The 57,480-nt window shown below is 70.6% G+C and carries 46 protein-coding genes and 2 pseudogenes; 22 read left to right on the plus strand and 26 right to left on the minus strand.

Going from position 1 to position 57,480, the window contains the following annotated elements; translation table 11 throughout:
- Nucleotides 1–485, plus strand: a pseudogene (locus M1E25_RS25925) (transposase family protein); the annotation flags it as partial.
- Between the two features lie 29 nt (nt 486–514).
- Here M1E25_RS25925 and M1E25_RS19600 read toward each other — a convergent pair.
- On the minus strand, nt 515–2,017 hold the full coding sequence (locus tag M1E25_RS19600; RefSeq protein ID WP_251417440.1) for a SulP family inorganic anion transporter: 1,503 nt from the start codon (nt 2,015–2,017) through the stop codon (nt 515–517).
- A 388-nt stretch (nt 2,018–2,405) separates the two neighbouring features.
- Between M1E25_RS19600 and M1E25_RS19605 the strand changes: the two genes are divergently transcribed.
- A complete protein-coding gene (locus M1E25_RS19605) occupies nt 2,406–2,807 on the plus strand; it encodes a MerR family transcriptional regulator (RefSeq protein ID WP_251417442.1) in 402 nt (133 codons plus the stop codon).
- Between the two features lie 259 nt (nt 2,808–3,066).
- Here the strand turns inward: M1E25_RS19605 and M1E25_RS19610 are convergent, their stop codons facing one another.
- The 3 genes and pseudogenes from M1E25_RS19610 to M1E25_RS19615 all read right to left on the minus strand — a co-directional run bounded on the left by M1E25_RS19610 (nt 3,067) and on the right by M1E25_RS19615 (nt 6,905).
- Nucleotides 3,067–4,692, minus strand: coding sequence for a peptide chain release factor 3 (locus M1E25_RS19610; RefSeq protein ID WP_251417444.1), 1,626 nt, complete (start codon nt 4,690–4,692; stop codon nt 3,067–3,069).
- A 336-nt stretch (nt 4,693–5,028) separates the two neighbouring features.
- Nucleotides 5,029–5,133, minus strand: a pseudogene (locus M1E25_RS25930) (hypothetical protein); the annotation flags it as partial.
- Nucleotides 5,134–5,417: 284 nt separating this feature from the next.
- Nucleotides 5,418–6,905, minus strand: a complete 1,488-nt coding sequence (locus M1E25_RS19615) for an FUSC family protein (protein ID WP_251417446.1) — start codon at nt 6,903–6,905, stop codon at nt 5,418–5,420.
- A 245-nt stretch (nt 6,906–7,150) separates the two neighbouring features.
- Here M1E25_RS19615 and M1E25_RS19620 point away from each other — a divergent pair, with 245 nt between their 5' ends.
- The 6 genes from M1E25_RS19620 (at nt 7,151) to M1E25_RS19645 (ending at nt 13,406) form a co-directional block, all read left to right on the plus strand.
- Nucleotides 7,151–7,633, plus strand: coding sequence for an Lrp/AsnC family transcriptional regulator (locus M1E25_RS19620; protein ID WP_251417448.1), 483 nt, complete (start codon nt 7,151–7,153; stop codon nt 7,631–7,633).
- 312 nt (nt 7,634–7,945) lie between these two features.
- Entirely contained in the window at nt 7,946–9,976 is a 2,031-nt protein-coding gene (locus tag M1E25_RS19625; RefSeq protein ID WP_251417450.1) for a CocE/NonD family hydrolase, read from the plus strand.
- 92 nt (nt 9,977–10,068) lie between these two features.
- On the plus strand, nt 10,069–10,956 hold the full coding sequence (locus tag M1E25_RS19630; protein WP_251417452.1) for an ABC transporter substrate-binding protein: 888 nt from the start codon (nt 10,069–10,071) through the stop codon (nt 10,954–10,956).
- An 85-nt stretch (nt 10,957–11,041) separates the two neighbouring features.
- Entirely contained in the window at nt 11,042–12,031 is a 990-nt protein-coding gene (locus tag M1E25_RS19635) for an ABC transporter ATP-binding protein (protein WP_251417454.1), read from the plus strand.
- On the plus strand, nt 12,028–12,738 hold the full coding sequence (locus M1E25_RS19640; RefSeq protein WP_251417456.1) for an ABC transporter permease: 711 nt from the start codon (nt 12,028–12,030) through the stop codon (nt 12,736–12,738). The genes M1E25_RS19635 and M1E25_RS19640 overlap by 4 nt, the downstream gene beginning before the upstream one ends.
- Nucleotides 12,738–13,406 (plus strand): ABC transporter permease, encoded by a 669-nt coding sequence (locus M1E25_RS19645; RefSeq protein ID WP_251417458.1) that lies wholly within the window; start codon nt 12,738–12,740, stop codon nt 13,404–13,406. The genes M1E25_RS19640 and M1E25_RS19645 overlap by 1 nt, the downstream gene beginning before the upstream one ends.
- Nucleotides 13,407–13,605: 199 nt before the next feature.
- On the opposite strand, the gene M1E25_RS19650 is transcribed toward M1E25_RS19645, so the two are convergent.
- Entirely contained in the window at nt 13,606–13,884 is a 279-nt protein-coding gene (locus M1E25_RS19650; RefSeq protein ID WP_251417461.1) for a hypothetical protein, read from the minus strand.
- Nucleotides 13,885–14,126: 242 nt separating this feature from the next.
- Here M1E25_RS19650 and M1E25_RS19655 point away from each other — a divergent pair, with 242 nt between their 5' ends.
- The gene (locus tag M1E25_RS19655) at nt 14,127–14,579 is read left to right on the plus strand and encodes a spore-associated protein A (protein ID WP_251417463.1); all 453 of its coding nucleotides are present in this window, start codon (nt 14,127–14,129) and stop codon (nt 14,577–14,579) included.
- An 84-nt stretch (nt 14,580–14,663) separates the two neighbouring features.
- Here M1E25_RS19655 and M1E25_RS19660 read toward each other — a convergent pair whose 3' ends face one another.
- Nucleotides 14,664–15,560, minus strand: a complete 897-nt coding sequence (locus tag M1E25_RS19660; protein ID WP_251417465.1) for a carbohydrate kinase family protein — start codon at nt 15,558–15,560, stop codon at nt 14,664–14,666.
- Nucleotides 15,561–15,710: 150 nt separating this feature from the next.
- On the opposite strand from M1E25_RS19660, the gene M1E25_RS19665 reads away from it, so the two are divergent.
- From M1E25_RS19665 to M1E25_RS19680, 4 genes are all read left to right on the plus strand, one after another.
- Complete coding sequence (locus M1E25_RS19665; protein ID WP_251417468.1) at nt 15,711–16,259, plus strand: SigE family RNA polymerase sigma factor; 549 nt, start codon at nt 15,711–15,713, stop codon at nt 16,257–16,259.
- Nucleotides 16,256–17,470: a TolB family protein gene (locus tag M1E25_RS19670; RefSeq protein WP_251417470.1), complete on the plus strand. Its 1,215-nt coding sequence runs from the start codon at nt 16,256–16,258 to the stop codon at nt 17,468–17,470. The genes M1E25_RS19665 and M1E25_RS19670 overlap by 4 nt, the downstream gene beginning before the upstream one ends.
- Nucleotides 17,471–17,947: 477 nt before the next feature.
- Complete coding sequence (locus tag M1E25_RS19675; protein WP_251417472.1) at nt 17,948–18,571, plus strand: hypothetical protein; 624 nt, start codon at nt 17,948–17,950, stop codon at nt 18,569–18,571.
- Between the two features lie 476 nt (nt 18,572–19,047).
- Entirely contained in the window at nt 19,048–21,396 is a 2,349-nt protein-coding gene (locus M1E25_RS19680) for a glycogen debranching protein (RefSeq protein ID WP_251417475.1), read from the plus strand.
- Between the two features lie 134 nt (nt 21,397–21,530).
- Here M1E25_RS19680 and M1E25_RS19685 read toward each other — a convergent pair whose 3' ends face one another.
- The 11 genes from M1E25_RS19685 to M1E25_RS19735 form a co-directional block, all read right to left on the minus strand.
- Complete coding sequence (locus tag M1E25_RS19685) at nt 21,531–22,772, minus strand: NAD(P)/FAD-dependent oxidoreductase (RefSeq protein ID WP_251417477.1); 1,242 nt, start codon at nt 22,770–22,772, stop codon at nt 21,531–21,533.
- Nucleotides 22,773–22,919: 147 nt separating this feature from the next.
- Nucleotides 22,920–25,301, minus strand: a complete 2,382-nt coding sequence (locus M1E25_RS19690; RefSeq protein WP_251417479.1) for a SpoIIE family protein phosphatase — start codon at nt 25,299–25,301, stop codon at nt 22,920–22,922.
- Between the two features lie 327 nt (nt 25,302–25,628).
- Nucleotides 25,629–27,149 (minus strand): aminopeptidase P family protein, encoded by a 1,521-nt coding sequence (locus M1E25_RS19695; protein ID WP_251417481.1) that lies wholly within the window; start codon nt 27,147–27,149, stop codon nt 25,629–25,631.
- Between the two features lie 38 nt (nt 27,150–27,187).
- On the minus strand, nt 27,188–27,772 hold the full coding sequence (locus M1E25_RS19700; RefSeq protein ID WP_251417483.1) for a MaoC family dehydratase: 585 nt from the start codon (nt 27,770–27,772) through the stop codon (nt 27,188–27,190).
- 97 nt (nt 27,773–27,869) lie between these two features.
- On the minus strand, nt 27,870–29,228 hold the full coding sequence (locus M1E25_RS19705) for a hypothetical protein (RefSeq protein WP_251417485.1): 1,359 nt from the start codon (nt 29,226–29,228) through the stop codon (nt 27,870–27,872).
- A complete protein-coding gene (locus tag M1E25_RS19710) occupies nt 29,215–30,246 on the minus strand; it encodes an ornithine cyclodeaminase family protein (RefSeq protein WP_251417487.1) in 1,032 nt (343 codons plus the stop codon). Before M1E25_RS19710 ends, M1E25_RS19705 begins: the two co-directional genes overlap by 14 nt.
- Nucleotides 30,243–31,112: an HpcH/HpaI aldolase/citrate lyase family protein gene (locus M1E25_RS19715; protein WP_251417489.1), complete on the minus strand. Its 870-nt coding sequence runs from the start codon at nt 31,110–31,112 to the stop codon at nt 30,243–30,245. Before M1E25_RS19715 ends, M1E25_RS19710 begins: the two co-directional genes overlap by 4 nt.
- Entirely contained in the window at nt 31,109–32,362 is a 1,254-nt protein-coding gene (locus tag M1E25_RS19720) for an 8-amino-7-oxononanoate synthase family protein (protein WP_251417491.1), read from the minus strand. Before M1E25_RS19720 ends, M1E25_RS19715 begins: the two co-directional genes overlap by 4 nt.
- Entirely contained in the window at nt 32,362–33,228 is an 867-nt protein-coding gene (locus M1E25_RS19725; protein ID WP_251417493.1) for a cupin-like domain-containing protein, read from the minus strand. Before M1E25_RS19725 ends, M1E25_RS19720 begins: the two co-directional genes overlap by 1 nt.
- A 41-nt stretch (nt 33,229–33,269) precedes the next feature.
- Nucleotides 33,270–34,283, minus strand: coding sequence for a 4-hydroxy-2-oxovalerate aldolase (gene dmpG, locus M1E25_RS19730; RefSeq protein WP_251417495.1), 1,014 nt, complete (start codon nt 34,281–34,283; stop codon nt 33,270–33,272).
- On the minus strand, nt 34,280–35,209 hold the full coding sequence (locus tag M1E25_RS19735) for an acetaldehyde dehydrogenase (acetylating) (protein WP_251417497.1): 930 nt from the start codon (nt 35,207–35,209) through the stop codon (nt 34,280–34,282). Before M1E25_RS19735 ends, dmpG begins: the two co-directional genes overlap by 4 nt.
- 753 nt (nt 35,210–35,962) lie before the next feature.
- Here M1E25_RS19735 and M1E25_RS19740 point away from each other — a divergent pair.
- Nucleotides 35,963–37,240 (plus strand): MFS transporter, encoded by a 1,278-nt coding sequence (locus M1E25_RS19740; RefSeq protein ID WP_251417499.1) that lies wholly within the window; start codon nt 35,963–35,965, stop codon nt 37,238–37,240.
- 80 nt (nt 37,241–37,320) lie between these two features.
- Nucleotides 37,321–38,709 carry a hypothetical protein gene (locus M1E25_RS19745; RefSeq protein WP_251417501.1) on the plus strand — a complete coding sequence of 463 codons (1,389 nt, stop codon included), beginning with the start codon at nt 37,321–37,323 and terminating at the stop codon, nt 38,707–38,709.
- Between the two features lie 66 nt (nt 38,710–38,775).
- Here M1E25_RS19745 and M1E25_RS19750 read toward each other — a convergent pair whose 3' ends face one another.
- The 3 genes from M1E25_RS19750 to M1E25_RS19760 all read right to left on the minus strand — a co-directional run bounded on the left by M1E25_RS19750 (nt 38,776) and on the right by M1E25_RS19760 (nt 41,475).
- Nucleotides 38,776–39,198, minus strand: coding sequence for a secondary thiamine-phosphate synthase enzyme YjbQ (locus M1E25_RS19750; protein ID WP_251417504.1), 423 nt, complete (start codon nt 39,196–39,198; stop codon nt 38,776–38,778).
- Between the two features lie 151 nt (nt 39,199–39,349).
- Nucleotides 39,350–40,654: an MFS transporter gene (locus M1E25_RS19755; RefSeq protein ID WP_251417506.1), complete on the minus strand. Its 1,305-nt coding sequence runs from the start codon at nt 40,652–40,654 to the stop codon at nt 39,350–39,352.
- Between the two features lie 68 nt (nt 40,655–40,722).
- Nucleotides 40,723–41,475, minus strand: coding sequence for a L,D-transpeptidase family protein (locus tag M1E25_RS19760; RefSeq protein ID WP_372501155.1), 753 nt, complete (start codon nt 41,473–41,475; stop codon nt 40,723–40,725).
- Between the two features lie 156 nt (nt 41,476–41,631).
- Here M1E25_RS19760 and M1E25_RS19765 point away from each other — a divergent pair, with 156 nt between their 5' ends.
- Nucleotides 41,632–43,455, plus strand: coding sequence for an ABC transporter transmembrane domain-containing protein (locus M1E25_RS19765; RefSeq protein WP_251417510.1), 1,824 nt, complete (start codon nt 41,632–41,634; stop codon nt 43,453–43,455).
- Nucleotides 43,452–45,251, plus strand: coding sequence for an ABC transporter ATP-binding protein (locus M1E25_RS19770; RefSeq protein ID WP_251417512.1), 1,800 nt, complete (start codon nt 43,452–43,454; stop codon nt 45,249–45,251). The genes M1E25_RS19765 and M1E25_RS19770 overlap by 4 nt, the downstream gene beginning before the upstream one ends.
- Nucleotides 45,252–45,284: 33 nt before the next feature.
- Here M1E25_RS19770 and M1E25_RS19775 read toward each other — a convergent pair whose 3' ends face one another.
- Nucleotides 45,285–46,076, minus strand: coding sequence for a metal-dependent hydrolase (locus tag M1E25_RS19775; protein WP_251417514.1), 792 nt, complete (start codon nt 46,074–46,076; stop codon nt 45,285–45,287).
- Between the two features lie 136 nt (nt 46,077–46,212).
- Between M1E25_RS19775 and M1E25_RS19780 the strand changes: the two genes are divergently transcribed.
- Together M1E25_RS19780 and M1E25_RS19785 are read left to right on the plus strand one after the other, a co-directional pair.
- Nucleotides 46,213–48,726, plus strand: coding sequence for a DEAD/DEAH box helicase (locus M1E25_RS19780; RefSeq protein ID WP_251417516.1), 2,514 nt, complete (start codon nt 46,213–46,215; stop codon nt 48,724–48,726).
- A 58-nt stretch (nt 48,727–48,784) separates the two neighbouring features.
- A complete protein-coding gene (locus tag M1E25_RS19785; protein ID WP_251417518.1) occupies nt 48,785–49,669 on the plus strand; it encodes an acyl-CoA thioesterase in 885 nt (294 codons plus the stop codon).
- A gap of 32 nt (nt 49,670–49,701) precedes the next feature.
- Here M1E25_RS19785 and M1E25_RS19790 read toward each other — a convergent pair whose 3' ends face one another.
- Nucleotides 49,702–50,559, minus strand: coding sequence for a DUF6397 family protein (locus M1E25_RS19790; protein WP_251417520.1), 858 nt, complete (start codon nt 50,557–50,559; stop codon nt 49,702–49,704).
- A gap of 124 nt (nt 50,560–50,683) precedes the next feature.
- On the minus strand, nt 50,684–51,097 hold the full coding sequence (locus M1E25_RS19795; protein ID WP_251417522.1) for a roadblock/LC7 domain-containing protein: 414 nt from the start codon (nt 51,095–51,097) through the stop codon (nt 50,684–50,686).
- A gap of 354 nt (nt 51,098–51,451) precedes the next feature.
- Between M1E25_RS19795 and M1E25_RS19800 the strand changes: the two genes are divergently transcribed.
- A complete protein-coding gene (locus M1E25_RS19800) occupies nt 51,452–52,249 on the plus strand; it encodes a hypothetical protein (protein WP_251417525.1) in 798 nt (265 codons plus the stop codon).
- 163 nt (nt 52,250–52,412) lie between these two features.
- Entirely contained in the window at nt 52,413–53,783 is a 1,371-nt protein-coding gene (locus M1E25_RS19805; RefSeq protein WP_251417528.1) for a tannase/feruloyl esterase family alpha/beta hydrolase, read from the plus strand.
- Between the two features lie 11 nt (nt 53,784–53,794).
- Here M1E25_RS19805 and M1E25_RS19810 read toward each other — a convergent pair whose 3' ends face one another.
- The 3 genes from M1E25_RS19810 to xylA form a co-directional block, all read right to left on the minus strand.
- Entirely contained in the window at nt 53,795–54,337 is a 543-nt protein-coding gene (locus tag M1E25_RS19810) for an MOSC domain-containing protein (protein WP_251417530.1), read from the minus strand.
- A gap of 37 nt (nt 54,338–54,374) precedes the next feature.
- Complete coding sequence (locus tag M1E25_RS19815) at nt 54,375–54,557, minus strand: tail-anchor membrane protein (RefSeq protein WP_251417532.1); 183 nt, start codon at nt 54,555–54,557, stop codon at nt 54,375–54,377.
- Between the two features lie 154 nt (nt 54,558–54,711).
- Nucleotides 54,712–55,884 carry a xylose isomerase gene (gene xylA, locus M1E25_RS19820; RefSeq protein WP_251417535.1) on the minus strand — a complete coding sequence of 391 codons (1,173 nt, stop codon included), beginning with the start codon at nt 55,882–55,884 and terminating at the stop codon, nt 54,712–54,714.
- A gap of 86 nt (nt 55,885–55,970) precedes the next feature.
- Between xylA and xylB the strand changes: the two genes are divergently transcribed.
- The gene (xylB, locus tag M1E25_RS19825; RefSeq protein ID WP_251417537.1) at nt 55,971–57,407 is read left to right on the plus strand and encodes a xylulokinase; all 1,437 of its coding nucleotides are present in this window, start codon (nt 55,971–55,973) and stop codon (nt 57,405–57,407) included.
- Nucleotides 57,408–57,480: the final 73 nt, after the last annotated feature.

Consider the following 57,480-nt stretch of genomic DNA (forward strand, 5'->3'; position numbering starts at 1 on the left):
CACTTCCAAGGACGCAACCCGCTTCCCGCCGGCTCATCTCCGGCATGCCCACCGGCAAGCTCAAGGCCCGCATCATCTCCATGGCCTGCGAGCACGGGCTGAGCATCGTGGCCGTCGACCCCGCGTACACCTCCATATGGGGCCATGAACACTGGCGCAAGCCCCTCACCGGCAACACTCGCGCCATGACTCGCCATGATGCTGCTTCGGTGGCGATCGGCAGGCGCGCCCTCGGCCATCCGATCCGGCGACGGACGGCACCGCCCCAGCATCACCGGAGTGATGGTGCTGGGTATCGGACCGTCCAGGCCGACCGTGGTACCCGAGGGCGTGAGGAATCCCGCCCACCCGTCACGGACCGTGCACACGATGCACGCCGCCGGGCGGCGACAACGAGAACGCGGGAAACCAGCACATCCAACACCGTTCGGGATGCGCGCAGTTCCAGGACGTGGGTACAAGACCCACTCCTGGACACTGTTTAGGAACGGTATAGCGCCATGATTCCGGACGATCAGTGGTTGCCGGCGAACTCGCCGCTGAGCTTGCCGTGCATCCGGGCACTCCGCTGGTTGAGGCCGACGATCGTGGCCTTCTTGCCGCGTTCGGCGTACTTGGTCTCGATGGCGTCCAGCGCGGCGACCGAGGAAGCGTCCCAGATGTGCGCGTCGGTCAGGTCGATGACGACGTCCTCGGGGTCGTCCTTGTAGTCGAACTGGTGGACGAGGTCGTTGCTGGAGGCGAAGAAGAGCTCACCGGTGACCGCGTAGACAACCTGCGTGCCGTCGGGGTCCAGGACCCCGGAAACCTCGGCGAGGTGAGCGACCCGCTTGGCGAAGATGACCACCGCGGTGATGGAGCCGGCGACGACTCCGACCGCAAGGTTGTGCGTGGCCACGACACACGCCACGGTCACTGCCATGACCGTGGTCTCGCCCAGGGGCATGCGCTTCAGGGTCTTCGGCCGGACGGAATGCCAGTCGAACGTCCCGAAGGAGACCAGGATCATCACCGCGACCAGGGCCGCCATCGGAATGTCGGAAACGACCGGCCCGAAGACGATGCACAGTACCATGAGGAAGGAGCCGGCCAGGAAGGTGGACAGCCGGGTGCGGGCACCGGACGTCTTCACGTTGATCATGGTCTGCCCGATCATCGCGCAGCCGCCCATGCCGCCGAAGAAGCCGGTGACAACATTGGCGATCCCCTGCCCGACGGACTCACGGGTCTTGCTGGAGTGCGTGTCGGTGATGTCGTCCACCAGCTTGGCCGTCATCAGCGACTCCATCAGACCGACCAGCGCGAATGCGAAGGCGTACGGGGCGATGGTGGTCAGCGTGTCCAGCGTGAACGGCACGTCCGGGAGGCCCGGCACCGGCAGCGAGGAGGGCAGGTCGCCCTTGTCGCCGACCGTGGGCACCGCGATGCCCGCACCCACCGTGATGACGGTCAGGATGACGATGGAGACCAGCGGCGCGGGGACGGTCCGGGTGATCCGCGGGAACAGCACCATCAGCGCCAGGCCCCCGAGGATCAGCGGGTACACCGCCCAGGGGACGTTCTGCATCTCGGGCACCTGGGCCAGGAAGATCAGGACGGCAAGGGCGTTGACGAAGCCCACCATCACGCTGCGCGGCACGAACCGCATCAGCTTCGCGACGCCGAGCGCCCCGAGCGCGACCTGCATCAGGCCGCCGAGGATGACGGCGGCGACGAGGTGGCCGAGCCCGTACTCGTGGTTGAGCGGAGCGATGACCAGGGCGATGGCGCCGGTGGCCGCGGAGATCATCGCCTTGCGGCCGCCGACGACGGAGATGACGACGGCCATGGTGAAGGAGGCGAACAACCCGACGCTGGGATCGACCCCGGCGATGATCGAGAACGAGATCGCCTCGGGAATCAGTGCGAGAGCAACCACGAGGCCGGCCAGCACCTCCGTGCGCAAGATCTGCGGCGAGGCGAGCCACTCCGGGCGCGTCAGGCGCGGCTTGGGGACTGCGGACTGCGGTGAGGACATGCAACCGTTTTCCGTTCGGGCGCACACGTCGGCTGGACACATGCGCGTCGTGCTCTGCTCCGGCAGGGTGCGGAACGTGGGGCGGCCCAGCCGCCCCACGGCGGGGGCCTGCCGGTGACGGCGTCTCGTGGTGCCGACTCCAGGAGCCGGGGCAGACTGCCGATCGGGCATCATTGCCCGAAAGCGTGTGGGGGGCGCCGTGGGCCCGGTCCGGATCCGCGGCGACGGTGCGGGCCGGCCCGCACGGCAGACTCTACCCTGACGTTAGGGAAGAAGCTGACGGATCGGATGCGCATCACAGGCCAGGAGGCCTGGATGGCCTGTGATTCGCCGCACTTCGGCGCGTCCCACTCGAAAAAGGGCAGAAATAGAAGGAGAGCACGCGGCGATGGCTGAACGGCAGATGCAGATCGGCGAGGTGGCCGAGCGGACCGGGCTGTCGTTGCGCACGATCCGCCACTACGAGGACGTCGGCCTCGTGATCCCGTCGGCCCGCAGCAAGGGCGGTTTCCGGCTGTACACCGACACCGACGTCGAGCGCCTCATGGTGATCCGCCGGATGAAGCCGCTGGACTTCTCCCTGGAGGAGATGCGGGATTTGCTGGAGATCACCGACCGGCTCTCCGCCACGGACGACCACCCGAGCGCCGCAGAACGCGAGCGTCTCCGCGAGCGACTGGACGCCTATCGCAAGGTGGCCGACGCGCGCTGCGAGACGCTACGCGCCCGGTTGATGGCCGCCGAGGACTTCGCCGCGACGCTGCGGCGCAGATTCGACACGCGCACCTGAGACCTCGTCGACCCGTCCGGTTGCGCCGAGTGCCGGCGCGGCGCAACCGGACGCCGGCAGGCCCCTGCGACCGGCCGCCCGCAGCGCTCGGCGCCGCCCCTCCGGGGTCTGAAAGTAGTGTCGTCCGCCCCTGGGGCGGGGCTTGCGGCGTCGGGTGCGTGCAGCCGCAAGGCGGAGAGTCGGCCTCGTAGTGGGCTACTCGGACGACTCGACAACGCAGCGGATGTGCGTGCCAGGCGCCGCAAGCCAGACGGGACTTTCACACCACGCCGTCGTGGGCCGCGATCAGATGTTCCAGAAGGGCATCCGGAAACGCGCGCTGGAACGAATTGGCCTGCCACCGGTCCGGAAATAGGGCCAGCACGGCCTTGTCCCGGCTTCGCACGAGAGACTCCCCCCTGACGATCCGGGAGCGGTTGAGCGCCTCGCCTCCGGATGCGTCGGTGAGCCGGGCCAGACGGTACGGGAGCGGCTCCAGCCGTACAGGAGCAGCGAATTCACCCTCCATCCGGTGGATCACGACGTCGAACTGCATCGGCCCGACCGCGGCCAGCACCGGCGCCTGTTCCCCGCGCAGATCCGATGCGAGCACCTGGACCACGCCCTCCTCGTCCAGTTGGGCGATGCCCCGGCGGAACTGCTTCGAGCGGCCGATGTCCACCGGACGGACGACGGCAAAGTGCTCGGGGGCGAACGTCGGCATGCCCGGAAACTCGGCGGGACGCTCTGCGTAGAGGGTGTCACCCACCCGCAGGGAGGCGGCGTTCACCAGCCCGACGACATCCCCGGGGTAGGCAGTCTCGACCATGGACCGGTCCTGCCCGAAGACACTGTGCGCGTACTTGGTGGAGAACGGCTTCCCGCTCGCCGCACGGGTCACGGTCATGCCCCGCCGGAAAACCCCCGAGCAGACGCGCAGGAACGCAATCCGGTCGCGGTGCGAGGGATCCATGTTGGCCTGCACCTTGAACACCAGCCCGGAGAACGGCGCGTCCACCGGACGGTCGCCGCCCGTCTCCAGCGGCCTCGCGGCGGGCGGCGGCGCCAGATCCACCACCGCGTCGAGCAGCAGCCGCACCCCGATGTTCGGCATGGCCGCACCGAAGAACACCGGAGTCGACCGCCCGGCCAGGAACGAATCGGCTTCGTGTACGGCAGCGTCGGCCCCGAGCAGTTCCACCTCCTCCACGGCCTGCGACCAGTCCGCGCCTTCCTGATCAGCGGCCTGATCGGCCGTGATCGTCTCCTCCAGCGCCGCGTGTGCTCCGCCGGGAGCCCGTGTGTAGCGGAGCATGCGGTCGGGGTGCCGCACGTCCATCAGCCCGCGAAGATGTCCGGCGATGCCGACGGGCCAGGTGACCGGGGTCGGCTTGAGCCGGAACTCGCGCTCGATCTCGTCGAGCAGTTCCAGTGCGTCACGGCCCGGCCGGTCCCACTTGTTCACGAAGGTGATGACGGGGATACCGCGGTGCCGGCAGACGTCGAAGAGTTTGCGGGTCTGCTCCTCCAGGCCCTTGGCCGCGTCGACGAGCATGATCGCGCAGTCGACCGCCGCCAGGACCCGGTAGGTGTCCTCCGAGAAGTCGGCGTGTCCGGGGGTGTCCAGCAGATTGAGCACGCAGTCGCGGTAGGCGAACTGCAGCACGGCCGAGGTCACCGAGATCCCGCGGGACCTCTCCATCTCCATCCAGTCCGAGGCGACACTGCGCCGCCCTGTCTTGCCGTGCACGGCGCCCGCCTCGGTGATCGCCCGGGCGTGCAGGGCCAGCGCCTCGGTCAGGGTCGACTTGCCCGCATCCGGGTGGCTGATCACTGCAAAGGTTCGCCGGCGGGCAGCCTGCTCGGCGGCCGCCACGTGGACGGCGGGCAGGGTGGTCGTACTCATCGGGAGGTTCCTTCCACTGCCTGGGGCAGGTGGGCGAGGGGGCGGGATGTCCGTGTCCGTGCAGGTGGCGGGCGAATTCCTCCGCGCATGCAGGTTCCTGGCGAAGGTCTCCACAGCGCGTGTCGGTTTCCTGCCAGTGCTCGCGCAGCGTCCCCACCAGTTCCTCGTGGGCCCGATCACCGTCGGGCGCGCCGGGCCCGCCCGAGTCGGGCAGCTTCTCCGACGCTTCCAGCAGCGAGCGCGCGGCCTCCGGGCAGGGGCCGAGGGGCGCATCCGTCGCACCGGCCCCAGGCGGGCGTCCGCCTCAGTGTAGAGGCGCGAACCGCCGCTGCTCCGCCTACTGGGGCCGACGATGCCGACGTCCTCGTAGTGACGGATGGTGCGCAGTGGCGCCCGGTCCGCGCGGCCACCTCGCCGATCTGCACGAGTCCCTGCCCCCATGCCACCACCCCGCGCGTCGGATCCACGTCATGCAAAGCGCGCCGCGCCGTCGTCAAATCTACCCGTCAGGGTAAATTTCCAAGGTCGCAGGCGCCGGGAGACACCTGCGGCCGGCCCGCCCGGGAGCGTCGCTCCTTCCGACGCGACGCCACCGGCCTCTCACGGCCGGGAACGGTGAGCACGGCTGCCTGCTGCGCCGTACGGTCCGCGCCATGCGCACACGGCCGGGGCACCCCGGCGCTGCCCGTGCGCCCCGGCGACCGGGCGGCACCACCGGCGGTCGGTCAGGCTCCGACCAGCGGTGGGCGCGGGGAACTCGTCAAAGGCGCCGCGAGGTCGGTGAGTGCGCGTTCCAGGCCGTGGAGGTGGGCGAGTGCCGGCTCGGTGTCGCACGACCCGGGGGCGGCACCGATCGCCCGGGGTTCGGCGTCCGGCGTGGTCAGGGCCCCGACCGCGGCTTCGACACGCCAGCAGGCGGCGGCCAGCCGCGCATCGTGCGAGGCGTCCGGATCGGCGGCGACGGAGGCCAGACCGTGCACCTCGCGGGCGCAGACGTCGAGCAGTTCGGCCACCCGGCGGGCGCGTGCCTTGCGGGCCCGCAGCGGGCTGAGCGGGTGCAGCAGGGGAGCGAGCGAGAGCCGAACCCTGCCGAGCAGCAGTTCCAGCTCGGCTGTACGCGCAGCCGGGTCGGCGGTCGGGGAGCCCGCGAGGCGCGCAGCGGCCTCGGAGGTGCAGTCGGACACGCAGCGCAGCGCCCGCTGGATCCATGCGTCGGTGGTGGCATGGGTCGTCACCGGCAGCACCACGGCCACGGCGAGGCCGGCGGCGAGGGCTCCGACCGCGGTCTCCTCGATGCGCAGGACGAGCATGCCGGGATGGAGGACCCCGAGCAGGCCGTAGAGGAGTCCGACCATGACGGTCACGAAGAACATCATCCAGCTGTAGGAGAGCGGGGCTGTGTAGAAGATTCCTGCCACACAGACGGCCGTCAGCACCGCGGTGGGTGTCACGGCACCGTGGAGCGGCACGGCGAGCAGGAGGCCTACCGGAATTCCGCCGAGGGTGCCCAGCACGCGGCGGAATCCGCGCACCAGCGTCTCGCCCCGCGACGAGGTGTTGACGAAGATCCACCAGGCCGCTCCCACCGCCCAGTACCAGCGTTCGTGGGAGAGGAGCTGCCCGGCGGCGAGGGCGAGCGTGCAGGCTGCGGTGACCTGGACGGCCTGCCGCGTGGTGGGGGCGGCCAGGCCGCGGCCGGCGGGCAGAGCGGGCGCCGGCGGGACGGGGGTGCGCCGCTCTACGGGCCACAGCACGAAGCGGACCGCCGAGGACGCCACCATGGCCAGCGCCACGGCCAGGGCCAACTCGGGGAGCATGCGGGTGTCGGCGTGGAGGAACTGCGCGGCGAAGAACATCATGAAGGCGAAGATCCCGAGCGCGTGACCGCGTGGTCCCCATCTCCGGGCGTAGCCGCCGCAGAAGACGACACCGAGGAACGCGGCGTCGCGCAGCAGCGGGTCGGCGTGCAGTTCCGCGGCCAGGGCGATGAGGGGCAGCCCCGCCAGGGGGAGCAGGGCCGTGGTGAGCGCCTGCCGGGAGCGGGTGGCATCGGTGACGGTGAAGAGGGCGAGCAGCGCGGCGAGTCCGCCGGTGACGCAGGCCCGCAGGGACAGGCCGGACAGCGACGCGGCGGCGACGGCCAGGCCGATGCCCAGGACCGCACGCCCCGAGACACGCAGGCGCTGCAGCCCCGGGTCCGGTGCCACGAACATCCTCTTCACTCCGGTGGTCCCCCTCCTGGTCGGTCCGTGGGCCGCACGCTCACCGCGCGTCGGCACGACAAAGGCGCTGCGAGGGTCCGGACCGGCGTCGTCGCCGCGTCCGGCGCAGCCCAGCGCAACGCCATCTGCATCCCAGTCAAGCACTTGCTCTGTCAATGGCTCAACTGGACCATTCTCGGGTGTGCCATTGGTACAGTAGGCGGCGTGCTGTTCCATCGCGAGGAGGCCGTTGGCTCATGACTGCTGTGGACGCGCTCGACGCACGCATTCTGACGCTGCTCCTGGAACGGCCGCGGACGAGCGTGCGCGAGTACGCCCGGATCCTCGGGATCGCCCGCGGCACCCTTCAGGCGCGGCTCGACCGGCTCGAACGTGACGGCGTGATCACCGGCTCCGGCCCGCACCTCTCCCCCGCCGCCATGGGCCATCCCGTGCTGGCCTTCGTGCACATCGAGGTGACCCAGGGACACCTCGACGACGTGGGAGACGGGCTGGCCGCCGTCCCGGAGATCATCGAGGCCTTCTCCATCACCGGAGGCGGAGACCTGATGACCCGGGTGGCGGCCCGGGACGCGGGGCACCTGGAGGACGTCGTCCAGACGCTCATCCAACTGCCGGGCGTGGTCCGGACCCGCACCGAGGTCGCCCTGCGCGAACGCGTGCCGTACCGCGTGCTGCCGCTCGTCCGGTCGGTGGGCCGGGCCGCAGCGGCCGGGTGAGCGGCCCGCTTCCGTGCCCCGGGGCCGAGAACGCTCTGCGGCAGGGCCTCCTGCCTCCGAACAGCAAAGGCCTGCGACGTGACGGGGCGCCGGCATTCTCCGCAGAGACCGCCCATCGCCGTGGCCGTTCGGCGATGCCCTGCGGGACAGGGCGCCCCGATCTGCCGGCGACGGCGTCCGGGGCGCGAAACGGGAAAGCTATACCCGTGAAGTGATCACCTATTCCTGTGTTGTTGTTCACCGCACGCAACAACACGTCATCCGGACATCGGGGACACGCGGTGGCGCAGTGCTCGTCTAGGGTCCCGCCCCATGAGCAACGCCGGAACCTTCCCCTCCGCAAACAACGCCGACCGGCGACCGGTTCGCGTCCTGCGCCACGTCTGGATACCGCTGGCCGACGGCACCCGGCTCGCCGCACGCGTGTGGCTCCCGGCCGACGCGGAGGAACCGGTCCCGGCCGTTCTCGAGTACATCCCCTACCGCAAGAACGACGGGACCGCTGCGCGCGACGTGACGCTGCACCCGCGCTTCGCCCAGGCCGGCTACGCATCGGTGCGCGTCGACTGCCGAGGCAGCGGTGACTCCGACGGTGTGATGCTCGACGAGTACCACCCCACCGAACTCGCCGACGCACTCGAAGTCCTGGACTGGATCGAGAAGCAGCACTGGTCGGACGGACAGGTGTCGATCATCGGCAAGTCCTGGGGCGGCTTCAACGGTCTCCAGATCGCGGCCCTCCGGCCGCGTCAGCTGCGCAGCATCGTCACGGTCTGCTCCACCGACGACCGGTACGCGGACGACGTGCACTACGCCGGCGGCTCCCTGCTCGCCTCCGAGATGCTCCCCTGGGCGTCGACGATGCTCGCTTACAACGCCCGCCCCCAGGACCCCGCTGTCCTCGGCGACGGCTGGCGGCAGGAGTGGCTCGACCGCCTGGAGCGCACCCCCGCCTACGTCGAGGAGTGGCTGTCCCACCAACGGCGCGACGCCTACTGGGAGCACGGCTCGGTCTGTGAGGACTACGCCGCGATCAACGTGCCCGTCTTCGCCGTCGGCGGCTGGCTCGACCAGTACCGCGGCTCCGTGTTCCGCCTGCTGGAGCACCTGCGGGTGCCGGTGAAGGGCCTGATCGGCCCTTGGGCCCACAACTACCCGCACCAGGGTGAGCCCGGTCCCGCGATGGACTTCCAGGGCGAGTGCGTCCGCTGGTTCGACCACTGGATGAGGGGGGCCGACAACGGCGTGGCCGATGACCCCGCGCTGCGGGCCTGGATACCGGACCCCTCCCCGGTCGGATCCGACCGCGAGATCTCGCCCGGCCGGTGGGTGTCCGAGCCCGATTGGCCTGCACCGGGGATCGAGCCGCTGCAGCTCCTGCTCGCCGACGGGACGCAGGCGGCAGCTGCCGTCCTGCGCTCGCCCCTGGCGGTCGGCGCGTCCGCCGGCGACTTCCTCAAGTTCGGCGACATACCCGGGCAGTACGGGGACCAGGCCGCCGACGACGGCCGGTCGCACACCGTCACCTGGGCTGCGATCCCCGAACGGCTGGAGATCCTCGGCGCACCGGAGGTCGCCCTCCGGATCACCAGCGACCGTCCGCAGGCCCAGCTCGCCGTCCGGCTCTGCGAGGTCGCCCCCGACGGCACCTCCCGCCTCGTCACCACGGGACTGCTCAACCTCACCCATCGCGACGGTCACGCAGAACCCTGCGCGCTGGAGCCGGGCCGCCCCTACGAGGTGACCGTGCCGCTGTTCGCCATCGGCCACGCCTTCGCCCCCGGCAGCCGGATCCGGATATCGGTGTCCGCGTCCCTGTGGCCGTGGGCCTGGCCGTCGCCCGAGCGTGTGGCCGTGGAACTCGCCCCCGGGTTCGGCACACTGACGCTTCCGGTGCGCAGGCCGCGACCGGCCGAGGAGGCGGCGCTGCGGCCGTACGAACCACCACGCGACGGGCCGCCGCACAGTATCGACACCACGCCCGTCCCCGGTTCCCGGGAGGTGACCTGGGATCCCGTGGCGGGCGAGCAGACCGTCGTCTCCACCTCCGCCGACGGCACCGTGACCGACCGGGCCGACGGGCTGACCCGTACCGGCCGGGCCGTCAACCGGTTCCGGCTGGTGGAGGACGACCCGGGGTCGGCCGTGGTCGAGTGCGATCGCGAGGAGACCGTGGGCCGGGGCGACTGGAGGACACGGGTCGTCACGTACTCCCGCATGACGGCCGACGTCCGCGACTTCTGCGTGGTGAACCGACTCACCGCGCACGAAGGATCCGGCGCCGGGGAGCGCGAGGTCTTCACGCGAACCTGGTCGTTCACCGTCCCCCGGGACCAGGTGTGAGGGGCGCCGGCCGCGCGGCGGCCCCCGCGTTCCGTGCCCCGGCCCCGTTCGTGGCCGGCCCCGCCGGGGAACGGCGACGGCCGAGGGCCGTGATGTCGGCTCTGCTGGCATTCGTCTGTCTCGCCGTCCTCACCGGCTGCACCGGCGGCTCCGCGAACGCCGGCGGACGGCCCACGGTCGTCATCGGGGCCAAGCAGTTCACCGAGCAGTGGATCATCGGCGAGTTGTACGAGCAGGCCCTGTCGGATGCCGGCTACGACGTCGAGCTGAAGTCCAACATCGGCAGCACCAACATCATCGACGGCGCCCTCACCTCCCGGCAGATCGACCTGTATCCCGAGTACACCGGAGTCGTCCTGCAGGTCCTGGCCGGGGACGACACCCTGCCGCCCTCGGCCGCCGACACCTTCCGGAAGGCCAAGGAGTTCCAGAAGACGCGCGGCCTGACGATGCTGGACCCGACGCCGTTCCAGAACCGCAACGCCGTCGGCGTGAAGCCCGAATTCGCGAAGAAGTACGGGCTGAAGACCATCGGCGACCTGAAGAAGGCCGGGCACGTCGTGTTCGGCGAGTACCCGGACAACCTCGAGGGCCCGCTCGGCTACCACCACATGGTCAAGACGTACGGACTCGACGACACCGAGGTGAAGAGCCTCAACATCGGGCTTCAGTACCCGGCCCTCGACAACGGGCAGGTGGACGCGGCCGACGTGTTCACCACCGACCCGCAACTGGCTCGCGGCGACTACACGATCCTCGAGGACACCAAGGGCATCTACGGCTTCCAGAACGTGGCCCCGGTGGTGCACCGGGATGTCCTGAAGGAGCAGGGCCCCGGCTTCGAGAAGGTGCTGAACCGGGTGAACGGGCTCCTGACCGACCAGGCCGTCCGGGAGATGAACCGCGCCGTCGACGTCGTACGGCTGCCCCCGTCCGAGGTCGCCGAGACCTTCCTGCGCGCCAATGGCCTGATCCGATGACGCGCGTCCCGTACCGAGCCGGCCGCCCGGCCCGCATCCCCGCGAGCACCGCCGCCCCCAGCCCGTTCCAGGAGAGACACCCCCGATGAGCCAGGACCCCAGCACTGCACCTGTCGGAGCACAGGAGATCGTCTTCGACCGGGTCGTGAAGGCCTACCCCGGCGCCGCCGCCCCCGCGGTCGACGACCTGTCACTGACCGTTCCCGCCGGCGAGATCTGCGTGCTGCTCGGCCCGTCCGGCAGCGGCAAGACCACCGCCCTGATGATGGTGAACCGGCTCGCCGAGCCCACCGGGGGCGACATCCGCATCGGCGGGCGTTCGGTCCGCGACATGGACCCGATCGAGCTGCGCCGCTCCATCGGCTACGTCATCCAGAGCGCGGGCCTGTTCCCGCACCAGACGATCGCCGACAACGTGGCCACCGTGCCCCGGGTGCTCGGCTGGGCGAAGAAGAGGACCCGGGAGCGCGTCGCCGAGCTGCTGGACCTCGTCGGACTGCCCGTGAACGAGTTCGGCGGACGCTACCCGGCCCAGCTGTCCGGCGGCCAGCGTCAGCGGGTGGGCATTGCCCGCGCACTCGCCGCCGATCCCCCGGTCATGCTGATGGACGAGCCGTTCGGAGCACTCGATCCGATCACCCGGGAGCACGTCCAGGACGAGTTCCTGGCCCTGCACGACCGCATCCGCAAGACCGTCGTCTTCGTCAGCCACGACATCGACGAGGCAGTGAAGATGGGCGATCGCATCGCGGTCCTGCGCGAAGGCGGCCGGCTCGCCCAGTACGACGAGCCGAGGACCCTTCTGAAGGAGCCCGCCGACGCGTTCGTTGCCCGATTCGTCGGTGCGGACCGCGGGCTGAAGCGGCTGTCCCTGCTCCGGCTCTCCGACCTCGAACCCGCGGCCGCCGGCGAGGACTCCGCGGGACTCCCCGAGCTGCCCGCCGAAGCCACCCTGAGGGCGGCGCTCTCCCTCATGGTGGCCCAGGGCACCGACCGTGTCCGTGTGCGCGGCGCCGACGACACCCGGCTCGGAACCGTCTCGCTGGACGCCGTGCGGAAGGCCGGTGCCGCGTGAGTGATCAGCCCGTTCTCCCCGACTACGGCGACCCGAGCCCGTGCGTGGCAGACAACGCGTCCTTCTGCACGGACTGGTTCACGGCGCACTGGTCGACCCTCTTCTGGCCCGCTCTCGCCGAACACGTCGAACTGACCGTCCTCGCGGTGGGCTTCGGCTTCGTACTGGCGCTCGCGGCCGCCGTCCTCGCGCACTTCCAGGGCTGGTTCACGGCACCGGCGTCCTTCGTGGCGTCGTTCCTCTACACGGTGCCCCCGCTGGCCCTGTTCCAGCTGCTCGTCCCCGTCACCGGATTCTCCGTCCTGACGGTGGAGATCGCGCTCGTCGCCTACAGCCTGTATCTGCTCTTCACGACGGTTCTCACCGGCCTGCGGGAGGTTCCGCAGGACGCGGTCCGGGCGGCTACGGGCATGGGCCTCACCCGGCGCCAGATCCTCTTCCGGGTCGAACTGCCGCTGGCCGTCCCGTCGCTGGTCTCCGCACTGCGGATCACGACGGTCATGACCATCGGCACCGTGGCCATCGCGGCCTACGTCATCGACGCCGGCCTCGGATCTCTCATCCTGAAGGCGCTGCAGTCACCCTTCAACACCCTGTTCATCGGATCCGGAGCGCTGGCGGTCGCGCTGGCGCTGACCGCGGACGGACTGCTGCTGCTCGCGGGCCGGCTGCTCACACCCTGGGCACGCAGCAGGAGGAACGCCTGATGGACACCTTCATCCGATCGTTCGCCTTCATGCAGGAACGGTTTCCGCTGCTGCTGGAGAAGACCGGGCAGCACGTGTGGATGTGCGCCGTCGTGATCGCCGTCTCGGTGCTTCTCTCGGTCCCCGCCGGCCTGGTCCTGGGACATCTGCATCGTGGTGAGTTCCTCACCACCAGCATCTCGAACATCGGCCGCGCCCTGCCGAGTCTTGCGGTCATCGCCATCGGGCTGGGTTTCATCGGCCTCAACTTCACCAACATCGCGGTGGCCCTGCTCATCACAGCCGTTCCCCCGATCCTGAGTCAGACGTACCTGGCGATCGACCAGGTCGATCCGGACACGGTCCGGGCGGCCCGCGGCATGGGACTCACCCCGGCGCAGGTGCTCCTCCGGGTGGAGTTGCCGCTGGCGCTTCCGGTCCTCTTCTCGGGCGTCCGGATCGCGGTGATCTACGTCATCTCCGCCGCGACACTGGCCACGGTGGCCGGCGGCGGCGGGCTCGGCGACATCGTGCTGGGCCAGGCCACGTACGGAATCGAGGGCGTGGTCGCCGCCGCCCTCTGGGTGGCCGCACTGGCCCTGGTCTCGGACGGACTGATCTGGGGGCTGCAGCGGCTGCTGGCGCCGAAGGGTCTGCGCGTCTCCGGGGTGGGCCGAGGAGCCGGGTGACGGCTGGGGCCGCTCGTCGAATGCGCCGTGGTGCCGCCCCGCAGCCGTCTCGAAGGCGTCGGGCACGGCGAACGGGGCGGCCTCCGGCCGGGACATGCGCAGGCACCTCCGGCAGCACCCGGCCCGGGTCACCTCGGACAACACGGCTCCCGACGTCGTTCCTGCGGGCACGAGGCCGCAGGAACGGACCACCGGGCTGTCAGGTCACCTGGGTCCCGGCGGCAGAACGGGCCTTCTGCTTGATCTTCCTGGCAGCGTTGTGCAGCCCCAGGCGTACCGAGGTCGCCGAGAGCAGGGCGACGAACGCCACGAGGATGAAGACGGACAGCCACATCTGCCTGCTGCCGGGCCGATGCCACACTTCGAGCACCAGGCCGAGCGTCCACAGGACGATACCGCCGAGGTAGACGGTGCGGACCCTGCGCAACTGCCGCACGGCCCAGGGGGCGAGGGGACGGAGAGTCTTCTTCACTGCCATGTGCGACACCTACCCTCGTCTCGCCGAGCCAGACAGGATCGGGGCGTTCCCCCTCGGTTCCTCGCCCGGACAGCGCAGGAAGCGGCACCGGGCAGGGCCTGCGCGCCACCGCTTTCTGCGATCAGTACGGGCAACACCGGCGAATGGCGCGAAATCGCGCCTATGGCATGCAACCGTCTGCTCTGCCGGTAAGTCCTCTCAATGACGCGGAAAGAGCGTCGACAGAACACCGGAGGGGAAACATGAACATTTCTCGCAGGCTCACGGCCGGCGCGGCGGTTCTCGCCACGACCGCGGCACTGGCCGCGTTCTCCGCACCGCAGGCAGGTGCCGCAACCGCGGCGGCGACGTACAACGGTGAATGCGGTTCCGGCTACACGGTGGTCAACTCCGCGCCGATCGGCTCACAGGGCACCGTGTTCCTCACCTACAAGTCGGCCAACGGGTACAACTGCGTGGTCACCAAGAAGAACAACACGTCCACGCGGACCGACATGTTCGCCTACCTCTACGTGCCGGAGTCCGGCGAGGGCAACAGCGACTGGGGTTCCTACTACTCCTACGCGGGCCCGGTGTACGCCTACGGCAAGGGCATGTGCATCGACTGGGGCGGCGGCATCACCAACCAGGAGACCTGGACGTTCGGGTCCAACTGCGGCTCCCTGAAGGAGCACCGGGTCACCAAGGGCTGGTGAGGACGGTCCGACGGACCCCGTTCGGTCCACGCCTCCGGGCCCTGCGGGCCGCCGCGCCTTCGCGCCCGCAGGGCTCCGTGCCGTTCAGGACCGCATGCGCGCCAGTTCTTCCGCGGTGACGAACGAGGTGCGCGTACCTGCTGTCGCGCAGGCGTACGCCCCGACCGCGGACCCCGCCCTCGCGCACGAGGCCCAGTTCTCCCCGGCCAGATGGGCGTACAGGAACCCGGCGACGTAGCTGTCTCCCGCGCCATTGGTGTCGACGACCCGGCCGCCCGGCACGGCCGCAACGGGCACGTGGACGACCGGCCGGTCCGGCAGAACGAGGTAGCTGCCCTCTCCGCCCGCGGTGGCGATCACCACACGGGCCCTGCCCTTGGCGAGGATGCCCAACGCCGTTTCCTCCACCCGGTCCCCGAGCGCCGCGGTCGAGACGAAGACCAGGTCGGCTCCATGGGCGAAGTCCCGGTGGTAGTCGTTCCGGCCGTCCCAGTCGTGCAGGTCGGTCGAGGTGGACATGCCCGCCTCGACGGCTTCGGCCAGTGCATGCCGGGCCCAGTTCATGATCGATACGTGGACGTGCCGGGTGCGGCCGAACACAGGACGGTACAGATCCGGGTCGACCGACATGTCTAAGGGGTGCCGCCCGTCGTAGAACGAAGGCCGCCGGCCGCGGTCATCGACCAGGTTCACACTGCGCCGGGTGCCGCTGGGATGCGTGCGGTGGTCGAAGGAGAGTCCCGCTTCGGCATAGGCGGCGAGCACCCTGTCGCCCTCCGGGTCGGCACCGATCACATCGGCGAAGTGGGTGCGCAGACCCAGCCTGTGGCAGCCGAGGGCGACTCCGTTCCCGGTGTGGGCGACGTACGACTCGATCGGGGGGACCCCGACCGAATCGCACAGGGCGAACGGCAGTTCCGGCACCCGCACCACGGTGTCGATCCCTGCCCCGCCGACAACGAACACATCGAATTCGGCCACGGTTCTCCTCACGCTCGGGACCGCCCCCGCACATGTCCCTGCGGACGGTATCCGTGAGCGCCCGGAAGTAGTCCGCGCGGAGCGGCATAGTGGGGCGCTTCCATGAGCGTCCCATGGGACGGCCGACAAACCGACAGAGCGAAGGTGACGATGGATGCCGACAGCGAGAACGACTTCCGGGAGTTCGTGGATCACCGGTCGCCGGCACTGCTGAGGACGGCGATGCTGCTCAGCGGCGGCGACCGGCACGCGGCCGAGGACCTGCTCCAGAGCGCGCTGATGAAGGTCGCCGGGCGCTGGCATCGCGTCGAGGACCCCGAGGCCTACGTGCGGCAGGTGCTCTACCGCCAGCAGATCGGCATCTGGCGTGTGCGGGGGCGAAGACGCGAACTGACTGTCGCCTCCCCGCCCGAGGGCCGGTCGGCCGACGGGGCCGGCGCCGCGGAGCTACGGGTTCTGATGCGTCAGGCGCTGGGCCGGCTCACGCAACGCCAGCGCACGGTGCTGGCGCTGCGGTATTTCGAGGATCTGCCGGAAGGGGAGGTGGCGCGGCTCCTCGGGTGCTCCGTCGGCACCGTGCGCAGTACGACGCACCGGTCCCTGGCCAAACTGCGCCGGGTAGCGCCGGAGCTGTTCACCACGGAGGCCGACCACTCCGGGCCGTGCCATGAGCTGTCGTCTGTGGAGGTGCAGCGGTGAACGTCCAAGAACTGGTGCGTGACACGTTTCAGGACTGGTCGCAGGAGGAGGTGCGGCCCTCCCCCGATCTCGCCGACCGGGTGCTGCGGGCTCGGCGCCGTCGCAGGGCGCGCGGCTTCGCCGCTGTGGCGGCGGCCCTCGTCGCTGTCGTCGTCACGGCGGCAGCGCTGCCGGCACTGACCGGCCGAACCGACCGGGTTCGGCCCGCCTCCTTCGCGGAGACCGTGCTGGCTCACCCCGACCAGTCGCCGCCCCGTGAGCTGATCGCCGCGGGCGACATCGCCGTCTCGGCATTCTCCGGTACCAAGTGGGTCGAGCAGTCCAACGGGGACAAAGTGCTGACCCGGGCCTGGCAGGTGCACAACCCCGCCACCGGGCGCTACGAGCGGACCGAATGGGCCTGGCTCGACGTGGCGCCCGGGTTGGAGACCGCGGCCGTCCTGGAGGGTGAGTTGCCCGCCCGGCGCATCGGGCTGCTCGACACGTCGACGGGGAAGGTGGACCGCTGGATCGAGGTCGACCGCGGCTTGGCTTCCGTGGAGTGGTCGCCGGACGGCAAGCGGCTGCTTGCCACCACGTACAGCAAGAACCCGGACCGCTTCTCGCACGATAAGCCGATGAACGTCAACGGTAAGGAAGAGCCCGGGCCGGTGCAGAGCAGAACGGGCTTCTACGTCCTCGACGTGGCCTCCGGGAACGCGGAGTGGACCGAGCGGCCGTTCGATCGGGACAGGAGCGGATTCCCGGGCAACGCCCGCGAGGATTTCGCATGGAGCCACGACGGTTCGCTGGTCTGGGCGCCGAGCATGTACGCACCGGGACGGATCTTCTATGACCTCGACGGCAGGAGGATGCCCGCCCCGAAGGCCGAGAAGCACGTGGGCTACCCCGAGGCCGGGCTGTCTCCTGACGGCCGCCGCGTCGCGGGCGACTTCGCAGGAGCGGACGACGGCATCAACTCGTGGGTGCTGGACGCGGCCACCGGTCGCAGGGTCGAAGTCGTTCCCGGCCAGCAGCTGCTTGCCTGGGCGGACGACAGCCACCTGATCGCGTGGGGCTGCGACCCCAAGAGGTGCTCCGGCAGGGGAGAGTTCCGCAACCAGTTGCTGGTCGTCTCCCTCACGAGCAAGAAGGTGATCCCGCTCTCCGGCTTTCGGAAGGCCGCTGCCGACGGCGAGGGCCGGTGGACGCCCGTCTTCAGCCGGAAGTGAGGACGGTTCGACGGGTCCGGGCGGCTGCGCGTGCAGCCGCCCGGACGTCCTCGCCACAGATCCGGCTGGTACCGGATGGAGGCATGAGTCGGCCGGTGGCCGAACCTGTCGTCCGCCGCATGCACGGATTGCGCACATCGACGGTTCCGGGCGGGAATCCGGCCCGAACCGTCGCCGGCCGAACCAGACGGTGGGAAGCCCCACTGTGCTCCGGGTCGGTGGGTGCGGTGATGCGCATCGGCACGGGCGGCTCCGTCCATGAGTGCGGGGTGGGCCGGAGACCCCGACCACCGCGGACTCCCCTGCCTCGAACGCCATTCCTCCGTGCCCGACCGTGAGGCCGGACCGGCGAAACCGGTCGGCCCTGCCACAGCGGTGCGCCGCAGCGCGGCAGCACGGCCGCGGAGCGCGGCGCAACCGTCGGGGCGCGCCACGAGTCTTCCAGTGCAGGAGGATCCGACCGCAGGGGGACAGATCATGCGTGCGACGCTCAATGGCACCACCGGGCTCGGGGTGCTGGCCGCCACCACCGCGCTGACCGTGGCAGCCGTCGGAACGGCGACGGCCCGGTCGGAGGCCGCTCCGGCACCGGCCTTCCTGGCCACGGGCGAACTGCCACCGGACCCGGCTTCGGACTGGAACGCGGGCGAGGTGACCGCGGGCCTCCCGGAGGTGCCCGTGTTCTGCCTCGAGGACGCCCTGCCCGAGCGGCGCGCCTCCCACCGGCAGTTCTGGACCGACCTCGACACCAACGCCGTGCAGGTCACCGTCGTGACCCGGAGCGACAGCGCGGCACGCCGGCTGGCCGCCATGGCGGAGTCGTCGGTCCGCAACTGCGCCCGCGACTGGGAGCAGCAGGTCCCCGGAGGCACCGCGGAGTGGCGGGACTTCGGGACGATGTCCGTGGAGGAGGGCGCGCACGTCTACGGTGTCGGGATCTCCAACCCGGAGACCGCGGACGACGTCCACCTCTTCGGCGTGGGCCGGGACGGACACACGGTCACCGTCGTCCGCTGGGGCCGAATGGGGACGTTCGAGCAGGCCGATCCCGCGGCTTTCCGGGCCACCACGCGCACGGCTGTGGACAAGCTGTACGACTGACCTGACGGACCGTGCGCCGGGCCGGACGCTGTTGCTGAGAACGCCGACCCGGTTCGTACCGTGGCAGGTTGCTGCTCGGTTCGGTCATGCCGACACGGTGCCGGGGGCGGCCCGGAGGGCTCGGTGACTCCCCGGGACGCGGGGAGCTTCGTGCCGTCCCGGCCGAGCCTCTCCCTGCGGGACCGGGGACACGTCATGGCTCACACGCAGTGCCACGTCCGGATCGCTCGCTGCTCCGGCAGCAGTCGTCCGTCGCCAACGGCGGGCAGGCACTGCCCGTGGCTGCTGCGCACCCTGGCCCCGGGGGCCGCGGCGGCGGACGGCACCCGACCGCCGTCCGGCCGGTGCCGCAGGCGGTGTTTACGCGGTGGCGTTCCACCGCTACGGTGCAGCAGGTTCCCGGTTTCCACGTCCGGGATCCGTTCACCGGCTGCAGGCGCGTGCCGCCGGCTCCCACCCCTCGTGAAGGAGCCGCCGTGCGTCCGTTCCGTCCCGCCCGGGCCAGAGCCCGGCTCGTGCCGTTCCTGCTCGCCGCGGTACTGGGCGCCCTCCTGGCCGTACCGGGGCTCCCGCCGCTTCCGACCGCCGCCGCAGCCGCCGCGCCGGGAGATCTCGGCGCCCGCTACTCCGACGACGGCACCGGCATCACGTTCCGCGTGCACTCCTCGGCCGCCACCCGCATCGCCCTGTACGTCTACAGCACCGCGTCCGGCAGCCAGGAAAAGGCGAGTTACCTGCTGACGAAGGACACCTCGACCGGTGTCTGGTCGGCCACGGTCACGGTCCAGGAGCTCCAGCAGAAGGGCGTCACCGGAACCGTCTACTACGGCTACCGGGCCTGGGGCCCCAACTGGCCTTGGGATCCGGCCTGGACGAAGGGCTCGTCGGCCGGATTCCTCTCGGACGTCGACAGCACCGGCAACCGTTTCAACCCGAACAAGCTGCTGAGCGATCCCTATGCACGGGAGCTCAGCCACGATCCGCTCACCCCGTCGCAGACTGCGGGGGACGTCTACGGCACCGGCCCGCAGTACCGGACCCGGGACAGCGGAGCGGTCGCCCCCAAGGGCATCGTCCTGCCCGACGGCACCGCGTCCACCGGCACCAAGCCCACCCGTGCACTCAAGGACGACGTGGTCTACGAGGTCCACGTGAAGGGTCTGACCGCGAACGACCCGGGCATCCCCGCCTCCGCCCGGGGCACCTACCGGGGAGCCGCGCTCAAGGCCGCCGATCTGGCCGCCCTCGGGGTCACCGCCGTCGAGTTCCTGCCGGTCCAGGAGACGCAGAACGACACCAACGACGTGGATCCCACCAGCACCTCCGGGGACAACTACTGGGGCTACTCGACCCTCGACTACTTCGCTCCCGACCGGCGTTACTCCTCGGACCGGAGTCCCGGCGGGCCCACACGCGAGTTCCAGGCCATGGTGAAGGCCTACCACGACGCGGGCATCAAGGTGTTCACGGACGTCGTCTACAACCACACCGGCGAGGGAGGCCCCTGGAACGCAAACGACAAGAACACCTACAGTCTGCTGTCACTGCGCGGCCTGGACAACCCGACGTACTACTCACTGACGTCCGACCGGCAGAGCCCCTGGGACAACACGGGTGTCGGCGGGAACGTGAACACCTACAACCCGGTCACCCGGAGCCTCATCACCGACTCCCTGGCGTACTGGAAGGGAACCCTCGGGGTCGACGGTTTCCGCTTCGACCTGGCCCCGGTCCTGGGCAACACCTGCCAGCACGGCTGCTTCCAGTACAGCAGGACCGATCCCGCCACGGCGCTCAACAGCATCACCGCGAGGATGCCCGCGCGTCCGGCCGGGGGCGGCAGCGGTACCGACTGGATCGCCGAACCCTGGGCCCTGGGCAGCGGGACGTATCAGGTGGGCAACTTCCCCGCCGGCTGGTCGGAATGGAACGACCAGTTCCGTGACACGGTCCGTCGCGACCAGAACAAACTGGGCGTGGAGAACGTCACGCCGGGGCAGTTGGCCAACCGGTTCGCCGGCTCCTCCGACCTCTACGAGGACGACGGCCGCGCGCCGTTCAATTCCGTCAACTTCGTAGTCGCCCACGACGGTTTCACCCTCGCCGACCTCTACTCCTGCAACAGCAAGAACAACGGCCAGGCCTGGCCGTACGGGCCCTCCGACGGAGGATCCGACAACAACCTCTCGTGGGATCAGGGCGGCAGTGCCGCCAACCGACGGCAGGCGGCCCGCAACGGGTTCGCCCTGCTCATGCTGTCGGCCGGGACGCCCATGATGACCGGTGGTGACGAGTACCTGCGATCCCTGAAGTGCAACAACAATCCCTACAACCTGGACTCGCCGGCCAACTGGCTGAGCACGTCCTGGAGTGGCGACCAGGCCACGTTCCGCACCTTCGCCCAGCGTCTGATCGCCTTCCGCAAGGCGCACCCGTCCCTGCGCCCGGCGGGCTTCTACAAGGCCTCCGACACCAACGGCAACGGCCTCGCACAGGTGAGCTGGTTCACCGCCGGAGGCGGGGCCCCCGACGACGCCTACTGGACGAGCGCCTCGGAGCACGCCCTCGGCTGGCGCCTCGACGGCAGCGAGTTCGGGGACTCGGCGAGCGCGCTGTACGTCGGCTACAACGGCTGGTCGGGAGATGTCGACTTCACGCTCCCCTCGCCCGGGACGGGCAAGCAGTGGTACCGCGTCACCGACACCGCCGCCTGGGCCGAGGGAACCGGGCAGGTCGCAACTCCCGGGAACGAGGCCCTCATCGGTGGCACGGGCACGGTCTACCGGCTGCACGGCCGCTCCGCGCTCGTACTGATCGCCAAGTAGGCCCTCGGCGGCGAGCCCCCGGGCGGCGAGGACACCGTCCAGGGGCCTGCTGCCGGGTGGACGCGGCCGGAAACCACCGTGATCGCCGCGTGGTGGCCCGATGGCCCGGTGTGCCCCGGCGCGTCCCGCGGAGGTCAGCCGCCGAGGCCGGCCATGACCTCGCGCGCCGCCCGGGTCCCCGAGGCGAGCGCACCCTGCACCGATCCCGTCGCCCGATGGTCGCCGCACACATACCGGCCCGGTGCGAAACGGGTCGTCCGGCTCAGCGGCCACGGGGGCGTCATCGCCGGCAGCGCGCCCTCCACCGTGTACGTACCGATCAGCTCCCAGGAACCGGTGCCGGTTCCGTAGGCGTCACCGAGGTGACCGCGCACCTCCCCCTCACGCCCCGGCGCGTCCGGCCCCAGCACGGATGTGGAGACCAGCGACCGGTTCACCGGCGCGTACGAGGGCGCCACCTGGCTCGGCACACAGCTGTTGAGGAAGCGTCTGCGGCTGTCGACGAGCAGGGTGGGTTCGCCCAGCGGCGGGCCGTCGGTCGCGTGGTAATAGGTGGTGACGGTGCGGGGGGCCGGCACCGTCAGCCCGGGCAGGAGGTTCGCCGCCGTGCGCTGGTCCGTTGCCACGACGACGGCACGGGCGGTGCGCTCGCCGCCGTCCTCGAGAACCGCGGTTCCGTCGTCGACGGCGCGCACCGGGCTCTCCAGCGAGACCGTTCCGGGTGGCAGCCCGGCAGCGAGTTGCGCGGGGACGGCGCCGATTCCGTCCGCCGGAAGACACAGGGTGCCACGGGCCATGCTGCGCCACACCAGGTGGAAGAACCGCGCGGAGGTCTCGAGTTCGTCCTCCAGGAACACCCCCGACAGGAACGGACGCAACAGGGCGTCGATCGCGGCCTCGGAAACACCGGCGGCCGCCAGGTCGGTCCTGGTCGTCCGGTCCGGCCGCCTCTTGAGGGCGGCCACCGGCCCCAGCATGTCGCGTGCGGTGAGGAGTCCGAGTGCCGCCGCGTCACGGCCGGTCAGGAGCCGGCCCGGCAGGAGGCCGGCAGCGGCGCCCGGACGCCGGGTGGGGTCGGCGACCAGCAGGCGACGGCCCTCCCGATGCAGCAGGATTCCCGGGGTGAAGGGCCGCAGCCGCAGGTCCCGTAGCGAGAGCCGTCTTTTCACCTGCGGGTAGGCGGTGTTGAAAACCTGGAAGCCCCGGTCGAGGAGGAAGCCCTTCCGGCGGTCGGTCCGCATCCTTCCGCCCACGCCGTCCGAGGCTTCGAGAACGTTCACCCGCAGCCCGGCCCGGGTCAGGTCCAGGGCACAGGCGAGCCCGGCAAGCCCGGCGCCGACCACCAGTACGTCGCAACTCCCGGGCGTTCCCCGCATGATTCGCTCCCGTGTGTGGCGTAGGCCGGACTCGAGCCGGAGGTGCGGAAATGGTCGCACGCACCGAAGCGGATGCCGCCGATCCGGCAGGGGTCGGCGCACGCGTGTCGGCACCGCTGCCGAGGCCGCGCCGGAACACCCGACGCCTCAGCCGGCCAGTGGCAATTCGAACCACACCACCTTGCCGGAACGAACGGACCGCGCGCCCCACCCCCGGGCGATGCCGTCGACCACCGCCAGCCCGCGCCCCTTTTCGTCCAGTTCTGTCACATGCGCCCGGTGCGGAAGGCGTTCGTCGTCGTCCGAGACCTCGACCACCAGCGTCTCTCCCTTGGCCATCTGGATCTCGATGTCCCCGCGGGCGTGCCGGACCGCGTTCGTGACCAGTTCGCTCATCAGCAGCTGGGCCGTGTCCATCAGGGCTTCCAGACCCCAGTCACGCATCGCCCGTCCGACCAGCTCTCGTGCGCGGGGCGCGGATCCGGGGACGGGAGGCACGGTCCAGCGGGCGGATCGGTGATCGGGCACGGCCGGCGCCCGGGCCATCAGCACCGCGAGATCGTCATCGTTGATGCCGTTCTCGAGGGCGGCGACCGTGTCGTCGCACACCTGCTGCACCGAGAGGCCGGAAGGCACCGGCGCCGCGAGGGCCGCTCGCAACGCCTCGATGCCGACGTCGATGTCCCGGCTTCGGCGCTCCACCAGTCCGTCGGTGTAGAGCACGAGGATGCTGTCCTCGGGCAGCTCCAGATCCACGACGGTGAACTCCGGTCCGCCGAGCCCCGTGCCGAGGGGCATCCCGGGATCCACCCGGGCCACCTCCGTGGTCCGGTCGGAGTACCGCAGGACCGGCGGAGGGTGACCCGCATTCGCGATGCTGCACCGGCGGGTCACGGTGTTGTACACGGCGTATACACAGGTCGCGTGGTCCATCGCCGGGTTGTTCTCGACGATGCCGTCCAGCCGGACGAAGAGGTCCACCGGATCCAGGTCGAGTTCGGCCAGCGTGTGCATCGCCGTGCGCAACTGACCCATACCGGCCGCGGCATGGATGTCGTGGCCCATCATGTCGCCGACGACCAGGGCGACCCGGTGGCCGGAGAGCGGAATCACGTCGAACCAGTCCCCGCCCACTCTGGCCGAACTGCCGGTGGACCAGTAGTGGTAGGCGATGTCGAGTCCCGGCCGCCCGGCAACGTCCTTCGCGTCCGGAAGCATGTTGCGCTGGAGTGCGATCGCGACCCGTCGCTCTTCGTCGTACAGGCGCGCGTTGTCGAGACTGATGGCGGTCCGGGTCGCCAGTTCCTCGGCGACCTTGACGTCGTCCGCGTCGAGCGGCTCCCGTTCGGTGGAACGGGCGAACGCGACGAAGCCGAGACACCGCCCGCGGGCTTTCAGCGGAGCCAGGATCAGGGAACCCGGGCCACGGGCCGGGGACAGACCGACTGTCCCGTCGTCGGGGGCGAGTTCCGCCAAGGTCCGGGAGGTCAGAACCCGGCTTCGCCAGGCACGCCCCGTGCACACGACCTCGTGCACCGGCGATCCGACGGGGTGCATCCGCTCCCTGCCGGAGACCGTGAAGAGCAGTCGGGCTACGGGGTCGTCCAGCACGCTCCGCGCCGCGATGCGCAACGTCGGCACCGGTTCGCCGGCGGGACGATGGCGCCCGCTCTCGAGGAATTCCCGGCGGAGTTCCACGATCGCCGCGTCGGCGAACTCCGGGACGGCGAAATCGGTCAGCTCGCGTGCCGTCTCGGCCATGCCCAGGCTGGTTCCCACCTCGGTTCCGGCCTGGTTGACCAGAGAGAGGCGCTGGCGCACGGCCGAGGCGTCCAGCAGGGCGGTCTCCCGCTCCGTCACGTCGAAGATCATCCCGCCCAGGCCCAGCACCTGGTTCTCATTCCCCGTCAGACGGAAGAAGGAGACGGACCAGACCCTGTCGCGGTCCGGCCGCCCCTCGGTGCGGCAGGCGATCAGGAGGTTGCGCAGCGACTCGCCCGTCTCCAGCACCCTTCGCAACCGCTTCTCGTACTCCCCGCCGTCGGCGGCGCGCACCAGCTCCCCCACGCGGCGGCCGAGGTGATCCGGGGCGGGCACGCCGTTGAAATCGGCCAGCGTGTCGTTGACCAGCACGTAGCGCAGGTCGTTGTCCAGTACCCCCAGGCCGAGCGGCGATTTGCGCATCAGGGCGTCCACGAAGGCGGTCCGCACCTCGTTCGAGGAAAGCTCCTCCACGTCGGCCACCTGGCACAGCAGGGCGGGTCTCCCGGTGATCTCGCTCAGCGGCGAACAGGTCACCAGCACATCGCGTCGCGTGCCGTCACCGAGTGTCGCAGGCAGCACCGTCGTGTGGATCTCGCCTGCTGCAGCCCTGACCGACGCGTCGGCGAGCACCTCGTGGGCATCCTCGCCGAAGAGGAGCCCACAGTGCTGCCCCAGCACCTCTTCGGCCGAGCGACCGAACCACGCGGCGGCGTCGGTACCCCACGACGTGATGCGCGCACCGCCGTCGACGACGAAAGAGGCCATCGGAACATTTCCGCATTCCATGGACGAATTGCTTGTCGTTCCGAGTGTATGGGCCGATCAACGCTCACGCCCGACGACGTCACCGGCGCTGCGCCGGCCTGGTCACCGGGCCCGTGGGGCCCGTTTCACGATCGAGCCGGAGCGGCGCACCGGGATGAGCTGCGCCGGAGTGGAGACCCCACGTCACACGCTGCTCAGCGGCCCGCCGATCGCCGCCGGCACCGTCGGGGGCCCTACCGGCCGACATGACGACGGACACAGCGACGAAATGCGGGTCGCTCGGCCGTGCCCCTGCCGGACCACCGGCAGGGGCACGGCTTGGATGCCCTACCTCGGGCCGCGTTCGCCTGCGGAACCTGACACCTTCGCGATCCACTCCTCCACGTCGTGGCTACTGCGCGGCATCGCAGCGGACAGGTTTTCGCACCCGTCCTCCGTCACCAGCACGTCGTCCTCGATGCGCACCCCGATGCCGCGGAATTCCTCCGGTGCCAGCAGGTCGTCCGCCTTGAAGTACAGGCCCGGCTCGACCGTGAGGACCATGCCCGGCCTCAGCTCGCCGTCCATGTAGTCCTCGCGCAGCAGCAGCTGGCAGTCGTGCACGTCCATGCCCAGGTGATGGGAGGTCCCGTGGACCATCCAGCGGCGGTGCCAGCCCCCGTGCTCCGGGTCGAGGGTCTGCTCGAGCGTGACTCCCTCGGGCAGCAGTCCCCACTCGTGCAGGCGACGTGCGATGACCTGGTTCGCGGCGGCGTGGACGTCGCTGAACTTGTTGCCCGGCTTCACCGCGGACATGCCGGCCTGCTGTGCCTCGTGGACCGCATCGTAGATCTTGCGCTGCACGTCGGTGAAACGGCCGTTCACTGGAAGGGTGCGGGTGATGTCGGCGGTGAAGAGGGAGTCGACCTCGATCCCGGCATCGACCAGGATCAGGTCTCCCTCACGGACCTCACCGTTGTTCTTCGTCCAGTGGATGGTGTTGGCGTGGTCCCCGGACGCGCAGATCGACTCGTACCCGACCCCATTGCCCTCGTGCCGGGCATACAGGCCGAAGATCCCCTCGACCCAGCGCTCACCGCGCCCCTTGCGCACGGCTTCCGGCAGGGTGGCGATGATCGCCTCGAATCCCTCGTGGGTGGCGGCGATCGCCTTGCGCATCTCGCCGACCTCCCACTCGTCCTTGACGATCCGCATTCCGGACAGGTGGCGGGCCAACTCCTCGTCGGCCTCCTCCTGCTGTTCGCCGGACAGGGGCGTTCCCGCCTGGGTACGGGTGGTGTCGACGAGCTCGGCGAGCTGCGGGTCGGCCGATCGGACCACGCGCAGCCGGGCAGCAGCGTCGTCCTTGGCCAGGTCGTCGGCGAGCGAGTCGATGTGACGGGCGGTGAGGCCGAGTTGCGACTCGACGTCAGCGATGGTCGGGCGGGAGCCGACCCAGAACTCCCCGTACCGGGAGTCGGTGTAGAACTCCTCGGTGTCCCGCGGGGCCGGCGGACGGAAGTACAGGACGGCATGGTGTCCGCCCTCGGGGCGGGGATCCAGTACCAGGACGCTGTCGGGCTCGGCCTGTGCGCCGAGCCCGGACAGGTGGGCGAAAGCGGTGTGCGGCCGGAAGGTGTAGTCGCTGTCGTTGCTGCGCACCTTCAGGCCCCCGCCGGGGATGACGAGCCGATCGCCGGGGAACCGCTGGGACACGGCCGCACGTCGGCGGGCCGCATGGTCGGCGACCTCGGCTCGGGGCGTGGGCGAACGGTCGTCGGTTGCCCATCCGGAGGCCATGAACTCGCGGAACTCGGTATTGCTGGGAGTGCCGCGGTGGCCGGCCTTGGGTTGATTCTCGCTCGTCATGCCGGACATTCTGTCAGACCGACCGACCGTTCGGCCCTTTATTGATCGAACTGGCGAACCACTGAGGACCGTTGCATCGGGCCGGCCGTCGGGAACGACGGCTGCCCTCCCGGGTCGTCGGTCCCCGGCAGGTCGGCCTCCTCGCGGCAGCGGACCATGAACGACCGCTCGAAGACGATGACGGTCTCTCCCGTCGACTTCGAGCCCGTCGTCTCCACCGTGATGATCCCCTGCCCCGGCCGGGACCGGGAGAGCCGCTTGTCGAGGATCCGGCTCGTCGCGTAGAGGGTGTCCCCGACGAAGACGGGGCTCTTCAGACGGACCTTGTCCCACCCCAGGTTGGCCACCGCCCGCGCCGACAGCGCCTGTACGGTCATCCCGCCGATCAGGCAGAGCGTGATGCCGCTGTTGACCAGGACCTTTCCGTACTCGGCGCCGGCACCGTAGTGCTGGTCGAAGTGGAGCGGGTGCTGGTTCATCGTCAGCAGGGTCAGCCAGGTGTTGTCGGCCTCGGAGATGGTGCGGCCCGGCCAGTGCCGGATCACCATGCCGGGCTCGAAGTCCTCGTAGTCCCCGCCGTGTTCCTCGACGTAGTCGTTGTCCTTGACGTGACGCAGGGTCATGCGGTTTCACTCCGGTGATGTCGCTGAAAGGAGATCGGCGCGGACGGCACGCCGGGACGAAGGGCAGGGCATGAGGCGGGCCGGGCTTCGGCTGCCGTCAGATCACCACCATCACGTTGTCGGAGCTGCTCGTACCTGCCCGGACACTGACGATGCCGGCGGAACCGTCGCCGTGGAACCGGCAGAACAACCCGGCCGGGCGACCGCCGAACACCAGGAGTCCCAGCACCGGGGCGACATCGGCGTCGTGCGGCTCGTCGGAGCCGTCGGCGATCAGCGCGACCCGGCAGGTCTGCGGCTGCACGAACTCCTGCACCACGCTGGTGCCGCCGTCGACGGCGTCGCCGACGGCGGACTCCCACCCGGCCTGGTCGACCTCACGGCCGATGACCACCTGTTTCCCGCTCTCCCCCAAGCCGGCTTTGAGCACCAGCAGTTCCCGGTTCTCCAGCACGAACCGGAGCAGGTCGACCTGCCGGCCCCCGCGGTCGGTCTTCCGCTCCGAGAGGACCCGCGTCCACGGCAGGTACCGCTCGACCAGCCGCCGGTCGCCCTCGGTCATCCAGGGCCGCCCCTCCGACAGCAGGCCCATGGTGAGCTTGCTGTGCAGGAAGGTCGACGTCTGGGTGCCCACCAGCAGGCAGCCGTTGTCCAGGGCGTCCTGGACCGGCGTGGTGTCGAGACCCGCCTCGAGCCAGTCCGGAATGGTGAAGTTCCGCAGCCCGATCGGATGACGCAGATGCGGGGCGCAGTCCCACGCCTCGGACAGCTCCTCCGGCTCGAAGAACCGGGCGGTCAGGCCGTGGCTGTTGCAGTGGTCGGCCTCCATCTCGAAGTACCGCCTCTCCACGCCGGTCACCCGGGCGCTGCCGACGACGGCCACGCGCGGTGCCAGCGCCAGCTCCGCACTGAGCGACCGGAACATCTCGGCGCGTACGGCGAACGGGTTCGGGGAACGGAACGGGGTCCGGCCCCACTCGTCGGCGTGGAGCCTGCGCCACACCGCCAGACGGCTCTGCGTCTCCACGACGCCACCGAGCGCACCGCTGACGTTGAATTCCAGGAACTGCGGCCCGTTCGGCCCGATGACAAGATCCGGGCGGACCACACAGTCGGCGTACCGCTCCTCCATGAACGGGTCGCGCATCCACAGCCGGTCCTCGGTGACAGGCATGTCGTAGGCCGCCAGCCTGTCGGCGGTGGTGGGTCCGGTCTCCAGGGCCGTACGGCGCAACAGTTCGACCAGGGCGGTGCTCACCCGGAAGATCTCGGCGTAGGCCGCACGCGGGATCGCCATCGGTGCCGCGGGAAGGAGCTGCTGATACGGCCAGCCGGTGTCCCGGAGCTCGTGCCGCAGCAGGTGCCGGATCGTGTCCGCCGGGGCGGCGGGCCGCAGCCGGTGACGTCCGAACCACGGGTGCCCGTGTCCCGTACCGAGGTCCTCATACGTGTCCATCCGGCGTTCCCTCCCTTGCCGTTGCCGGCGGAACGGCGGACGGGGTGCCCGTTCCCCCCTCGGCCGCGCGGCGCAGCTCGAACAGCGCCACCGCGGCGGCGGTGTCCTCGATGGCCATCCCGACCGTACGCAGGACCGACGTCCGGCCGGCGACGCCGACCTCGCCGCTCACCAGCCTGCCCAGCTCGTACAGGTCCTCGGCCCGGATCGAGCCGGAGGCCAGTGCGGCCCGGATCTCACCCGCACCGTCCATCGCCGCGGCCCGGTCCTCGACGATGTTCACGGCATCGTTCAGAAGCGCCGGGTCGAGCTCGACGGCGCCCGGGTGGGTTCCACCGATCACGTTCACATGTGCCCCGGCGGCCACCCAGCCCGCCTCCACCACGGGTGTGCTGTCGCCGGTCGAGGTGGCCGTGCAGATGATCGGCGCGTCGGCGACGGCATCCCTCGCCGTGTCGCAGACCGTCGCGCGGATGGAGCGGGGTGCGGTCTCCCGGATCCAGTCGGCGAGCTTCTCGGCGCCGGCGCGCGTGCGCGAGTGGATCCGCACCATGCGGATCGGGCGTACCGCCGCCGTCGCCCGGATCAGGGCACGCGCCTGCGTCCCCGCGCCGATCACCGCCATGTCGTCCGTGTCGTCAGGAGTGCACCAGCGGGTCGCCAGAGCGGCGACCGCGCCGGTGCGGACGGCGGTGAGCTCGGCGCCGTCCAGCAGGGCGGTGATCTGCCCCGTCTCCAGGTCGGTGAGCGCGACGATCCCGTGGATCAGCGGCAGCCCGCGTGCCGGGTTGTCCGGGGTGAGCGTGGTGACTTTGACGCTGCCCACCCCGCGCTGCTCCCAGACGGCAGGGCTGACCAGGAGGACGCGCCGGTCGCCGTGGTCGACGACGGTACGGGCCGGGGACCGGGTCCGACCGGCGGCCAGGTCCGCGAACATCTCGCCGAGCACGTCGATCACGCGGGTCATCCGCCGGCTACCGGACATGTCGGCGGCGTGGATCATCACGGATGCGATCATGCGATCGCACCTTCGCCGCCGAACCGGCTCGTCCAGGCGTCCTCGCGCGCCACCGTGCTGCGGGCCAGCCGGGCGAACGGCGGGCCGACCATGTTGCCGTCCAGGACGGCGATCCCACCGTTGGCCGCTGTGACGGCCTCCGCCACCCGGCGTGCCAGTCCCAGCTCATCGGGGCGGGGCCGCAGGAGGCGGTTGATCACGTCGAGTTCGCCCGGGTGCACCGTCGCCTTGCCGTGGAAGCCGAGTGCCCGCACCCGAGTGGTCTCCTCGGTGAGGACCGCCGGCTCGGCGAGCCGGAAGTTGGCCGTATCGATGCAGGCCGTGCCGTGCCGGGCGCAGGCCATCGCCATCGCCTGCCGGGCGGCCTGCATGGCTTCCCAGGTGATCTCGACGCCGAGTGCGGCGGCCAGATCGGCCGAGCCGAGCACCAGGCCGTCGGCGGAGCGCGCGATGGCGTCGATGCCGGTGACCGCCTCGACCGTCTCCACCGTCACGTAGATCTCCGGATGCGCTCCCCCTGACGCCAGGATCCGGCGCAGCAGGTCCACCTCGGCCGCCGAGGTCACCATCGTCATCATGACGATGCCGGGCTTCACCGGACTGTCGGTCAGCATCAGCACGTCGTGCACCGCCGCGAGGCTGCCGAGCTCGTTCATGCGCACGGCGACGTTCGCCGCCCGAGCCGACTTCTCCAGCGCGTCCCGGCAGACGATGCGGGCGGCCGGCTTGTCGGCGGGCGGCACGGAGTCCTCGAGATCGATCAGATGGACATCCGCGTCGTACGACCAGGCCTTCACCACCCGTTCCAGCGACAGGGCCGGTGTGTACAGGATGCTGCGCGGGATCGCCCGCACCACGCCGGTCACCGGGCCCCCGCCCCGGACAGCGCGGACGCCGGGCGCGCCCCGGCCTCGACCAGCGCGGAGCAGAGCCGCTTCAGCTGCTCCCCGGTCTGGCCGGCCCGCAGCATCACGCGCAGTCCGGCGGTGCCGCGGGCGACGATCGGGAAGAACACGGGCGAGGTGTAGAACCCGGCCGCGAAGACCTGCTTGGCGGCGTCGACAACCGTCTCGTCGCTCATCGGCACCACCCGGATCGGGTATGTGCTGCCGGACTGCTCGGTCGCGACCAGCGAGTCGAACAGCTCGATGTTGGAGCGCAGGCGGCCCTGCAGCCGGGTGAGTTCCTCGGTGCGATGGATCTCGGCCGAGGCGAGAGCCGCACCGACCGCGGCGGCGTTCATCTTCTGCGAGTAGCCCAGCGGGCCCGCGAATCGTTCGACGAGCCGCCGCGTGTCCTCTGCGTACCCGTCGAGCAGGATCGCCGTACCGCCGGCGCCGAAGCCCTTGCTCAAGGTCGCCACGGTGATGGTCCGTTCGTCCAGCACCGGAGCGTGCGAGCGTACGTAGCCGATGCCGCGCTCACCGTACGCGGACAGGGAGTGCGAGTCGTCGTAGAAGACCAGGAGGTTGTACTTCTCCTGCAGTTCGGCCAACTCGTCGACGGGCGCGTAGCCGCCGAGACTGTCAGAGCCGTCCACCACGTAGCAGACACGCTCGTAGGTGCGGCACATGTCCTTGAGGAAGTCGAGGTCGTGGTGGCGGCAGGTCACGACCTCGGTCTCGTCGGCGCAGCTCGGCTTGGCATTGGCCAGCGAGACGTGGGCGTTCTTGTCGAAGACCATCAGCGGCCGGGTGCCGTTGCCGAGGTGCCCCGACGCGATCAGCGGCAGCAGGCCGGTGCTGGCCGCCGCGGTGGAGATCGCGCTGATCACCATCGCGTCGAACAGCTCGCCCAGCGACTCCTCCAGCTCCAGCAGTACCGGTGTCTGGACGCGGGTGCGCGGGATGCAGTGGTCCAGTACACCGAAGCGGCGCAGTGAGTCGACCGCACCGTCGATGACCTTGGGGTGGGTGTCCAGGTCCAGGTAGGAACAGACCGTGAAGTTGACGAATTCGTGCCCGTCGGGCATGTGGAACACACCGTCCTCGAGGTCGCCGACGATGCCGGCGACCCCGTGCTCACAGGACTTGTTCCAGAACGCGTTTCCGATCCCGATGAGCTTGTCGTTGTTGCGGTACCGGTGGGTCGGAGTGATGGTCTTGCGCTCGCTCATCAGGAGTTCACCTCGGTGGGCCGGTAGCTGTAGACGCCCTTGAATCTCCGGTAGGCGTAGGTGTACAGCGCAACGCCGAGCACGTGTGGCCTGTGGAGGATCTTCTTGGACTTGAGCCAGAAGTTGACGTTGATGTTCATCTCGTCCAGCGACTCGGCCTGGTGCCACCAGCCGAGCGGCAGGTAGAGCATGTGACCCGGTTCGAGGACGAAATCACGGCGCCGGGCGAGCTTGTCCGCCAGCCTCGGGAAGCGTTTCAGGTCGACATCGTCGAGGTCGACCACCTGGGACTTGTCCCCCAGCCCACGCAGTACCGACCTCGGGTAGTAGTCCCGCACACCGGGTGGGGCGATGATGAACCTCTTGCGGCCCTCGAGCGCGATGTTGAAGTTCTCGAACTCGTCGAAGTGGTTCTTGGTGAACACGCCGCGGTGGCTGATCCACAGGTTGGCCGCGTACAAGGAGTTGCCGTAGCCGAAGAGCTCCTGGGCGTCGAAGCCGATGACGGCGTTCACGTCGGCCGGACTGCTGCGGATGTTGGACACCACGCGGTGCCAGGTGTCCGCGCTGGTCAGGTGCCGCTCGTCCGCGAAGAACTCGCGGAGCTTGATGTCCCGTGTCTCCCAGCGACCCGGGTGGTTCTTGTCTCCCGGCTCGGTGAACAGGGTGACGTTCATCTCGGCCAGGCGCGCCACCACTTCGTCCCGGCCGAGTCCCTGCACGCTGCTGGGCAGCTCGATCACCACGGGTCGGTCGGCCTTGTAGAGCCCCTGGGGGCCGACGGCCATGAATGCGTCGAACGACATGCGGGTGACCTCCACACCCGCCGTCCCGTTCGACTCGGGCACAGCGTCCGCAACTGCCATGTCGTTGGTCCTCCTTCCTGAAAGGCCGGTCACATGCCCCGTCAGCCGTCGGTTTTGCTGCCGCTCAGCTCCGCCACCACGTCCACGATCAGGTCCTCCTGGCCGGCAATGGCCTGTCGCCGGCCGAGTTCGAAGAAGACGTCACGTGGGTCCACTGCGGCGGCCGCGGAGAGTTCGACGACCCGGTGCTTGAATCCGGAGAACACTCCTGCCAGGCCGCTGACGATGCTCATCGACGCCGTCACCGGTGGCGCGGGCATGAGTTCGCGCTCGGCGAGATCGGCGGCGTCCAGCAGTGCGTACAGGTCGATGCCGGTGGCGAAGCCGCTCCGCTCGAGCACCGGTACCAGCACCTCGAGCTGGGTGTTGCCCGCCCCGGCCCCGAAGCCACGGGCGCAGCCGTCGATGATCAGGGCGCCGGCATCGGCTGCGGCCACCGAGTTGGCGACAGCCATGCCGAGGTTGTTGTGTCCGTGGAAGATCACCGGGGTGGTCTCGACCGCCTCGACGATCGCGCTGATCCGCGCGGTGACGTCCGGAGGGAGGAAGTGACCCGCGGAGTCCATGATTCCCACGGCCTGCGCCCCGTATCCGACGGCCTGCGCGGCCTGCTCGGCCAGCTCCTCCGGGGAGGCCATGTGACTCATCATCAGGACGCAGTGCGCTTCGGCGCCCGCGTCCCGCAGGAAGCCCAAATGACGCTCGGCGAGTGACGTCTCGGTGGCGTGTACGCCGATGCGGAAGACGTCGATTCCGTGCGCGATCGCCCGCCGGAGGTCGTCGGAGGTACCCCAGCCGGGCAGCATGAAGGTACCCATCCGGCTGTGGCGCAGCGCCTCCCGGACGGTCGACAGCATCTCGTCGTCACTCGCTGCGGCCGGCCCGACCTGCAGCGAGGAGGCGCCCAGACCGTTGCCGTGGCCCACTTCCACCACGGGAATCCGTGCCGCGTCCGCCGCTTCCGCGTACCGGCGCAGCGCGGTCAATCCGAGCTGGTGCCGGACCGCGTGCTGGCCGTCCCGCAACGTCGGGTCGTGAATCACCACGGGCTTCATGAGGTCACCCCTGTCCGGGACGCCCGGTCCGGCCGGGCCGCGTACTGCTCGGCGACCATGACGGCAGCGGAGTTGATGATGTCGAGGTTTCCGGCGTACGGCGGCAGGACGTCGCTGTGCGCCGTGACCTGGAGGGTGATCGTCACCAGGTCGTCGACCGCGGTGCAGGCGACGGCCTCGAACCCGGGGGCGAAGGACCGCACCTCCTCGGCCGCCCGGTCGACCACCGCGCGCACTGCCGCCAGGTCGGCACCGGCCATGCGGGCATGGACGGCCGTCCGGAAGGTCGCCGGCGGCACCGCCGGACTGATGTTGAGGATCGCCTTCACGTCGGTCACGCCGGAGAAGGTCGACACGGCGTGACCGGTGGTCGCCACGTACTCGTCGAGGTTCAGCCTGGTCGCGCGACCCGCGACGTCACTGGCCACGGTCGAGACGACCTCGAGGTACGTCACCGGGAAGCGGGCCGCGAGCGCGTGCACGACCGGGACTGACGCCTGGCCACCGCAGCTGATCAGGTTCACGTTGCGCCCGGTTGCCGCCGACGTTCCGGTCACCGTGGGCGCCACCATCTGCCCGACCTTGCTGGGCGTCAGGTCGATCACCAGCGTCCCCAGCGGCTCCAGCAGCGGCCAGTGGTCCAGGTGGGCCGCGGCGCTGGTGGCGTCGAAGACGACGTCGAACGGGCGCGCGGCCGCCAGTACGGCCTCGATGCCGTCGGCAGTGGTGGCGTAGCCGAGGCTCTCGGCGTACCGCAGGCCCGCCGACCCCGGATTGCGGCCGGCCACCAGCCGGCAGTCCAGCGCAGGTGACCGGTCGATCTTGCTGACCAGATCACGGCCGATCGCCCCGGTGCCGATGACGGCGACCGTCACCGGTTCGACGACGTCCGGGTGGGTTTCCGTCAAACCGGCCATGACAGTCAACGCATGCCTCCGTGCGGCATGAGGTGGCCGGTCTGCGGATCACATGAGAGGCAACGGCGGGGGCCGGGCGTACGTCTCGCCGCATCCTGTTCGCAGGTTCCCATGAACGTTTTCCTCACCCTTCGACGTGCGCGCGGCTGCTTGGCAGCAGCCCTGACTGCAGGCACCCAGGTGCCTCACCGGGATGTCCGTCCGTTCCAGGCCGTGGACCGACGCGACCGGTCACGATGCCTCTGGTGCAAGCGTCGGCTTTCCCGGCACTGCCGGCGGGATGCCGAGAGGCGAAACGTGAGGAAGCCGACGTGGGGTCGCGCGACTGGGGGACCGAGAGGTCCAAGACCACTCGGCCGCGGCTCGTCCCGCCCCCAACGGGCGGCCCGTGCACGAACCGAGGTCTTGATGAGTATGTGAAAACCCCGTTGACCGGCATGCCCTCCCATGCATGCACCCTGCCAACCACCCTTTTCGGCGCCCGGCGGCGGTGAACATATCAGAAGACCACAGGACACAACCCCCCTCATTCGCACGGAGATTGGTCTCCCACCAACGGCGCTCGGCCGGTTTGCGACGAGCCATTCGAGCGGCAGGCGCGCTGCCTCGCGACGAACCCGATCCTTCACTCGACGCCGTCGCGGACTCCGGCTATTGTCGGCAATCCCGTGCGCCCGACCGGTACTTGCGGCGGCGAGCGACGACGGGACGGCATTCGGAGGGGGAGACCATGGACTGTCGGCTGCGCTGCCACGCGGCATCATGAACGCGTCGACGACCGACACGTCCACCTCGCAACGGCCGCGCCTGGGAAGCGACTTCCCCCGGCTGTGGTGGTCCGCCGCCGTGTCCTCGCTCGGCGACGGGGTCACGATCGCCGCGGCCCCCCTGCTGGCCAGCCGGCTGACCGACGACCCCCGCCTGATCGGCGCGGCCTCGGTCGCCTTCACCGCGCCGTTCATCCTGTTCGGCATCCCGGCAGGGCTGCTGGTCGACCGTCTCGACATCCGGGCGATGATGGTGCGCGTCGACATCGCCCGGGCCGTCCTGCTCACGGTGCTGACCCTCGGGATCCTCGGCGGCTGGGGCGGGCTGCCGCTGCTCTACGTGTGCATGTTCCTGCTCGGCGTCGGCGAGGTTCTCTGCCGCAACGCCGCCCAGGTCCTCGTCCCCTTCATCACCCCGCAGGCCGGGCTCTCCACCGCCAACGCCCGGATCATGGCCGCGCAGGAGGCCGGCGCCGGCTTCGTCGGCCCGCTCGTCGGCGCGCTGCTCTTCGGTGTGGCGATGGCTCTGCCCTTCGGCGTGGACGCGACCACGTTCCTGTGCTCCGCCGTACTGGTCAGCCGCATCCGCGGCACCCGGCCGATCGAGCCCCGGCCCGACAGCGCCGGCGTGCTGTCGGAGATGCTGGCCGGTGCCAAGTGGCTGTACTCGCATCACCTGCTGCGCAGCCTCGCCCTGGTGTCCTGTCTGATCAACCTGGCCGGGAGCGCGATGCTCGCCGTGCTGGTGGTGCACAGCGGGAAGGTACTCCATCTGGGCCCGTTCGGGTACGGCGTCCTCCTGGCCTGCCAAGCCGTGGGGGCCGTCATCGCCTCACGCCTGGCCCCCGCCCTCACGGAACGCCTCGGCCGGGAAGCAGCGCTGGTCGCCACCGCCGCCCTGATCGCCACGAGTGAGACGGTGCTGGCCACCATGGCGTCGGCGTATGCGGCCGGGGTGGCTCTCGCGATCTTCGCGTGCGGAACGGTGACGTGGAACGTCGTCGTGGTCGTCCTGCGACAGACCCTGGTGCCGCAGCACTTGCTCGGACGGGCCAACAGCGTGTACCGGCTCGTTGCCTGGGGCGGGCTGCCCGTCGGTGCGGCGGCCGGCGGCATCGTCGCCGCCGAGGTCGGCACCCGCGCCGTGTTCGGTATCGGCGCAGTCGTCATGGCGGTCGTCGCGATGGCGCTCCTCGTGGGAGCCCGCCGCCAATGGATCACCCGCGCCGCGCAGAGCACCGAACAGGTTCCGCAACCGACGGACACGGACTGAGCGGACAGCCGGCCGGCGCGCGGCGCCGTGGTAGGCCGGCGCCGTACCCGACACGCGGTCCGCTTCGGAAAGGACATGCAGTGACGACCACCATCCTGCCCCGACCGCCCAGGTCGCGGTTGGGGCACGCGTACGGGGAGCAACTCGCGCAACATGCGCCGGCGGGCCACCCCACGGCCGCCGCCCGGGAGTCGGCCGCGCTCACCCTGGCCTACCGGGACCGGTTCCTGAACGGCCCCGCCTTTCTCAGCCAGGCCGAGCGCCGCACCGTCGTGGAAGACCTCCACACGGCCTACGAGCTGCTGCGCTCGCTGCCGGAACGGGTGTTCGGCGGCAACGTCACCGAACTGGCCGCGGCAGTCGGCATGGATCCCCTGCAATCAGCGCTGATCACACGTAGCGCCCGGACCGGGTCGCTCCTTCCGCTGGGGCGGGCCGACCTCTATCACGACGGTGCGGGGTTCAGACTTCTCGAATTCAACATCACCAGCGCCCTCGGCGGCTTCGAGAACGCAGACATCAACCGGGCGATGCTGGCCTATCCACCACTCGAGGAGTTCGTCCGGCGGCACGGCCTCCGCTACCGGGACACGCTGGGTTGCATGGTGCGGACCATGTACGCCGAGTGTGCCGCGACCATCCCCACCCATCGGACACCCGTCGTCGCCGTCGTCGACACGGTGGAGAACTTCGCCGTCGTAGGGCCCCGACTGCAGGTGTTCGCTGCGAAACTGGCCGACCACGGCATTGAGGGGATCGCCTGCGACCTCGGCCGGCTCACGTACCCGAAGGGCCGTCCGACGGTCTCGGGCCGGGCCGTCGACGTCGTCTTCCGGTACTTCCTGGCCGAGGACCTCACCGACCCCGCCTCGGCGGCCCAGCTGGAACCCTTGCTGCTCGCGGCCGAGCAGGGCAAAGTGGGCCTGTTCAGCGGGCTGGACGCCGAACTGTACGGCAACAAGGGCACCCTGGCGATGCTCTCGGACGAGCAGCACCGTGACCTGTTCGACGCTGCCGAACTGGCATGCATCAACCGGCTCCTGCCGTGGACGCGGTACGTTCGCCCACGCACCACGGACCCCGGCGGAGACCGGGTCGGCATGCTCGCCTACGCCCTGGCCCACCAGCACGAGCTGATCCTCAAGCCGACTCTGCTGCACGGGGGCAACGGAATCACCGCCGGCTGGCAGGTGGACACGGCGGAGTGGGAGAACAAGATCACCTCGGCGATGAACGGCCCTTTCGTGCTCCAGCGCCGTGTACGTCCCGCCGCCGAGCCGTTTCCCGACCATGCCGGCGGTCTGCAGGGACTCTTCCTCAACTGGGGCATCTACCTGGGCGCACGCAGTGCCGGCGACGACGGGTACGCGGGCGGCTTCGTACGAGGCAGCACAGATCCGGCCGTGGGGGTGGTCAGCATGGGCAGCGGCGCTGCGGTCGGTTGTGTCTTCCACGGGGGCGACTGCTGATGTCACGCACCCGGACATGACCGTGCGGTCGCCGGTCACGCCGCCCGATTGCCGCGCTCGCGACCGCTACCCGAGAAACGACAGCCGCACCTGACGGTTGGCATTGTCCCTGTTGGTGTCCACGAGGCACACGGACTGCCAGGTGCCGAGTTCCAGCCGGCCGCTGATCACGGGGAGGGTCGCGTGCGGGGGGACGATGGCCGGCAGCACGTGGTCCCGGCCGTGCCCTGCACTGCCGTGGCGGTGCCGCCAGCGATCGTCCGCGGGCAGCAGCGTCTGCAACGCGTCGAGAAGGTCATCGTCGCTGCCGGCTCCGGTCTCGATGATCGCGATTCCGGCCGTGGCGTGCGGGACGAAGACGTTCAGCAGGCCGTCACGGCCATCGGCGACCTCACGGAGGAAAGCGACGCAGGAACCGGTCAGGTCGTGCACCGTCTCGGATGCGCCGGTCGCGATGTCGAGGGTCCGGGTGGCGAAGGCGTCGGGCATGCCTCCAGTCTGACGTACGAGCGCACCCCGGTGTACAGGCGCGGTACGTGTGTCCGTGGTTCGCGCTGCACCCGCCGCCGGTGGCCGGTCGGCCGTGGCCCCGTGGCGACGCGCCCGCTGGCGGGCTTCGGGGACGTCGCCACGTCCGCCCTCACCGCTCCAAGGGCTTCTTCGCGGTCTCCGGAAGCGTCAGGTACACGCAGAAGGAGACCAGGCACAGCGCCGCCACGTACCAGGGGAACAGGTCCGGATGCCCCGCCTGCTTGAACCACGTTCCGACGTACGGGGCAGTGCCGCCGAACAGCGCCACCGTCAGCGAGTAGGGGAAGCCGATGCCGGCGGCACGCACCCGGGCCGGGAAGATCTCCGCATTGATCGCAGCGGCCACCGAGGTGTATCCCGTCAGCAGCACCATGCCGGCGCACTGCACGAGGAGCAGCGACCAGAACGCGTCGGTCACCAACTGCAGCATGGGCACGGCAAGGAGGGCGAAGCCCAGGGCGAATCCGATCAGCATCGGCTTGCGGCCGATCCGGTCGGAGAGCATCCCGCCCAGCGGCTGGAGCAGGGCGAAGAAGGCGAGGGATATCGTCCCGACCGTGAGCGCCTGGCCCTTGTCGAAGCCCGCGTTGACCGTGGCGTAGGTGGGCAGGTACGCGGTCCAGGTGTAATAGGCAATGGTGCCGCCGGTGGTGATCCCACAGATCAGCAGCGACTGGCGGGGGTGGCGGCGCAGCGCGTCGAAGATGCCCGGGCGGGCGGCCTCCTGCTGCTCGCGGCTGCGTGTCTCCTGGGCTCCGCGGCGGATCCAGAAGCCGGCCAGGCTGAGCAACGCGCCGACGAGGAAGGGGATGCGCCACCCCCAGCTGCTCATCTGACCGGTGGTCAGGGATGCGGCGAGCAGTGCGGCGAGACCGGAGGCGATGAGCTGTCCGACCGTGGTCGAGACGTACTGGAAGCTGGAGAACAGGCCACGGCGGCCTTCGCCCGCGGACTCGACGAGAAAAGTGGTGGAGGCGGCGAACTCACCGCCGACGGACAGGCCTTGGACGAGTCGGGCGACCACCAGCACGACGGGGGCCAGGATTCCCGCCGTGGCGTAGGTGGGGGTCACGGCGACGAGCAGGCTTCCGCCGCCCATCAGCAGGATCGTCACGGTCAGTGCCGCGCGCCGGCCGTGACGGTCGGCGACCGCGCCCATCAGCAGTCCGCCGACAGGACGCATGAAGAAGCCCACGGCGAAGACGGCGAAGGTGGACAGCAGCGGCACGAGGGAGCTACCGGCGCCCTCGGGGAAGATCTGGTCGGCGAAGTAGACGGCGAGGAAGGAATAGGCGTACCAGTCATACCATTCGACGGCGTTGCCGACCGATGCGGCAGAGAGCTGGCGGCCCTGGGATGCGGTGGGCCCGGGTCCGGCGGAACTGCCCGCGGGCCGGGGTTCGGTGTTCGTCATGTCCCTTGGGCTCCCCCGGGAACCTGGGCCGCACACGCGTCCGAGACGAACCGTTGCGGGGGGAGGCGTCAGCCCCGGAGATGCTTCCCGTCACCCATCACCACGACCGGTTTCGCAGCGGGTTCGAGAGTGCGCAGCAGGTACGTCATGGCCGGCTTCGACAGGCTCACGCAACCGGACGTGCCGCTGCCGTGGTCGAGGTGGAGCCAGATGCTTCCGCCCCTCTCCTGGCCCTGGGGCCGGGCCGGGTCGGCGGGTGAGCGCCCGGTGACGCGGTTGTAGTCGATGGCGATGACGTAGTCGAAGTCGTGCCAGTGCGTCCGGGGCCAGGACCGGGGAGCGGCGAAACCGCCCGATCGGTGGTACGGCAGACCCGTGCCGGACGGGGGCGCGAGGACGCCGCCCGCGTCGGAGAGACCGAACACACCCACCGGACTGCGTTTGTCGCCCTCCCGGTGACGCGTGGTCCAGCCCCGCTTGCCGTTGTGCGCCGCCCAGGTGCGCGTACGGTCCCAGGTGTCGCCGTGCCGGGTGTAGAGGGAGACCCGGGAATCCGCGGAGTTCACGCCCTCGCCGTGCACGGTGACGACCTGGCGCGACGTCTCCGGGATGTGAGCGAGGAGGCCGGCCCTCACCCCGGGGATCCTCTTCAGGTCCGTGCCGGGGGCGGGTGTCCGGGTGGTGTGCACCCCGCTGCCGTCACGCCCGGCCGAACTCCTGTTCCCGGAACCGTCCGCGAGGCCGCAGCCCGTGAGGAGTGCCATCCCGGCGGTGACGACAACGGCTGTCCGCACGAAACCCGGTGTTCCCATGCCTGCCATCTTCGCACCGGCCGGTCGTCGGTCCCACAGTGCCCGGACTCCTTTCCGGACCGTTCCCGCCGGAGTCCCACGCCCGGCACCCGAAAAACCGGTTGAACCGGCTGTGCCCGCAGGGCGAACCTTTCACCTCAATCCCGAGACCCCCTGTGGGACATCATGCGCATCAGCGATCTCCCTTTCCCCGATCCCGGTGTCCCGGACGTCCGCTCGGGCCCGCGGTTCCTGTGGTGGCTGGGCAGACACCAGTGGGCCGGACAGCTCAAGTCCCTGTTGTGGGGGACGGCGTACATGTCCGGTGTCGCGCTCGTTCCGTTCGTGGTCGGCCTGGCGGTGCAGGGCGTCGCAGAACGCTCCGCCGGCCGACTGGCCCTGGCAGGAGTGTTTTTGGCCGGTGCGGCTGCCGCCATCGCCGTCGGTGACACCATGCTGCACCGCACGTCCGTCACGAACTGGATCACCGCTGCCGCCCGGGTGCAGCAGCTGCTGGCGCGCAAGAGCGCCGAACTGGGCTCCACGCTGACCCGCCAGGTTGCGGCCGGTGAGATCACCGCGGTCTCGACAGGCGATGTGGAGAAGATCGGCTGGTTCGTGGAGGCCCTGTCCCGGTTCACCGCTGCGGTGCTCGTCACCCTTGCGGTGTGCACGGGCCTGGTCGTGTACCAGCCCGCGCTCGGGACGATGGTCGCCGTCGGGGTCCCGGTCATGGCCGTGGTCGTCCTGCCGCTGTTGCCGCCTGCCACCCGACGGGCCGACGAGCAGCGCGAGAAGGCCGGCCGGGCGACGGAGCTGGCCTCGGACACGGTGGCGGGCCTGCGGGTCCTGCGCGGGATCGGCGGCGAGGAACTGTTCCTGGCCCGGTACCGGGCGGCGTCGCAGGAGGTGCGCCGGGCCGCGGTGCGCAGCGCCCGGATGTGGGCGCTGATCAAGGCCGTCCAGGTGGCCGTGCCGGGGCTGCTGCTGATCGTGATCGTCCTCCACGGCGTGGGGCTGGCCCGCGCGGGGCGCATCACGGTCGGCGACCTCGTGACGGTGTACGGCGCGGTGGCATTCCTGCTGATGCCGTTGCGGCACTTCTCTGAGATCGCGATGGCGTACTCGTTCTCCCGCCCGTCGGCGAAGCGTGCGGCGCGTGTGCTCGCGCTCGAGCGCGTGGCACGCGGCCCGAGGCAGTGCACGGGTCGGGTGCCGGCGGGCGACCTCGAGGACCCCGTGACCGGGCTGCGAGCCGCGTCCGGGCGTCTGACCGCGGTGGTGTGCGGCGACCCCGATGCGGCCGGGCGGCTGGCCGGACGGCTCGGCGGCCACGCCTCCCGCCGGGCGGACGAGTCGGCCGAACCCTCGGTGCTGTTGGGCGGGGTGGCGCTGGACACGCTGCCACTGGATGCGGCGCGTGCCGCGGTCCTCGTCCAGGACAAGGACCCGGTGCTGCTGTCGGGGACGCTCGCGGAACTCCTCGACGTACCCTCCTCCGGTGCGGTCGGCGCGGAGGACGCCCTGGCCGCCGCACGGTGCGGCGACGTGCTGGAGTCGCTGGCCCAGGCGTCCGCGGAGGCATCCGGCGACCCCATGCGGACGTGGATCACCGAGCGGGGCCGTTCCCTGTCGGGTGGCCAGCGGCAGCGCCTGGCACTGGCGCGTTCCCTCGTCACCGATCCGGAGGTTCTGGTCCTGGACGAGCCGACGTCCGCCGTCGACTCGCACACCGAGGCCGCCATCGCGGAGGGCCTGCGCACGCTCCGGACCGGGCGCACCACCGTGGTGTTCACTTCGAGCCCGCTGCTCCTGGACCGGTCCGACCACGTGGTGTTCGTGCCCGCGGGCAGGGTCGCGGCGACCGGGACGCACCGCGAGCTGATGCAGGGTCATCCCGCCTACCGTGCCGTCGTCGCCCGGGAGACGGAAGCGGAATCGAAGCCTTCGCACAGCGCCATCCCGTCGGCGGCGGTCGCAGGCGCGGCACAGGACGGGGAGGCGTCATGACCGGAACCGGCAGGACGATCGGGGTCGCCCCTCCGGCGTACGATCCTGCTTCCCCCACGACGGCCTCGACGCTTCCGGTGGGCACACCGGCGACCGTGCGGAGGTACGTACGCCACCTCCTGGAGCGCAACCGGCGGGCCTTCGCGCTTCTCGTCGGCGTGAACGTCGTCGCGATCGTCGCCTCCATGGCCGGTCCCTACCTGCTGGGCGGCCTGGTGGAGTCGCTGACCGAGGGCGCCGCGGACCTCCATCCGGAACGGACGGCCGCGCTGTTCGTCGCCGCCCTGTGCGTCCACACCCTCTTCGAGCGCCTGGTGCACCTGCGCGGCGCGATGCTCGGCGAGGAGATGCTGGCCGATCTGCGCGAGGACTTCCTGGTCCGCGCGGTCGATCTGCCCCCGGGCGTGCTCGAGCGTGCCGGCACGGGAGATCTGCTGTCCCGGATCACCACCGATGTCGACCGTCTAGCGGAAGCCATGCGCCAGGCCGTACCTCAACTGGCCATCGGAGTGGTGTGGGCCGTCCTGCTCCTCGGCGGGCTGGCAGTCACGGCACCGCCGCTGCTGGTGGCGGTTCTGGCGGCGCTGCCGGTGCTGGTGGCCGCCTGCCGGTGGTACTACCGGCGGGCACCGGGCGGCTACCGGGCGGAGGCCGCCGGATATGCGGCGGTCGCGGCTGCCCTGGCCGAGACCGTGGACGCGGGCCGGACCGTCGAAGCGCACCGCCTGGGGCCGTGGCGGGTCGCCCTGTCCGAACAGCGGATCCGCGAGTGGACCGCGTGGGAGCGCTACACGCTCTGGCTGCGCTCGGTGCTGTTCCCCGCGGTCAACGTCTCCAACATGCTCGTGCTCGGCGGGGTGCTCATGGTCGGCGGGGTGTGCGTGCTGCAGGGCTGGATGACGGTCGGCGAGCTGACGACGGGGGCGCTGCTGTCGCAGATGCTGTTCGAGCCGGTCGGCCTGATTCTGCGCTGGTACGACGAGCTCCAGGTGGCGCAGGTCTCGCTCGCGCGTCTGGTGGGGGTGCACGAGGTCCCCACCGACGGCGCCGACGACAGCGTGCACCCCGACGGGCGGGACATGCGGGCAGGGGATGTCCGCTTCGGCTACCGGCACAACAGCGACGTCCTGCACGGGGTGTCACTGGACGTACGGCCCGGTACCCGGCTGGCGCTGGTCGGCCCGTCCGGTGCGGGGAAGTCGACGCTCGGACGGCTGCTCGCCGGGATCTACGCGCCCCGCACCGGGGAGGTCACGCTCGGCGGAGCGCATCTGTCGCGGATGCCTGCGGAGCGGGTGCGCGAGCACGTCGCTCTGGTGAACCAGGAGCATCACGTGTTCGTGGGCACGCTGCGCGACAACCTGCTGCTGGCGCGGCCGGCGGCGGACGACACCCGGCTGTGGAGTGCGCTGAGCGCGGTGGATGCGGCGGGCTGGGCCGAGGGGCTCACCGACGGTCTCGACACCGAGGTCGGATCCGGGGCCCACGCGCTGACACCGGCCCAGGCACAGCAGGTGGCCCTGGCCCGCCTGGTACTGGCCGATCCGCACACCCTGGTCCTGGACGAGGCCACCTCACTGCTGGATCCGAGGGCGGCACGCCACCTCGAGCGCTCGCTGGCCCGGGTCCTGGACGGACGGACCGTGGTGGCGATCGCGCACCGGCTGAACACGGCGCACGACGCGGACCTCATCGCCGTGGTGGAGGACGGCCGGATCAGCGAGCTGGGCAGCCACCACGAACTCGTCGCCGCGGACGGTGCCTATGCGGCGCTCTGGCGTTCCTGGCACGGCTGACCGGTCGTCCGGTCGGTCGGGACGGGGGGTCGGTCAGAGGATCCCGAGGGCCCCGAGCCCGCACGCGCCGCCGAGCAGCATGAAGACCGGCATCAGAACCTTGAGCTCGACCCAGCTGCCGGCCCGGAAACGCATGGGCTTGGGCGGCCCGACCGGGTACCAGCGCTTGCGGCGCACCGGTATGGGCCACAGGATCGGACAGCCGGAGACCGTCAGGGCATCGCCGATGTCGTGGATCAGAGCGCCGAGCACGATGGGGAGGCCGAGCCAGAGGTACTCCTGGCCGGGGGCGGTGAACAGCCAGTCGGCGCCTTTCCCGGGCTCGGCCAGGAAGTCGGCGAGGATCCAGGCGCTGGTCCCTCCCAGCAGCCAGACGAGGATGTCGCTGGAGACCCGGGCCGCACGCCACAGCAGCCCCTCGACGGCGAGCACCATGTGCACGAAGAGGATGAACAGCACGGCCCACCGGCCGCCGAACACCGCGAGGACGGAGGCGCCCAGGCCGACCAGGACCGCCCACAGCCAGGTGTGGGTGAGCGTGCGGTGACCACCGGTGCGCCGCGAGTCGGCAGGCATCCTGGTGGCCTTGTAGACGGCGAAGGACAGCTTGTCGGTCACCTCGCACAGGGTCTTCGATATCGGCCCGAAGGACCGGGATATCGTCGCGGCCTTGTGGTCGAGGTCGGGTGCCAGGGCGGCACCGGCGCAGATGAAGGCCCCCGCGACGAGTACGGGCCAGGGCATCGGATGGCCTGCGGCGGTCGCGAGAGCCCCCACCCCCAGCCAGCCCGCGGCTCCCGACAGCGAGTGCGCCGGTCCCATCATGTCTGTTGCCCCCCTTGTGTGCCGTGCGTTCGCACGGTCGCCTGATGACGCATCGGCGACACAGCGTAGCGTCATGTGATCTTCGCTCGTCCGGCCGGTTCCCGGGTCGGACCGGAAGGCAGGCAGTATGGAGGGCGTGACCCTCATCGATCATCTCCCGAACGCCGCCGACCCCGATGCCCTTTTCGACGCCTTCTCGACCTGGGCCGAGGGGCAGGGCATCGCTCTCTACCCGGCCCAGGAAGAGGCGCTGATCGAGGTGGTCTCGGGGGCGAACGTCATCCTGTCCACCCCCACCGGCTCGGGCAAGAGCCTGGTCGCCGCCGGCGCCCACTTCACCGCGCTGGCCAAGGACCAGGTCACCTTCTACACGGCGCCGATCAAGGCGCTGGTGTCGGAGAAGTTCTTCGACCTGTGCAAACTGTTCGGCACCGAGAACGTCGGCATGCTGACCGGCGACGCGTCGGTGAACGCCGACGCCCCAGTCATCTGCTGCACCGCCGAGGTCCTGGCGTCCATCGCGCTGCGGGACGGCAGGAACGCGGACATCGGCCAGGTGGTCATGGACGAGTTCCACTTCTACGCGGAGCCCGACCGCGGGTGGGCCTGGCAGATCCCGCTGCTGGAACTCCCCCAGGCGCAGTTCATTCTGATGTCGGCGACGCTCGGGGACGTGACCCGGTTCGAGGAGGACCTCACCCGGCGCACCGGTCGCCCGACGTCGGTCGTGCGATCCGCCACCCGGCCCGTTCCGCTGTCCTACGAGTACGTGACGACTCCGCTGACCGAGACGCTGACGGAACTCCTGGAGACCCGGCAGGCCCCGGTGTACATCGTGCACTTCACGCAGGCCGCTGCGGTGGAGCGGGCCCAGGCACTGATGAGCATCAACATGTGCACCCGCGCCGAGAAGGACGAGATCGCCTCGCTGATCGGCAACTTCCGCTTCACCACGAGGTTCGGCCGGAACCTGTCCCGCTTCGTGCGTCACGGCATCGGCGTGCACCACGCCGGCATGCTGCCCAAGTACCGGCGGCTGGTGGAACGGCTGGCCCAGGCGGGCCTGCTGAAGGTCATCTGCGGTACGGACACGCTCGGCGTCGGCGTCAACGTGCCCATTCGCACGGTGCTGTTCACGGCGCTGACGAAGTACGACGGCACCCGGGTGCGTACTCTGCGCGCCCGGGAGTTCCACCAGATCGCCGGCCGGGCGGGCCGGGCAGGGTTCGACACTTCGGGCTTCGTCGTCGCCCAGGCGCCCGAACACGTCATCGAGAACGAGAAAGCCCTGGCGAAAGCGGGTGACGACCCGAAGAAGCGGCGGAAGGTCGTCCGCAAGAAGGCCCCTGAAGGGTTCGTCTCCTGGGGGCAGAACACTTTCGAGAAGCTCATCGGCTCCGACCCCGAGCCGTTGAACTCCCGCTTCCGCGTCACGCACGCGATGCTGCTGTCCGTCATCGCCCGGCCCGGCAACGCCTTCGACGCCATGCGGCACCTGCTCGAGGACAACCACGAGGACCGCAGGTCCCAGCTGCGCCACATCCGCCGGGCCATCGCGATCTACCGTTCTCTGCTCGCGGGCGGCGTCGTCGAACAGCTCGACACCCCGGATGAGGAGGGCCGCATCGTCCGGCTGACGGTCGACCTCCAGTCCGACTTCGCACTGAACCAGCCGTTGTCGACGTTCGCCCTGGCCACGTTCGACCTGCTCGACCCCGAGTCCCCCTCGTACGCGCTGGACATGGTGTCCGTGGTCGAGTCCACGCTCGACGACCCGCGGCAGATCCTCGCCGCCCAGCAGAACAAGGCGCGCGGCGAAGCGGTCCAGCAGATGAAGGCGGACGGACTCGAGTACGAGGAGCGCATGGAGCGCCTCCAGGACGTCACCCATCCCAAGCCGCTGGAGGAGCTGCTGCTGCACGCCTACGGGGTCTACCGCACCAGCCATCCCTGGGTCGGCGACCACCCGCTCTCCCCGAAGTCCGTCATTCGCGACATGTACGAACGGGCCATGACCTTCACCGAGTTCACCTCGTACTACGAGCTGGCTCGCACCGAGGGCATCGTGCTGCGCTACCTGGCCAGCGCCTACAAGGCCCTGGAGCACACCGTGCCGGACGACCTCAAGTCCGAGGACTTCCAGGACCTGACGGCCTGGCTGGGCGAGATGGTGCGGCAGGTCGACTCCAGCCTGCTCGACGAGTGGGAGCAGCTGGCGAATCCGGAGGAGGAGACCGCGGAGGAAGCCCGGGAGCGGGCCGACGACGTCAAGCCGGTCACGTCCAATCCCCGGGCCTTCCGGGTGCTCGTCCGCAACGCGATGTTCCGCCGCGTCGAACTGGCCGCCCTGGACAAGGTGGCCGAGCTCGGCGAGATGGACAAGGAAACGGGGTGGGACGAGGACGCCTGGGGGGAGGCCATGGACGGCTACTGGGACGAGTACGACGACCTCGGCACCGGTCCGGATGCCCGGGGACCCAAGCTGTTGCAGATCGAGGAGCAGCCCGAACACGGCCTGTGGAAGGTCCGCCAGACCTTCGCCGACCCGGCCGAGGACCACGACTGGGGCATCAGCGCCGAGGTGGATCTCGCCGCCTCCGACGAGGAGGGCCGGGCGGTGGTCCGGGTCACGTCGGTCGGCCGGCTCTGAGGGGACGTCCCGTGGTTCCGACGCATGCTTCCCGGGCCGAGAGTGAGGAGGGCCGGCGATGACCAGTCCGGCGGAACGTCTGGTTGATCTGCTCGACCTGGAGCGGATCGAGGAGAACATCTTCCGGGGGCGCAGCCCGGACGAGTCCCTGCAGCGCGTCTTCGGAGGCCAGGTCGCCGGCCAGGCTCTGGTGGCGGCCGGACGGACGACGGACGGGAAACGGCCCGTGCATTCGCTGCACGCGTACTTCCTGCGGCCGGGACGCCCCGGCGTACCGATCGTCTACCAGGTGGAACGGGTGCGCGACGGCCGGTCCTTCACGACCCGCCGGGTGGTCGCGGTGCAGCAGGGCCGGACCATCTTCAACCTGACGGCCTCCTTCCATCGGCCCGAGCCGGGCATCGAGCAGCAGCTGCCGATGCCGTCGGTGCCGGGCCCGGAGGGCCTGCCCCGGCTGGTCGACGAGATCCGCGACCATCTCGGGGTCCTGCCCGAGGCCCTCGAGCGCATGGCCCGGCGTCAGGCCTTCGACATCCGTTACGTGGAGCGGCTCCGCTGGACGAAGGAGCAGGTCGAGGCCGCGCAGCCACGCAGCGCTGTGTGGATGCGGGCGATGGGGACACTCGGGGACGACCCCCTGGTGCACACCTGCGCACTCACCTACGCCAGCGACATGATGCTGCTCGACGCGGTACGCGTACCCATCGAACCCCTGTGGGGGTCCCGGGGGTTCGACATCGCCTCGCTCGACCATGCGATGTGGTTCCACCGTGCGTTCCGGGCGGACGAGTGGTTCCTGTACCAGCAGGAGTCGCCCATTGCGACGGGGGCTCGAGGACTGGCGCGGGGTCAGATCTTCGACCGCGAGGGAAGGCTGCTGGTGTCGGTGATGCAGGAGGGGCTCTTCCGCCCGCATGCCGGGTCCACCCCGGAAAACGGCTGACGCAGCCGTCGACCGGCCCGGGCCCTGCGCGGTCATCGCCGCCGCCCGGCCGGGCCGGCTGTGGCGGCCGGCCTTCGCGAAGCCCGCCTCCGGCCGGCGCCGGGTGTCTCGAGCCAGGGCGCCGGACGGGACTCCCTCGCATCGTCCAGGCAGAGCCCGAGACTGATCCGGTGCCAGAGCAGCTCATCCGGATCGTCGGCCCTGATCACCTGCTCGATCATCCGCCGCGACGCCGGGACACGGGCACCCACGTCGATCAGGGCGGGCCGCAGCCGGCGCAGATGGGCCCGCTCGCCCGGGTCCTCGACGACCTGGGCGAGTTCGTCCCCGCCGAGCACGGCTGCCGACACCGCCGCGCGTTCCCAGGGGTCGTCCGTCTGGCGCACGAGCTGGCCCATGCGGCGGCTCCGCCAGTTCCTGGCACGCCAGTCCTCCCCCGCCTCCAGCATCCCGCGCATCGCACGGGGGGTCCGTCCCGTGAGCAACTGCGGGTGGCACTCGGCGAACCTCTTCAGCTCGACCGCCCGGTAGACCCAGACAACGGCCCGGTACCGGTTGACTGAGAACCTCACGGGACTGAAACAGCCCACCCGGGCGAGCCGGGCGAAGCGGGCGGGGCCGGTACCCATCAGTGCCGCCCCCTGGGCCGTCCCCACCACCCGCAGCCGTTCGGTCAGGGATCCGGGGAAGCCCTCGGCCGCGCGCAACCGCTCGATCTCCTCGACCGGCACTCTCCGGCCGCGCCCCGACGGCACGGTGCGGATCTCCTCCAGCAGCACAGCGAGGTCGAGTTGCCCCCGCTTCAGTCCCAGTTCACCCGCAGCGCTCATCAGCGACACCGACGGGTCGCCGCCGGCCACCGCACTGCGCACCCTCATCTCCACCGCCATGACACCGATCCCCTCCACAACCGTACGATCACTTTCCGTGACGACGATAACGGGGGCAGGCGTCAGCCGGCCGAGCCTGTGGACAACTTGGACGGCTGCTCCGCGCGGGCAGCGGACGGGCCGTTCAGGCCCCGGGAGCGCCGGATTCCTGACCCCGGCGCGCCTGGACCGCGAGGTGGTCGCCCACCCGGTTGACGAGCAGCGTCATCTCATAGGCGACCTGGCCGACGTCCGCCTCCGCATGCGTGAGCAGACACAGGCAACTGCCCTCACCGGCAGCCGACACGAGCAGCAGCGCACCTTCGAATTCGATCACGGTCTGCCGCACGCGTCCGGCGTCGAAGTGGCGTCCGGTGCCACCCGCCAGACTGTGCAGTCCCGAGGAAACGGCGGCGAGGTGTTCCGCGTCCTCGCGGGCGAGTTCGGAGTCGGACGCGGTGACCAGTCCGTCGTCGGACAGGAGCAGTGCGTGCCGGATGTACGAGTCCCGCTTCGTCAGGTCGTCGAGCAGCCAGCCGAGTCCCTTGCCGAGCCCCATTCAGCCTCCCCGTTCGGCGATTTCCCGCAGCTCACCCCAGCGTGTCCCACACGGACCCCTGGGGCAACCCGCCTCTCCCGGCCAGTGGCTCGCGAACGGTCTTGCGGAGGCAACGTTCCGGCCGGGCACAGGAACGTCTCGTGCGGCTTGCCGACCCTGCGCCGGTCTTTCCCTGGGCCGAGGGGACATCCCCGATCGCCGGACGGGACCCGCCGCCGAACACCCCGACTGGGGTGTTTCACAGTGGAATCGGCTGCCGGACACCCAGCAGCCCGTTCCACCCGACCGGGAAGGCTCGACTACGCGGCGGCCACTGGCTAGTGTTCCCGCACAACTGATCGATGGGGAGGGGCCGTGACCTCGACTGATAACGCCGAACGCACCGACGATGCACTCTTCGTACTGACAGCGGTGCTGCTGACTCCGGCGCAGTTCCCGAGCGTGCTCGGCGACGACTATCCGGAAGCATGCTCGGCGCTGGGCCTGGAGCCCTACGCCGAGGGATACGGCCTGGTCCTGGGGCAGGACGGCGAGGGCGCACGATGGACCGTCGTGATCGAGGACGTGACACTCGTCGCCTGCGCCCTGGCCGCCTGGGACTGCGGCATGGAGTACGACCTGTCGCCGGACGAGCGCAGCGTGGTGGACGCCCTTCCCGGTTGGCCGCTCGCGCTGGCCGTGGCGACGCCCGGCATTCCGGATCCGCATGATCCCCGGCCCGAGCCGGGCGGCGAGAACCGTCCGCCGCTCACCCCGCCGGACGCGGAGACCTGGGGTTCCGCGCAGCGGCGTCTGGGCGCCGACGAGATCGCCCTGCAGTGGGCGGTATGGCGCGAACAGGTGGACAACGAGGTCGAGTTCGTCGAGTCCGGGCAGCAGCCGAACCCGAGCATCAGCCGGGTTCTCGAGGATGCCCGCGGCTACCTGGAGTCTCCCCCTCCGCCCGGCCGCATCCGCTCGGCGTTCGCCTCCGGAGGTGCGCGCACGCTGCGCGTCGACGGCCCGGGGTGGAGCATGGTCGCCCGCACCGACGACATCGCGTTCGTGCTGCTGGACGACGAGCCGGGCGAGGTGCTGACCGTGGGGCGCGGCCCGGAGCTGCCCAAACTGCTGGAGTCCCTCGACGAACTGGCGGTCCGTCCGGCTGCCTGAACACCTTTTCGACGGAGGGGAGTTGCCGTATGCGTGCCGGCGACACGGTGCACGGTGCAGGCATGTGTGCGGCGCTCCCATGGCCGGCCGGACCGCGCAATCGGACAATGTGGTCGTACCAGGACCGCCTTGTCCGATTCGCGACCCCGGAGGACGACCGTTCATGCGACTACGCCGGCAACTACCCCTTGCTGCCGCTCTTCTGATCGCTCTGACCGTGCCGGGCTCGGCCGCGGCGGACCCTCCCACTCCCCCGGCCGGTGAGCACTGCGCGGGCCGGCAGGTGCACGTCCCCCATGCGGCACACCAGCGTTCCGCATGCCTGGAGGATCTGACGACGGCGGGGCTCGCCGGCACGGAGTACACGGATCCTGCCGATCAGGCGGGGCTCGCGGCGAAGGGCACCATCCAGCCGCGGGGGGTGCCGGGGGTTCAGATCGACGGCTACTTCGCCGACACCTCCGGGTTCAACAAGACCCACGGCTGGAACCACGACGCCCAGTTCGTGATCCGCCTGCCCGACCACTGGAACGGCGGGCTGGTCGTCACCGGAGCGCCGGGCAACCGCAAGCAGTACTCCACGGACGCGCTGATCTCGGATCAGGTTCTGGCGCGGGGGTTCGCCTACGCGGCGACGGACAAGGGCAACAGCGGCCCCGACTTCTACCGGGACGGCGACCGGCCCGGTGACGCGATCGCCGAGTGGAACCGCCGTACGACCCAACTGACGCGGGCGGCGCGGGCCGCAGTGACCCGCACGTACGGGCACGCGCCCCGCCGCACCTACATGACCGGAATCTCGAACGGCGGCTACCTGACCCGCTGGCAACTGGAGAACCACCCCGGGCTCTACGACGGCGGCGTGGACTGGGAGGGCGCACTCTGGACCGCCGACGGTCCGAACCTGCTCACGTCGCTGCCGACGGCAGTGGCGCGTTCCCTGGGCAGGGCCTCGGACGACGACCTGGTCGCGGCGGGATTCGACCCGCGTTCGGACTTCCTGTGGCCCTATCACGAGAAGGCCTACTGGGGCGTGACCCAGAAGATCTACCGGGCGGAGCTCGACCCGTCGTACGACCGTGGCTGCCCGGGGGCATCCGCCGGCAGCTCGACGGAGGAGATCCTGGCCCCCTGCGCGTCGGACGCCGACTACGACTACGCCTCCCGCCCGCGATCGGTGCACCGAGCGGTCGAACGCATCGCCCTCACGGGCAGGATCGGCAAGCCCATGATCACGCTGCACGGCGACCTGGACGCACTGCTGCCGAGGGCCGCCGACTCGGATGTCTACGACGACATGATCGCCGCCCGGAAACGCGACCACCTCCACCGCTACTACACGATCGAGGGAGGCACTCACGTCGACGGGCTGTACGACACCCGCCCGGACCGGTTGCGGCCGATCCTGCCCTGTTACCGCACGGCGTTCGACGCGCTCACCGGCTGGGTCGAACGTGGCACCCCGCCACCGGCCGACCGTACGGTGCCCCGGCCCGCAGAGGGCGATCCGGTGAACTCCTGCCCGCTGCGCTGACGCCGCCGGCGTCAGACGCGTTCGAGGGGACGGTGCGGTTCGGCGGGCAACTCGACGGTGACCGGGTCACCGGGCCGCACCTCTCCCCCGTCCACGACGACGGCCATGACGCCCGCCTTGCGCCTCACGTCCCCCGCCTCGTCCCGGTGCACGACCTCCTTCAGCAGGCCCTTCCGGAAACCGTCGATCTGCGCACAGGGGTTGCGCAGCCCGGTGACCTCGACCACGGCCTCGGCGCCGAGGCGCAGCCGGGTTCCGGTCGGCAGGCCGAGCAGATCGAGGCCGGTCGTTGTCACGTTCTCGCCGAGCTGGCCGGGCGCGACGGCGTAGCCCTTGACCCGGACCTCCTCCAGGAGCTCCGTGGCGATCAGATGGACCTGCCGCAGATTGGGCTGTGCCGGGTCCTGCCGCACCCGCGAGAGGTGCTGCACCGTCACGCCCAGGTGCGCGTCGCCCTCCACGCCGAGCCCGGCGAGCAGCCGGATGGACGGCCTGGTCTGCTTGCTGAAGCCGTGCTCGCCGCTGCGGCTGACCGCCGTCACGCTGCCGTGCATGCGTCGTCCCCCGTCACCGGCCCCGGGCCGGACCGTCTCAGCGGCCGATCTGCTTGCGGCCGGTCCTGCGCAGCCTACGGCGCTGCGAGGGGTCGAGCAGCAGATATGCGGCAGCCGGGACGCCCACCATCACGAGCAGACCCCACCAGAAACCGAGCGTCGCCATGAGGATCACTCCCAGTGCCACACCCGCGACAGCGACCTTCGTCCCGTTCGACATCTCCGACGCCTCCTTCGCGGCATGCGCCGCTTCTGCCCTGTGAACGGGCGGCCCCGTCGCACAGTTCCTGAGCCGCCGCCGCACCCCGCCGACGCCGCACCCCGCCGACGCCGCACGTCGCCCGTGCCGTCTTCGATGATGCCGCGCCGGGCGCTCAGCCGCGAGCGCCCAGCAGATGCTCCATGGCCAGCTGGTCGAGCTGCTCGAAGGCCATGCCGCGGGCGGCTGCGGCGTCCGGGTCGAAGTCCTCGAACGCGCTGCGGTCCGACAGCAGCGACGAGGCCGTCTCTCCCTCGGCCAGCGTGGGCCGTGCCAGCTCGTCGAGCCGGGACGCCCGCAGGGCCTCCTGCACGGCCGGATCCGACCGGAAGGCCAGGGCCCGCTGCTTGAGCAGCAGGTAGTTGCGCATACAGCCGGCGGCCGAGGTCCAGACTCCCTCGAGGTCCTCCGTGCGCGGCGGCTTGAAGTCGAAGTGCCGCGGGCCGTCGTAGCCGCCGCTCTCCAGGAGGTCGACGAGCCAGAAGGCGGAACGCAGGTCACCGGCGCCGAACCGCAGGTCCTGGTCGTACTTGATGCCCGTCTGGCCGTTCAGATCGATGTGGAACAGCTTGTCCGACCAGAGGGCCTGGGCGATGCCGTGGGGGAAGTTGAGCCCGGCCATCTGCTCGTGGCCGACCTCGGGGTTCACCCCGAACAGCTCGGGACGCTCCAGGCGGCCGATGAAGGCGAGGGCGTGGCCGACGGTGGGCAGCAGGATGTCGCCGCGCGGCTCGTTCGGCTTGGGCTCGATGGCGAAGCGCAGATCGTAGCCCTGCTCGGTGACGTGGTCGGCCAGCAGGTCGAACGCTTCCTTCAGCCGGTCGAGGGCGGCCCGTACGTCCTTCGCCGCCCCGGACTCCGCGCCCTCACGGCCGCCCCAGGCGACGTAGGTCCGTGCCCCCAGCCGGGCGGCGAGGTCGATGTTGCGCATCGTCTTGCGCAGGGCGTAGCGGCGCACGTCCCGGTCGTTGGCCGTGAAGGCGCCGTCCTTGAACACGGGGTGGGTGAAGAGGTTGGTGGTGGCCATCGGCACGACGAGGCCGGTGGCGTCGAGCGCCGTGCGGAAACGGTCGACGCAGGCGTCCCGTTCGGTGTCGGAGGCGCCGAACGGGATGAGGTCGTCGTCGTGGAACGTCACGCCCCAGGCACCCAGATCCGCGAGACGGTGCACGGACTCCACCGGGTCGAGCGCGCGGCGGGTCGCGTCACCGAAGGGGTCGCGGCCCTGCCATCCGACGGTCCAGAGACCGAAGCTGAACTTGTCTCCGGGCGCGGGCTGGATGCTCATGCTTCTCCCTCGGCTATTTCGTCATGGCCGTTGACAAATTAGTATGCCGAGGCAGTGGAAGGAAACCCGGTGGGAGGAATCGCACGATGCCGCACGCTGCAGGACCGCTGGTGGTGGGCGTCGACAGCTCGACGCAGTCGGCCACCGCGCTGGTCGTCGACGCCGGGACCGGAGAAGTCGTGGCACGCGGCCGGGCACCGCACCGGGTCAGTGACGGGCCCGGCCGGGAGAGCGATCCGGAGCAGTGGTGGGAGGCCCTGGCGGCGGCGCTCCGGCAGTGCGGACCCGCGGCGCGGGACGCAGTGGCCGTCTCGGTCGCCGGCCAGCAGCACGGACTGGTGACCCTGGACGGACGCGGGGCACCGGTGCGGCCCGCCCTGCTGTGGAACGACGTCCGCTCGGCGCCCCAGCGCGACCGGCTCCTCGGCCGGCTCGGCGGTGCGGCGGCCTGGGCCGAACGGGTCGGCAGCGTACCCGCCCCTGCCTTCACGGTGACGAAGTGGGCGTGGCTGGCCGAGCACGAGCCCGAGGCGGCCCGCGCCACCACCGGAGTGCGGCTGCCCCACGACTTCCTGACGGAACGGCTCACCGGCCGGGCCACGACCGACCGCGGCGACGTCTCCGGCACCGGATGGTGGGCGACCGCGACCGGATCCTACGACGAGGAGATCCTGGGAATCGCCGGCCTCGACCGGGGCCTGCTGCCCGAGGTCCTGGAGCCGGGCGAGCCCGCGGGCGAGGTGCGGTCGGCGCTGCCCGGCCTGCCCCTGCGGCCCGGCGCCCTCGTCGCGGCGGGCACCGGGGACAACATGGCGGCAGCGCTGGGCCTCGGACTGCGGCCCGGGCGCCCTGTTCTCAGCCTGGGCACCTCCGGAACCGTCTATGCGGTCTCGCAGCAGCGTCCGGCCGATCCCACCGGCGCGGTCAACGGCTTCGCGGATGCGCGGGGCGACTGGCTGCCCCTCGCCTGCACGCTCAACTGCACGCTGGCGGTCGACCGGGTCGCCGCACTGCTGGGACGCGATCGCGAGGCCGTGGAGGCCGGCGGGTCGGTCGTCGCCCTCCCCTTCCTCGACGGTGAACGGACACCCGACCTGCCCGACGCGTCCGGATTGCTGACCGGCCTGCGCCACGACACCACCGCAGGGCAGATCCTGCAGGCCGCATACGACGGGGCGGTGCACACGCTGATGACCGCCCTGGAACGGGTTCTCGACGCCGATGCCGACCCCGCCGGGCCGCTGCTGCTCATCGGCGGCGGTGCCCGCGGTCGCGCCTGGCGCGACACCGTGCTGCGCCTGTCCGGCCGCCCGGTGCTGGTGCCCGAGGCGCAGGATCTCGTCGCGCTGGGGGCCGCGGTCCAGGCAGCGGGGCTGCTGTCGGGCGAGGATCCCGCCACGGTCGCCCGGCGCTGGAGGACCGATCGTGGCCCGCAGTACGACGCCGTGGACCGCGACGAGGAGGCCGTGGAGCGCCTGACCACCGCCCTCGACCGGGCGAAGCCGCTGCTCGCGCCCCGATGACCCGCCGGCGCGGCCGCCGGTGCGGGCGTCCACCTGGCGGTGCGTCGCGGCCGGCACTGGCCGTAGGGTCCCA

It is taken from the genome of Streptomyces meridianus (assembly GCF_023703325.1).
GTDB lineage: Bacteria > Actinomycetota > Actinomycetes > Streptomycetales > Streptomycetaceae > Streptomyces > Streptomyces meridianus.

Bases quoted from the DNA above. Each gene is read 5' to 3' on its own strand.
- M1E25_RS19600 (WP_251417440.1), bottom strand. From the start codon at position 2,017: ATGTCCTCACCGCAGTCCGCAGTCCCCAAGCCGCGCCTGACGCGCCCG.
- M1E25_RS19605 (WP_251417442.1), top strand. From the start codon at position 2,406: ATGGCTGAACGGCAGATGCAGATCGGCGAGGTGGCCGAGCGGACCGGG.
- M1E25_RS19610 (WP_251417444.1), bottom strand. From the start codon at position 4,692: ATGAGTACGACCACCCTGCCCGCCGTCCACGTGGCGGCCGCCGAGCAG.
- M1E25_RS19615 (WP_251417446.1), bottom strand. From the start codon at position 6,905: ATGTTCGTGGCACCGGACCCGGGGCTGCAGCGCCTGCGTGTCTCGGGG.
- M1E25_RS19620 (WP_251417448.1), top strand. From the start codon at position 7,151: ATGACTGCTGTGGACGCGCTCGACGCACGCATTCTGACGCTGCTCCTG.
- M1E25_RS19625 (WP_251417450.1), top strand. From the start codon at position 7,946: ATGAGCAACGCCGGAACCTTCCCCTCCGCAAACAACGCCGACCGGCGA.
- M1E25_RS19630 (WP_251417452.1), top strand. From the start codon at position 10,069: ATGTCGGCTCTGCTGGCATTCGTCTGTCTCGCCGTCCTCACCGGCTGC.
- M1E25_RS19635 (WP_251417454.1), top strand. From the start codon at position 11,042: ATGAGCCAGGACCCCAGCACTGCACCTGTCGGAGCACAGGAGATCGTC.
- M1E25_RS19645 (WP_251417458.1), top strand. From the start codon at position 12,738: ATGGACACCTTCATCCGATCGTTCGCCTTCATGCAGGAACGGTTTCCG.
- M1E25_RS19650 (WP_251417461.1), bottom strand. From the start codon at position 13,884: ATGGCAGTGAAGAAGACTCTCCGTCCCCTCGCCCCCTGGGCCGTGCGG.
- M1E25_RS19655 (WP_251417463.1), top strand. From the start codon at position 14,127: ATGAACATTTCTCGCAGGCTCACGGCCGGCGCGGCGGTTCTCGCCACG.
- M1E25_RS19665 (WP_251417468.1), top strand. From the start codon at position 15,711: ATGGATGCCGACAGCGAGAACGACTTCCGGGAGTTCGTGGATCACCGG.
- M1E25_RS19675 (WP_251417472.1), top strand. From the start codon at position 17,948: ATGCGTGCGACGCTCAATGGCACCACCGGGCTCGGGGTGCTGGCCGCC.
- M1E25_RS19685 (WP_251417477.1), bottom strand. From the start codon at position 22,772: ATGCGGGGAACGCCCGGGAGTTGCGACGTACTGGTGGTCGGCGCCGGG.
- M1E25_RS19690 (WP_251417479.1), bottom strand. From the start codon at position 25,301: ATGGCCTCTTTCGTCGTCGACGGCGGTGCGCGCATCACGTCGTGGGGT.
- M1E25_RS19695 (WP_251417481.1), bottom strand. From the start codon at position 27,149: ATGACGAGCGAGAATCAACCCAAGGCCGGCCACCGCGGCACTCCCAGC.
- M1E25_RS19700 (WP_251417483.1), bottom strand. From the start codon at position 27,772: ATGACCCTGCGTCACGTCAAGGACAACGACTACGTCGAGGAACACGGC.
- M1E25_RS19705 (WP_251417485.1), bottom strand. From the start codon at position 29,228: ATGGACACGTATGAGGACCTCGGTACGGGACACGGGCACCCGTGGTTC.
- M1E25_RS19710 (WP_251417487.1), bottom strand. From the start codon at position 30,246: ATGATCGCATCCGTGATGATCCACGCCGCCGACATGTCCGGTAGCCGG.
- M1E25_RS19720 (WP_251417491.1), bottom strand. From the start codon at position 32,362: ATGAGCGAGCGCAAGACCATCACTCCGACCCACCGGTACCGCAACAAC.
- M1E25_RS19725 (WP_251417493.1), bottom strand. From the start codon at position 33,228: ATGGCAGTTGCGGACGCTGTGCCCGAGTCGAACGGGACGGCGGGTGTG.
- dmpG (WP_251417495.1), bottom strand. From the start codon at position 34,283: ATGAAGCCCGTGGTGATTCACGACCCGACGTTGCGGGACGGCCAGCAC.
- M1E25_RS19740 (WP_251417499.1), top strand. From the start codon at position 35,963: ATGAACGCGTCGACGACCGACACGTCCACCTCGCAACGGCCGCGCCTG.
- M1E25_RS19750 (WP_251417504.1), bottom strand. From the start codon at position 39,198: ATGCCCGACGCCTTCGCCACCCGGACCCTCGACATCGCGACCGGCGCA.
- M1E25_RS19755 (WP_251417506.1), bottom strand. From the start codon at position 40,654: ATGACGAACACCGAACCCCGGCCCGCGGGCAGTTCCGCCGGACCCGGG.
- M1E25_RS19760 (WP_372501155.1), bottom strand. From the start codon at position 41,475: ATGGCAGGCATGGGAACACCGGGTTTCGTGCGGACAGCCGTTGTCGTC.
- M1E25_RS19765 (WP_251417510.1), top strand. From the start codon at position 41,632: ATGCGCATCAGCGATCTCCCTTTCCCCGATCCCGGTGTCCCGGACGTC.
- M1E25_RS19770 (WP_251417512.1), top strand. From the start codon at position 43,452: ATGACCGGAACCGGCAGGACGATCGGGGTCGCCCCTCCGGCGTACGAT.
- M1E25_RS19775 (WP_251417514.1), bottom strand. From the start codon at position 46,076: ATGATGGGACCGGCGCACTCGCTGTCGGGAGCCGCGGGCTGGCTGGGG.
- M1E25_RS19785 (WP_251417518.1), top strand. From the start codon at position 48,785: ATGACCAGTCCGGCGGAACGTCTGGTTGATCTGCTCGACCTGGAGCGG.
- M1E25_RS19790 (WP_251417520.1), bottom strand. From the start codon at position 50,559: ATGGCGGTGGAGATGAGGGTGCGCAGTGCGGTGGCCGGCGGCGACCCG.
- M1E25_RS19795 (WP_251417522.1), bottom strand. From the start codon at position 51,097: ATGGGGCTCGGCAAGGGACTCGGCTGGCTGCTCGACGACCTGACGAAG.
- M1E25_RS19805 (WP_251417528.1), top strand. From the start codon at position 52,413: ATGCGACTACGCCGGCAACTACCCCTTGCTGCCGCTCTTCTGATCGCT.
- M1E25_RS19810 (WP_251417530.1), bottom strand. From the start codon at position 54,337: ATGCACGGCAGCGTGACGGCGGTCAGCCGCAGCGGCGAGCACGGCTTC.
- M1E25_RS19815 (WP_251417532.1), bottom strand. From the start codon at position 54,557: ATGTCGAACGGGACGAAGGTCGCTGTCGCGGGTGTGGCACTGGGAGTG.
- xylA (WP_251417535.1), bottom strand. From the start codon at position 55,884: ATGAGCATCCAGCCCGCGCCCGGAGACAAGTTCAGCTTCGGTCTCTGG.
- xylB (WP_251417537.1), top strand. From the start codon at position 55,971: ATGCCGCACGCTGCAGGACCGCTGGTGGTGGGCGTCGACAGCTCGACG.